General features: G+C 63.7%; 33 protein-coding genes (1 of these 33 running past the window's edge). 17 read left to right on the top strand and 16 right to left on the bottom strand.

Annotated elements, in window-relative coordinates; translation table 11 throughout:
• Positions 1–131: 131 nt before the first annotated feature.
• Genes ACODSP_RS17955 through ACODSP_RS17940 form a run of 4 tightly spaced genes read right to left on the bottom strand, consistent with a single transcriptional unit; the run spans position 132 to position 5,104 of the window.
• On the bottom strand, positions 132–1,802 hold the full coding sequence (locus tag ACODSP_RS17955; protein ID WP_488966926.1) for a hypothetical protein: 1,671 nt from the start codon (positions 1,800–1,802) through the stop codon (positions 132–134).
• 50 nt (positions 1,803–1,852) lie between these two features.
• A complete protein-coding gene (locus ACODSP_RS17950) occupies positions 1,853–3,724 on the bottom strand; it encodes a WD40 repeat domain-containing protein (RefSeq protein ID WP_488966925.1) in 1,872 nt (623 codons plus the stop codon).
• A 10-nt stretch (positions 3,725–3,734) separates the two neighbouring features.
• Positions 3,735–4,502 carry a hypothetical protein gene (locus tag ACODSP_RS17945; RefSeq protein ID WP_488966924.1) on the bottom strand — a complete coding sequence of 256 codons (768 nt, stop codon included), beginning with the start codon at positions 4,500–4,502 and terminating at the stop codon, positions 3,735–3,737.
• Complete coding sequence (locus tag ACODSP_RS17940; protein WP_488966923.1) at positions 4,499–5,104, bottom strand: RibD family protein; 606 nt, start codon at positions 5,102–5,104, stop codon at positions 4,499–4,501. Before ACODSP_RS17940 ends, ACODSP_RS17945 begins: the two co-directional genes overlap by 4 nt.
• Positions 5,105–5,224: 120 nt before the next feature.
• Between ACODSP_RS17940 and ribA the strand changes: the two genes are divergently transcribed.
• Entirely contained in the window at positions 5,225–5,854 is a 630-nt protein-coding gene (ribA, locus tag ACODSP_RS17935; protein ID WP_488966922.1) for a GTP cyclohydrolase II, read from the top strand.
• A gap of 229 nt (positions 5,855–6,083) precedes the next feature.
• Here ribA and ACODSP_RS17930 read toward each other — a convergent pair whose 3' ends face one another.
• The 4 genes from ACODSP_RS17930 to ACODSP_RS17915 all read right to left on the bottom strand — a co-directional run bounded on the left by ACODSP_RS17930 (position 6,084) and on the right by ACODSP_RS17915 (position 12,901).
• The gene (locus tag ACODSP_RS17930) at positions 6,084–7,250 is read right to left on the bottom strand and encodes an alginate lyase family protein (RefSeq protein ID WP_488966921.1); all 1,167 of its coding nucleotides are present in this window, start codon (positions 7,248–7,250) and stop codon (positions 6,084–6,086) included.
• Positions 7,251–7,259: 9 nt separating this feature from the next.
• The gene (locus ACODSP_RS17925; RefSeq protein ID WP_488966920.1) at positions 7,260–8,909 is read right to left on the bottom strand and encodes a hypothetical protein; all 1,650 of its coding nucleotides are present in this window, start codon (positions 8,907–8,909) and stop codon (positions 7,260–7,262) included.
• 161 nt (positions 8,910–9,070) lie between these two features.
• Positions 9,071–11,689, bottom strand: coding sequence for a TonB-dependent receptor (locus ACODSP_RS17920; protein ID WP_488966919.1), 2,619 nt, complete (start codon positions 11,687–11,689; stop codon positions 9,071–9,073).
• Positions 11,690–11,986: 297 nt separating this feature from the next.
• Entirely contained in the window at positions 11,987–12,901 is a 915-nt protein-coding gene (locus ACODSP_RS17915; RefSeq protein ID WP_488966918.1) for a DUF4861 family protein, read from the bottom strand.
• 106 nt (positions 12,902–13,007) lie between these two features.
• Between ACODSP_RS17915 and ACODSP_RS17910 the strand changes: the two genes are divergently transcribed.
• The 3 genes from ACODSP_RS17910 (at position 13,008) to kduI (ending at position 15,948) form a co-directional block, all read left to right on the top strand.
• On the top strand, positions 13,008–13,763 hold the full coding sequence (locus ACODSP_RS17910; protein ID WP_488966917.1) for a FadR/GntR family transcriptional regulator: 756 nt from the start codon (positions 13,008–13,010) through the stop codon (positions 13,761–13,763).
• Between the two features lie 149 nt (positions 13,764–13,912).
• Positions 13,913–15,079: a glycoside hydrolase family 88/105 protein gene (locus ACODSP_RS17905; RefSeq protein ID WP_488966916.1), complete on the top strand. Its 1,167-nt coding sequence runs from the start codon at positions 13,913–13,915 to the stop codon at positions 15,077–15,079.
• A gap of 32 nt (positions 15,080–15,111) precedes the next feature.
• On the top strand, positions 15,112–15,948 hold the full coding sequence (gene kduI, locus ACODSP_RS17900) for a 5-dehydro-4-deoxy-D-glucuronate isomerase (RefSeq protein WP_488966915.1): 837 nt from the start codon (positions 15,112–15,114) through the stop codon (positions 15,946–15,948).
• Between the two features lie 6 nt (positions 15,949–15,954).
• On the opposite strand, the gene uxuA is transcribed toward kduI, so the two are convergent.
• The 3 genes from uxuA to atzF all read right to left on the bottom strand — a co-directional run bounded on the left by uxuA (position 15,955) and on the right by atzF (position 22,787).
• Positions 15,955–17,127 (bottom strand): mannonate dehydratase, encoded by a 1,173-nt coding sequence (gene uxuA / locus ACODSP_RS17895; protein ID WP_488966914.1) that lies wholly within the window; start codon positions 17,125–17,127, stop codon positions 15,955–15,957.
• Positions 17,128–17,391: 264 nt separating this feature from the next.
• Positions 17,392–20,982, bottom strand: a complete 3,591-nt coding sequence (uca, locus tag ACODSP_RS17890) for an urea carboxylase (RefSeq protein ID WP_488966913.1) — start codon at positions 20,980–20,982, stop codon at positions 17,392–17,394.
• A 17-nt stretch (positions 20,983–20,999) separates the two neighbouring features.
• Positions 21,000–22,787, bottom strand: coding sequence for an allophanate hydrolase (gene atzF / locus ACODSP_RS17885; RefSeq protein WP_488966912.1), 1,788 nt, complete (start codon positions 22,785–22,787; stop codon positions 21,000–21,002).
• Between the two features lie 53 nt (positions 22,788–22,840).
• Between atzF and ACODSP_RS17880 the strand changes: the two genes are divergently transcribed.
• On the top strand, positions 22,841–23,656 hold the full coding sequence (locus tag ACODSP_RS17880) for a hypothetical protein (RefSeq protein WP_488966911.1): 816 nt from the start codon (positions 22,841–22,843) through the stop codon (positions 23,654–23,656).
• On the opposite strand, the gene ACODSP_RS17875 is transcribed toward ACODSP_RS17880, so the two are convergent.
• A complete protein-coding gene (locus ACODSP_RS17875) occupies positions 23,621–24,532 on the bottom strand; it encodes a response regulator (protein WP_488966910.1) in 912 nt (303 codons plus the stop codon). The two genes, ACODSP_RS17880 and ACODSP_RS17875, sit on opposite strands and share 36 nt — an antisense overlap.
• A complete protein-coding gene (locus tag ACODSP_RS17870) occupies positions 24,525–27,887 on the bottom strand; it encodes a hybrid sensor histidine kinase/response regulator (protein WP_488966909.1) in 3,363 nt (1,120 codons plus the stop codon). Before ACODSP_RS17870 ends, ACODSP_RS17875 begins: the two co-directional genes overlap by 8 nt.
• Before the next feature lie 259 nt (positions 27,888–28,146).
• Here ACODSP_RS17870 and ACODSP_RS17865 point away from each other — a divergent pair, with 259 nt between their 5' ends.
• The 6 genes from ACODSP_RS17865 to urtE all read left to right on the top strand — a co-directional run bounded on the left by ACODSP_RS17865 (position 28,147) and on the right by urtE (position 35,069).
• Positions 28,147–29,316 carry a porin gene (locus ACODSP_RS17865; RefSeq protein WP_488966908.1) on the top strand — a complete coding sequence of 390 codons (1,170 nt, stop codon included), beginning with the start codon at positions 28,147–28,149 and terminating at the stop codon, positions 29,314–29,316.
• Between the two features lie 116 nt (positions 29,317–29,432).
• Positions 29,433–30,674, top strand: a complete 1,242-nt coding sequence (gene urtA / locus ACODSP_RS17860; protein ID WP_488966929.1) for an urea ABC transporter substrate-binding protein — start codon at positions 29,433–29,435, stop codon at positions 30,672–30,674.
• Between the two features lie 192 nt (positions 30,675–30,866).
• Positions 30,867–32,462: an urea ABC transporter permease subunit UrtB gene (gene urtB / locus ACODSP_RS17855; protein ID WP_488966907.1), complete on the top strand. Its 1,596-nt coding sequence runs from the start codon at positions 30,867–30,869 to the stop codon at positions 32,460–32,462.
• Between the two features lie 10 nt (positions 32,463–32,472).
• Positions 32,473–33,615 (top strand): urea ABC transporter permease subunit UrtC, encoded by a 1,143-nt coding sequence (gene urtC / locus ACODSP_RS17850; RefSeq protein WP_488966906.1) that lies wholly within the window; start codon positions 32,473–32,475, stop codon positions 33,613–33,615.
• Entirely contained in the window at positions 33,612–34,370 is a 759-nt protein-coding gene (gene urtD, locus ACODSP_RS17845; RefSeq protein WP_488966905.1) for an urea ABC transporter ATP-binding protein UrtD, read from the top strand. The genes urtC and urtD overlap by 4 nt, the downstream gene beginning before the upstream one ends.
• 3 nt (positions 34,371–34,373) lie before the next feature.
• Positions 34,374–35,069 (top strand): urea ABC transporter ATP-binding subunit UrtE, encoded by a 696-nt coding sequence (gene urtE / locus ACODSP_RS17840; RefSeq protein ID WP_054167652.1) that lies wholly within the window; start codon positions 34,374–34,376, stop codon positions 35,067–35,069.
• Positions 35,070–35,180: 111 nt separating this feature from the next.
• On the opposite strand, the gene dksA is transcribed toward urtE, so the two are convergent.
• Together dksA and ACODSP_RS17830 are read right to left on the bottom strand one after the other, a co-directional pair.
• Complete coding sequence (gene dksA, locus ACODSP_RS17835; protein ID WP_054167650.1) at positions 35,181–35,612, bottom strand: RNA polymerase-binding protein DksA; 432 nt, start codon at positions 35,610–35,612, stop codon at positions 35,181–35,183.
• A 163-nt stretch (positions 35,613–35,775) separates the two neighbouring features.
• On the bottom strand, positions 35,776–36,195 hold the full coding sequence (locus ACODSP_RS17830) for a flagellar assembly protein FliX (protein ID WP_488966904.1): 420 nt from the start codon (positions 36,193–36,195) through the stop codon (positions 35,776–35,778).
• A gap of 292 nt (positions 36,196–36,487) precedes the next feature.
• Here ACODSP_RS17830 and ACODSP_RS17825 point away from each other — a divergent pair, with 292 nt between their 5' ends.
• From ACODSP_RS17825 to sciP, 6 genes are all read left to right on the top strand, one after another.
• Positions 36,488–37,630, top strand: coding sequence for a flagellar basal body P-ring protein FlgI (locus ACODSP_RS17825; protein ID WP_488966903.1), 1,143 nt, complete (start codon positions 36,488–36,490; stop codon positions 37,628–37,630).
• The gene (locus tag ACODSP_RS17820; RefSeq protein WP_488966902.1) at positions 37,630–37,971 is read left to right on the top strand and encodes a rod-binding protein; all 342 of its coding nucleotides are present in this window, start codon (positions 37,630–37,632) and stop codon (positions 37,969–37,971) included. Before ACODSP_RS17825 ends, ACODSP_RS17820 begins: the two co-directional genes overlap by 1 nt.
• The gene (locus ACODSP_RS17815; protein ID WP_488966901.1) at positions 37,968–38,411 is read left to right on the top strand and encodes a hypothetical protein; all 444 of its coding nucleotides are present in this window, start codon (positions 37,968–37,970) and stop codon (positions 38,409–38,411) included. The genes ACODSP_RS17820 and ACODSP_RS17815 overlap by 4 nt, the downstream gene beginning before the upstream one ends.
• Positions 38,412–38,640: 229 nt before the next feature.
• Positions 38,641–41,154, top strand: coding sequence for a flagellar hook-length control protein FliK (locus ACODSP_RS17810; RefSeq protein ID WP_488966900.1), 2,514 nt, complete (start codon positions 38,641–38,643; stop codon positions 41,152–41,154).
• Positions 41,155–41,187: 33 nt separating this feature from the next.
• Positions 41,188–41,877, top strand: coding sequence for a flagellar hook assembly protein FlgD (locus ACODSP_RS17805; protein WP_488966899.1), 690 nt, complete (start codon positions 41,188–41,190; stop codon positions 41,875–41,877).
• 110 nt (positions 41,878–41,987) lie between these two features.
• Positions 41,988–42,302, top strand: a complete 315-nt coding sequence (gene sciP / locus ACODSP_RS17800) for a CtrA inhibitor SciP (protein WP_488966898.1) — start codon at positions 41,988–41,990, stop codon at positions 42,300–42,302.
• A 7-nt stretch (positions 42,303–42,309) separates the two neighbouring features.
• Here sciP and ACODSP_RS17795 read toward each other — a convergent pair whose 3' ends face one another.
• Positions 42,310–43,126, bottom strand: the 3' portion of a protein-coding gene (locus tag ACODSP_RS17795) for a hypothetical protein (protein WP_488966897.1). 398 nt of this gene lie beyond the right edge of the window; only the last 817 of its 1,215 coding nucleotides appear in the window; the start codon falls outside the window, past its right edge; the stop codon is at positions 42,310–42,312.

Raw genomic sequence — 43,126 nt, 5'->3', positions numbered from 1 at the left:
CCCCCCCCCCCCCCCCCCCGCGGCGGCGGTCGCCGCCGCAGCTGTGTCCGGTCAACCGAAAACAGCTCTAAAAGAAACCCCGCCACGGGTCGCACCGTGGCGGGGACAAGTCTTCAGGGAAGGTCGGAAGATCAGTTGAAGACGTGGCTGATCGTGGCGCCCGGCGAGGTGCTGTGGCAGGTAAAGCAGTTCTGCGCCGTCGGGTTCTGGGTGGTGGACTGTTCAAAGGTCTCCATGGTCGTATTGGCCAGATAGAGGGACCCGAACAGCTGCGTATTGAACAGGAACGGAATGACCCCGTTGCTCCAGATGCTGCCGATCTGGGTATAGCTCGCCAGGACCGGCCCGTTGGTGCCGGTGGTCAGCAATTGCCCATCCACCGACAGGTCAAGGGACAGCAGGTTGGTATTGTTGGTAATGACGCTGTTCGCCACCGCCGCCGCCGAGGGCTGCTGATTGCCCCACGGGTTCAGGCGCACGACATTGGTGGGCACCAGGCCGGGGGCCACCGAATTGATGGTACCGTCATTATTGGCGGAAGAAGCCGTCTGCGCGATGGATGTCGGCGCGCTGGTCAGCTTGCCATTGTAAAGCAGGGTGGGAACCGCCCCGATAAACGGCACCTGCTTCACACAACTGGTGCCGCCGTTGGTGCAGGTCTGGCTGGTCGTGTTGTAGGTATTGTCATAATAGAAATAGCTGTTGTCGGGGGCGTTGAACTTGCTCTCGAACGTGGCCCAGACCATCTCCGGGTGCCCCGCTACCGAACCGACGACATGCATGCCGATCAGCGCCAGGGTGCGCGTCGCCATGGTCGTTCCGTCCCAGGTCAGGACAAGATTGCCGCTGCCATCCGTGGAACTGGTGAAGGCCGGCACATCGGCCGTCCCCTGGATCAGGAACGGCAATGCCGCCTTGGGCACATAGGCGGCGTCAACCCAGGATGTCTTCACCTCCACCGCCAGTTGATTGATATCGGTGAAGGTGGCGCTGGATGCGGTCTGGATCTGCTGCGCCTGTGGCAGGGTGACCGGCATGTTGCCGACATTGGGGTTGGTGGTGTCGTTGAAATAGGCAACATTGCCATTATTGACGCGCAGCCCGTTGAAAACGTCATTCACGGCGATGCCGTAATAGACGACGGGATAGGTGGCGGGACCGCTGCTGCCGCTCAGATAGACGGGATTGCCGTTCACGACCAGCACACCGCCATCGGCCTGACCGGTTTCATCCACGGTCTGGCCCGATGTCGTCGCTGCGGCGCCGGTGCCTGTGACCTTGGCGATGACGGTACGGTTGACGACAAGGCGTGACTTTGCCCGCTCCGCCGCCGCCGCACCAATCGGCTTGTTGACGCGCACGCTGAGCTTCAGCGGGATCTTGGGCAGGGCGCCGGCCTTGAGATTGGTGGTCGAGGGCGTGGCCGGGTTCTGCACATAATTGAAACCGTCCGCCGTCTTGATGACATTGTAGAAGCTGGGCGAATAAAGGTTCAGCGTGCCGGACGCGTTCGGGCTCATCAGCCAGAGGAACATCTGCGCGCCCCACTGGTAGAAGGAACAGTCGGGGTTGGCGCTGTTGACGGTGAAGGTGGCACTGTTGGGCGCAACAAAAGACGCGGGGTTCCCCGCCGTCGGCGTGCCGGCCAACCAGCTTTGGAAGGTGGATGGGGACACAGCGCACATCGGCGTGGGAGCAAGCGTCGGCGGCTTCTGCTGGGCCTGTGCCTGACCCGCCATCAGCAGGGCGGCACCCGCCACGCCAGCGATACCGAGACGATGGAGAACTTTGTTCTTGAACATGCAAACCTCCTTGATGAAGCAGCAGATCGGTGGATGAAGGCAGGCCGCCATCAGGCGGCCCGGTCGGACCAGCCGGGCAGTTTGTCCAGGCGCTGGGTCATGACGCGGTAGGTGGAGAGGATGGCGAGGTCAGGTACCGACAGCAGATGCACGGCCCCGTCATAGGAGGAGACGGCCACCCCGCCGGCACAGCGGGTGATGGAACTGAGGCCATTGGCCGCCACGGTGCGGCGTTGCACCCTGCCCGTCGCGACATCGATCTTCAGGACAGCGCCCCAGTAATCACCGACCAGGACCGTCTGTTCATCCCAGAAGCACAGCGATTTCGGTGACCGCCGTCCCATATCGACCGCCTGGATCAGGCGGCCATCGCTGGCGCTGTAGACATGCAGCGTGAAATCGCGCGACGCGCTGGCGATCAGAGTGCCGGAGGGCGAGAAATCGACATCATCGACAATGGCGGTATGGCCGGGGAATTCACGGACCCGCTCCCCCTCCAGCGTCCAGGTCAGCAGGCCGCCATCGGCACTGCCGCTGACGCCCAGCGGCAGGGTCGGGTGCAGACGCAGCGCCTTCACGGCACCATCATGCAGGGGATAGGTTTGCTGCTCCCCCGTTTCCGCCTGATAACGGACGATGGCACCGCTGTAGCAGGCGGCGAAGATCGCGCCTTCATGGCCGGCATGGTGGGCGAAGCGAAGGCAATTGATGGGACCCTGGCCCAACGCCACCGACGCCGTCGGCACCAAGCCGTCCCCCAGCGCATCGAACAGATGCAGGCGGTGGTCATGGGCACCGGTCGCGACACGGCCCGTGGCGGGATCACGCGTCACGGCATTCATCAGCACCCGGCCAGATGCGGGTTCGGTCAGGGCGGTCAGTTCGGCAATGCCGTCGCGCAGATGGACCAGACGCACCACACCATCATCGGCAACCAGGGCCGTCATCCCGTCCGGTGCGCCAGAGGCCTCGTTGAAGCAGGCATTGCCACGCTCCCCGCCGTCGCCCACCTCCCCCAGCAGGGCGCCGGTGGCGGCGTCCCAGGACAGCAGGGTGCCGTCAAACGTGCCGGCCAGCAGGCGCGCGCCATCAGGCGTCCAGCAGAAGGAGCGTTCCCATTTGGCCGCCTGCGGAGCCAGTTCCACCTTCAGGCTGAAATCGCCGCTGTCCCAGATGCGGATTTTCTGGTCATAGGCACAGGACAGGATGTCGCCCGTGACGGGCGATACCGCCACCTTCTTGATGCCCGAGCTATGGGCCGGGATTTCCGCGAGGCTGTCACCGGTCCGGCTGTCAAACACACGGATAACCCCGTCATCACAGCCCAGAATGGCCCGGTGATGGGCAGTATCGACGGCACAGGTATCCGTCTCCGTCTCAAACGGGCCCCAGCAATGGCGGGCCTCCCCCGTGGCAAGGTCCCATTGCCGCAGGGTCATGTCATCACCGGCGGAATAGATCAGCCCATCCCGGACCGTGACCGACAGCACATCCTTGTCATGCCCCTCGATCACGCGGCGGATGGCACCGGTTTCCAGGTTCCAGACGATGATGCGGCGGTCGCGGGAGGCCGACACGCCCGTTACCGCATCGACAAAGGCGAAACATTCCACATCATCGGAATGACCACGCAGCAGCAGGCCGGGCCGGCGGTCATCCAGGTCCCACAGCTGGATGTCATAGTCGGAGGAGGAGGAGGCCGCCCGCCGCCCGTCGGCATCAACCGTCACATGGTTCACCAGATGCCGGTGATAGCCCAGCAGCGACACCGCCCCCGTTGCCAGATCGAACAGGCCGACCGCCCCGTCATAAGCACCCGTCACCGCCAGATCGGTGCCGGGAATGGCGGCAACGGACGTCACCGGACCCCGATGCCGGGTGAACAGGGCCGTGCTGGCAGGAGAATGGCGGATGTCGGGCATCGTCGGGTCCTCAAGATGCAAGGGGTTGCCGGACAAGATCGGGAAGGTCGGGCCGCATCAGGTCGTCCGCCAGCGGGGTGCCGCGCAGCGCCTGGGCCAGTTCGTCGAAATTCAGGATGTTGGTGCGCAGGTCAGCGGGTGCGCGCTTGCGACAGATGGCCGGCAGGGTGCCGTGCGGCGCCACACCCAGCCGGGCTGGGATACGGGCCAGTTCCTGCGGCGCCGCCAGCGCCTCATAATCGGTTTCAAGCCATTCCTGACCGCTGGCCCGCATCGCCGTTTCGATGCGGGCGTAATAGGTGGCGTTCAGTTCGGCATGGCGCATCAGGGCGTCGGGCGGGATGCGGACCGACGGGGCGGGCGACAGCACCTGCCCGGCATAGCTTTCCCAGGCGCCGGTGAAGCGGGCAATCTCCTCCGACACGAAGGTCCGCACGCGGTTCTGCCGGCGCAGCAGGATCTTCACGACCGATGGGTCATCCAGCAGCAGCCGTTCCGCCAGGGCGCATTCGCCCCGGTTCATCTTGAACCCGACTGCGCACACACCGCCACCGGCACCCCAGATACGGGACAGGAAACCGGCGGGGTCAGCATCGCGCGCCGCCATGTCCCCCAGGATGGGGATCAGATCAGCCCGGTCACGGGCCAGATGCACGCCACCGGGATTGAACAAGCCATGATGGCACAGGATATCGGGATGCCCGTTCAGCAGACCGCACAGCAGATTGCTGCCGGTGCGCGGGGCCGCGAAGATGACGAAGCGGACGGGCGGCGTCATTGCATCACCGTCCCAGGGGGCATCCCCGCCTCTACAAGGAAGCCTTCACCGAAGGGCCGCACCGCGCGGAAGGCCGGCAGCGGGGACAGGCTGGCCCGTGCGGCACGTTCCGCCGAACGGGCATCATCAGCGCGGATGTAAAGGGTCAGATAGTCGAACAGCCCCTGCTGCAGAAAGGACCGCAACAGGGTCGGCCCCCCTTCCACCAGCATGCTGCGGATACCATGGCCGGCCAGGGCAGCCAGCGGATGGTCCAGCCCGTGCGTCGGTGCAGTCAGCACCGTATCGGCATTATCCAGGGCCGCCTGACCAACGGCAAAGACCGGGGTTCCGGGCAGGGCCGGCATACAGACCTGCGAACCGGAGAAGATGACCCGCACAGGCTGCCGGGCAGGTTCGCGACCCAGCCGTTCCGGCCTTGCGGTCAGGCGCGGGCGATCCAGGTTCCAGGTCCGCGCGCCCACGGCAATGGCGTCGTAATCCTCCCGCAACTGATGCACACGCCGCCAATCGACCGCGCACGAAACCTCCGCCCCCGCCAGAAGGGCAGATGGTTCGGTTGCAACATCAATTGCGAAGTTAAGGTGTACGAAGGGGCGCATCCCGTCTCCTTTTGGAAAAGGTACGGTCGATATACGTGTCTGGGTAGTTACAAAGCGTTTTACGCGCAACCATAATGGGTGTAAAGCAATATTACATTTGGTTCAGATGGGGATCAGTTCATGTCTGAAAAGGAAGCCGGATCATCAATGGTCACCCGCCTGTCAGACGCGACGATCCCCACCCCGGACGGCACCTTCCGGATGATCCTGTTCCGGGAAGAGACGACGGGCCGCGAACATGTGGCCATGGTGCTGGGGGCGGTGGGTACCGGCACGCCGCTGATCCGTATCCATTCGGAATGCATGACGGGCGATGTGTTCGGCTCTCTGCGCTGCGACTGTGGCGAGCAGCTGGCCGCCGCGCGTACCCGCATCGGGGAGGAAGGGGCCGGCATCATCCTGTATCTGCGCCAGGAAGGGCGCGGCATCGGTCTTGCCAACAAGCTGCGGGCCTATCAGTTGCAAGATCAGGGGTTTGATACGGTGGAAGCCAACCACGAGCTGGGCTTTGCCGCCGACCTGCGGCAGTTCGGGGTGGCGGCGGCCATGTTGGACGCGCTGGGCGTGGGGTCCGTGCGCCTGATGACCAACAATCCGCGCAAGCAGGACGCGCTGGAGAAGGCGGGCATCCGCATCACCGAACGCGTGCCTGTGCGCGTTCCCGTCCTGCCGGAAAACCGGCGCTATTTGCAGACGAAAGCCCTGAAGCTGGGCCACCGCATCGACTGGCTGCCGGAACTGGATGCGTGATGTTCAGGGGAAGTTGCGGTTTCGGGGATGATTGCTATCTCGTTGAAACCTTTAACTGCCTCCCCGGCGAAGGCCTGGGTCCAGGGGTCAAAGGCATTTACTTCTCCACCTGCCTCGCTATCCGCTGGACTAGCGTCGGGCGCGTGGCCCCTGGGCCCCGGCCTTCGCCGGGGAGGCAGATATTTTTCGAGCTGCCGGTAGCCTCAAACCCTTGGGAGCTTAACATAGCTCAGGCATCAACCCACAATAACGGCTGCCGCAGCGGGTAATTGCGGATCAGTTCGGCGTCGGTGGGATCGGGGTTGAGGCGCTGCCACAGGGCCAGATAATCCTGCCGCCCCAGGGCAAGAAAGCCGAACAGCAAAGCCGGCTGCCGCAGGGGCCAGCCGTCCCAGGCCTCCACATCCGGCGGCTTCGGCCAGCCCGATTTATCGGCGATGAAGGGGGCCATGTAGGACAGGGCATCGGCGATGGAACCACCGCCCGGCCCCTTGTACCGCCACAGGCCGCCATCCGGTCCCGACAGGATATGGGCACAGGCCGCCAGCGCATCCAGATTGAACAGGCAATAGGCAAAGGGCTTTGTCCGGGCCAGTTCCAGCGGTTGCGACCCGCCCGGCGCAATCTGCCCCACGATCAGGGTCTTGATCCGGTCCAGCGCCTGCGCCCGTGCGGCAGCCCGTCCCGTCAGACGGGCAAATTCTGCGACCTGCAGGGCCCAGCAGGTGCCGTGATTATTCTTCTGATCCCGCTCCTCGATCCCGTTGGGCGATGTGGTCATCCAGGTCAGATAGGCATCGAACCAAGAGATGATGGGATCATAGGCACCGCCATCGGGCCAGAGACGGCGCAGGACCGCGACGGCACGCGCCACCTCCACCAGATGCAGCGTATCGATGACGCCGATACCCCGGCCCGTATTGATGCCGATCACCGCCTGGGCATGGTTCAGATGCGGTGCCATGCGCGTCGCCGGGTCCACGAACCAGAGGCGCAGATGGCGCTCGGCGGCCACGGCATAACGGATGTCGCCCGTCAGGGCGAAGGCCGCCACCAGGGCCGGCACAATCCGGCTGAACCGGATCAGCGCATCACGGTGCGCCGTGAACTTGTCCGGGTTGGAGAAACCGTCGCGGCGGATATAGGGGCCGCCGGTATTGGCCGGGTCCGGCCACCAGTAGTCCCCCTCCGAATAGTAATCATGGGGGCCGCCGGGGCTGCGCGGGGCGGGAAAGGCGGTGAGGGTGAGCGGGGGTTCATCCCGGAACCCGTCTGCCGCGCGCAGCACACGGGCCCGTTCGAGGGTCCGCAGGTCGGGACCGCCAGCGTTTGCCGCCGCCCAGGCAGGCAGCGAGCAGAGCAGGCCCAGGCCTGTGCAGAAATCCCGCCGCCGCATCACCCTACCCTATCGCCGCTTGGCCAACTGGTAATCATAGAGCGAGGGGGCCGCCGCCACCGGCTGGCCCGTACCCTCCATATAGGGTGGGGGATTGTAGCGGACCTGGATAGTGCGGTTGGCATGCAGGCCCACCACCCGCTCCCCCGGTCCTTCCAGACCGCTGAGGATGGTGACAGTGGCGTCGGCGGGTACGCTGTCGGGCATCACCAGTTTGGCGTTCCAGACGGTGTTGTACAGGCCATGGCCCGGCTTCCAGTAGGACGCACCACCGCCGACCCAAAGCCGGTACTGCCACTCGCCCTTCTTCTGCAGAGGCTCGATCCACATGCTGATCTGGTCGAACAGGTTCTGATGGTTCGATCCGCTATGCTGATCAATCGCCGCATCGCACTTCACCTCAGCACGCAGGAAGACGGCGCGGGTGGAGCGGGTATTGACCGACAGCGGGTGGATCACGGGGTTTTCCACCACCAGATCCTTGACCAGCACATTATGCGCGGCCCCGACATGGACGGAGTAATGGGCGCGGCGGTCGCCGCTGGTCACGATGTCTTCAATGGTCAGGCTGGCGGCATTGTCGGTCAGGATGCCGCTGTCGGACTTGTCGATGGTCAGGTTGCGGATCCAGCCATCGAAGACACCGGTCATGTAGATGCCGTTATAGCCCTGTTCCAGATGATGGCCGAAGGACGGGCTTTCCGGGAATTGCAGGCGCAGATTCTGAATGCCGACATTGGTCAGATGCTGCCACGCGCTGAGGACCGCCGGCTGATCGGCGCGCACATCATGCAGCAGCGGATCGCCCAGGGTCACGCGCTTGCCCTTGATGGCCACGATCTTCGTCGATTGCGCCACCACGGCCCGGTCGGGCGAGGTCCAATGGTGGGACCCGATGGGCAGGTCGGTATCGCCATAGAGCGATTTCAGGATGGCGCTGTCCTTGCCCGCCGTCGCGAACCATTCCACCCGCAGCACATCCCCCACCTTCAGGCGCGAAATGTCGTCCACGGTCAGGGTGCGGTCAAACTGCTCGCCCGCCACGCCCCTGGCCAAGGTCGGGTCGCGCTTGTCAAAGGCGGGATCGTAGGAGGCGGGGCGGGTACGGTCCGGCCCCACAAAGATCATGCCGCCGGCCCAGCTATATTCGGAGAACAGGTAGTTGATATTGTGCTCCGGCTGCACCTCGTACTTCTTTTCCCGAACCAGATATTGCCGCAACTCGGCAAAATCCTGGCTGTCATCGACCAGCTTCAGGGGGCGGGGGAAGTACAGCTCGCTGCCATCCGGCCCATCGCCGGCCCCATCCAGAACGATATCGGACCGGGTGATGCGCAGCACCTCCGTGATCTGCGTGCGGCCCTTGGGAAAGCGCAAGGTGACCTTGCCCTGAACGGCATTGGCGGCGGCCAGGGCCTTCAAGGTGGATTTGGTATCGTCCAGCCCATCATCGGGGATCACCCCGTAATCGGTGACATTGACGATGGTGCCGGGATCGGTGGGGATGGCGCCCAGCCCGAATCCATAGCCGGCATAGGAGAAATCAGGCAGAGGATTGGCCGCCCGCACCGCCTTGTCCGACAAGATTTTCGGCAGATCGGCGGCAGAAGCCGTCAGGGCGGTGGTGGACAGCGCGAGGGCCAGCCAGAGGCGCGTCATGTCGGGGTTCCCTGTTTGTGATCATGGCGCGGTTGCCCGCAGTGTGAACGGGGTCACGATCGTAGCGCGGATTAGCGAAGCGTAATCCGCGGGCCGGAAGGCAGTCGGGGTTCCGCGGATTACGCTCCGCTAATCCGCGCTACGACAAGCACCCATCACCCTCAGAACTTGGCCCGCACACCGGCCGAGAAGCGGCGTTCGGAGATGGCGTAGCTGTTCAGCGCGGTTTCATCGAAATTGCTGTATTCCGACGTGGCCGACTTCTTGGGCAGCAGGTTCTGGGCATTGAACGATACCGACACCTGTTCGGTGATGTCGTAGCCGACCTGGGCGTCCAGCTGTGAGCGGGCGCCGATGAAGCTGGGCCGGCCTTCGGAGAATTCGAACACCGCCTCGTCCCGGTAATTATAGGCGACGCGGGCCGAGAACGGCCCTTTCTCATACAGGCCGATCAGGTTGTAGCTGTTCTTCGACACCGCGACGAGCGGGAAGCCGGCATTATCCTCGCTGTCGGAATAGGTATAGTTGGCGATCAGGCCCAGCCCATCAAACGGTTCGGGCAGGAAGTCGAAGAACTGCTGAATGCCGACCTCGAAGCCCTTGATCTTGGCGCTGGCCAGGTTTTCCGGGCGGGAGAAGGTCAATTCGCGGCCCTGCGGGTCCAGGTTGGTATCCGTGCCCGTGGTCACGAAGCTGGCGATGAAATCATCGACATCCTTGTAGAACAGGGCGCCGGAGATCAGCGAGCTTTTGCCATGGTAATATTCGAAGCTGATATCGCCCTGGGTGGAGACGGGCGGCTTCAGATCGGCATTGCCGCCGGTGACCGACAGGTTGGTGGCGTTGAAGAAGGTGGACGGTGCCAGATCGGCGATGGAAGCGCGCTGCATCGTCTGTGAGGCGCCCAGGCGAACCAGGAAATCGTCGGTGACGTTGAAGGCGATATTCGCCGAGGGCAGGATGTTCGTATACTCGTTCTTGTCGGTGACCAGCGTGCTGGTCGTGCCGATATTGAGGAACGTATCCACCGCCAGGCGGGTGCGCGCCACGCGCACGCCGGCATTGGCCCGGAACGGGATATCCCCGATCTCCCCCTTGCCTGCCACCATCAGGTACCCGGCCAGCGTCTTCTCGCTGAACGTATAGTCACGCTGATTATTGGGCAGCAGGGTGGAACGGTCGCTGCTGTTGGGGTTCGGCTGTGCGGCCTGCGCGCGGGTGAAGACATAATCGAAGGTGGGGGCCGTCGACAGGAAGCTGCGCGGGAAATTGCCCGGAATATCGGGCAGGAAGTTCTTGGCGTCGATCAGCCTCAGATAGGGTTCCAGCTCTGTGCGCGTCGGCGTCACCTGGCTGCGATAGGCATTGGAGCGGGCACCCAGGTCGGTGTAGCGGGCACCGCCGGAGAAGGTGATGCCGCCGTCGGTTTCGTAGCTGACATCCAGCTTGCCCGTCCATTCATCCAGCACACCCAGCAGCCGGTTCGACCGCACGCCATTGGTGGCGGGGTTGTAGGAGGCATAGTTGGTGGGGTTGAAGGTGCCGCCCAGCGCCAGGGACGGGACGGTCACATCGCGGAAATCGAAGGTGCCGGGGACGGCGGCGGTGGCCTGCAGGGTGATGATCTGAATGGTCTGATCGATGGTGCCCTTGCTGTAATAGCCATCGGCCTCCACCTTCAACCCATCATTCTCATACTTGCCGTTCAGGCCATAGAGGAAGCTTTCCGTCGGTTCATTGCGGATCTGGCCCGCCGTGGTGACGGTGCCGTTGGCGGTGCCGGCCACCACCATGTTGTTTTCCGTCACGCGGTTGGTGACCGGGTTATTGGCGGTGGGCAGACGGAAGCTGAAGAAATCCTGATGCCGGCCCGTCACCAGCTTTGAATAGAGCATGTCGGCGGTGAAGGTCAGTTCGGGCGTCGCCTCAAACTGGATGGCGCCGTTCACGCCGGTGCGCGACCGGTCGACCACGAAGTTTTCATACTGCATCAGCACGGGCGTCTGATTGACCCCGGCATTGGTGCCCGTATAGGTGCGGTTCAGGAAATTGTTGCGCTCGAACGCCTGGGTGGTCGAGGTGCGCTTCTGATACTCGGCCGCCAGCATCACGCCGATGCGGCCATCCGCGAACTTGGTGGTGCCGAAGCCGGTGAAGGCCGGCTCCACCTTGTCCGTGACCTGGGAATAGACACCCTGGGCCTGGAAGGAGAAGGTGGGCTTCTTGAAACTCAAGGGCTTGGGCGTCGTCAGGTTGACGGTGCCGCCCAGCCCGCCTTCGGCCTGTGCGGCCAGCGGGGATTTATAGACGGCCAGCTTGCCAAACAGGCTGGACGGGACGGCATCCAGGCCCGACGAACGGCCCAGCTGGTCATTTTCCGGCGGGGACAGGCGGGCGGACCAGCCAAGAAGCGTGCGGCCATCAACCTCCACCCGTACCTGCTGCAAACCGCGCACGGAGACGGACTGGCCTTCGCCGAAAACGCGGGTGATCTGCACACCGGTCACGCGCTGCAACGCCTCGGCCACGTTGACGTCGGGCAGCTTGCCCACGTCGCTGGCGGTAATCACGTCCATCACCTGCGGCGCGTCCCGCTTGATATCGGCGGCCTGTTCCAGGGAGGCGCGAAGGCCGGTGACGATAATCTCTTCCAGCACCGCCGGGTCAGCGGCGGTGTTGTTGGCGGCGGCGTTTTGCGCCAGCGCCGGTGACAGCGACAGGGCGGCAAAGGAAACGCCGCCAGCCAACGCGCATGCACCACGAACAGCCCAACTGGCCATGATCTTGTCCCTCCCATGTTGCGCGGCACCGTTCCGCTTCGGCGTGAAGCGGTGCCGTCTTTTCTTTGCTGATGGGTCCCCAGGGGGCCTTCTGGCCATTTCCCCTATTGCTTTACCTCGGTCCTGGGGAACCGATGGGGGCATGATGCGGCGGGTGATCCGGCCTGTCAACAAATTCGTATGACAACTTTGGCATGACCAGCGACCTGTTACCGATAGGCAACGCATGGGTTTGGCCAGACGGGCCTGACACGCCGAAAACTATTGGTCATATAAATATTGATATTAAGGCGCCGGTTACCGGTCCGACGCCGTGAAATCCACCTTTTCTGCCGCCGCATGCCGGTCCCAGGCGGCGCGGTCGGTGAAGCCGCCCTGCCCCTTGCTCCAGGCCGAACCGGAATAATAGACGAAGGGTTTGCCGGGGGTGACGCGCAACAGGACCAGATGATTATCGGCATCCTGGCGCACCTCCACGATCATCGTGGGATCAACGCGCAGCGCCACGGCCATGCGGCCATGGTCGGGATTGTCCGGTCCCCACCAGGAGATCAGGCCATTTGCCTTGTCCACCGTCAGGTCACCCCCCTGCCCCGTCACCTTCTTGCCGATACCGATCCCGACGATCAGCGGGTCGGGTCGGTCGGATGACAGGGTGGAGACCATGCGCGTGAAATGCGTGCCCAGGGCCAAGGTGAAACGCCGCGTCTCCCAGACCTTGCGGTCGACATCCACGGGCCAGGGGGCATAATCCACCTCAAACTCCGCAACGTCCGGACCGTTTTTCAGGATGCGGTGGCTGCGGTAGTTGCGCGAAATCCACAGCTTGTTGTCATGCCAGATGCCCAGACCGCCGGCCCCGCGCCCCTGCCCGACATTGTAGAAATCCATGCCTTCGCCCAGGTCATTATGATAGTCGCGGGTGCGAAGTTGCCGGTCCATGTAAGGCCAGACCACTTTCTTGCCCCAACTGTCGATGCCCGACCCCGATGGCGGTTCCGCCGCTTCCAGCGCATGGCCATAGATGCGGTGGGCGGTCTTGTCATTTTCCCACATCAGATCATCATAGCGATAATCGGCCAGGGTGACGGCAGCACGCGGGGAACGGTCGGTCGGTGGCGGCAGGGTGGCTTTATCCTGCGCAAAGGCGGTGCCGGTGGTCAGGGTGGAAAGCAGCAGGACCGCGAGCGCGGCGCGTCGGTTCCAATACATACGACAACCTCCCATTATCCGGCATCAGACCGGTCGACCATTGTTTCGGTCGGTGTTAGATTAGAAATAATCGGTGGAGAGTGATATGACAAGTAGGGTTGGCACCATGAGACAGGCGGATATGGGCGGCAGTGCCGATGATTCCGGACGCGCAACTTCCCTAACCGATGACCTGTTCGTGAAGCTGGAGGCGCAGATCCGGTCAGGACAATTGCCGCCCGGCAGCCGCCTGCCCACCCAGAAGGAGATCGCCGAGGCCGAGAATGTCAGCCGTACCGTCGTGCGCGAGGCCGTGGCGCGCCTGACGGCGCAGGGGCTGGCCGTATCGCGCCAGGGGTCGGGCATGTATGTGGCCGATACCGCCGAATACCGCGCCTTCCAGATCACCAAGGACGAGTTGCACGAACTGGCCGATATCGTGAAGCTGCTGGAGATGCGCCTGGGCGTGGAGACGGAGATGGCGGGACTGGCCGCTGCCCGCCGCACCACCGCCGATATCGGCGCCATCCAGGACGCGCTTCAGGCCATGCGCGATCTGCGCGGTGATCCCGTGGCCGCCGCCAAGGCCGATACCGCCTTTCACATGGCCATCGCGCGGGCCACACAAAACGATTACTACGCCCGCTTTGTGGAGTTCCTGGGCCTGCGTCTGGTGCCGCCGCGCAATCTCTATCTGCGTGACCAGCCGGAGGAAGCGCACCAGGCCTATGCCGAGAAGGTGCATGGCGAACATGAGGCCATTCTGGACGCCATCGTCCGCATGGACCCGGCCCGCGCCAGGGAGGCAGCCCGCCACCATATGCAGGAAAGCCTGACGCGGCATTCGATGTTGAGCGCGGCGGCGCGCGGCAAGGGCCGATAACCGCCCCTTCTGGCCTGACCAGTCACGCTTGACGATAGGCCGTAAATTTGTATGATAACTTCCAGGCGGCGATAGTCCGCGTGGGGAGGCATCATGCAGAACAGAATACCATCATGGGCCGCTCTCCATCCATTGCCCAAGGAAGCCCCATGAAGACGCCCCGTACCCTTGCCCTTCTGGCCCTGGCCCCGCTTCTGGCCGCCCTGCCCGTGACCGCGCCGGCGCAGGATGCGCCCAAGGCAATGTCCCCGGCACCGGCGGCAAAGGCAGCCATCGACAGCGCCGTGAAATTGGCACGGTGGCAGCTGGCGCGGATGACCGATACCAGCCATATCCCCCGCGCCACCGGCGGCACCCGCAACCCGCGCGGCTGGGAACAGGCCGTGTTTTGGGTGGGCATGACGGAACTGGCCGATGCCGGCGCCCCGCCCGATATCGCCAAGGCCATTATGGATATGGGTGCCAAGAATGGCTGGACCCTGGCAGACCGCCCCTATCATGCCGATGACCACACGATCGGGCAGGCCTATCTCTGGGCCGCCAGGCATGGCGCCAACCCGGCGGTGATCAATCCGTCGCGCAAGGTGTTCGATTTTGTGCTGGCCAACCCGGTGCGCGTGAACCTAGCCTTCTATGTGCCGCCCACCGGCTACAATGACACGGAGTGCCTGAAGCGCTGGTGCTGGTGCGATGCGCTGTTCATGTCGCCGCCAGCCTTTATCGAGATGTCGCGACAGACGGGTGACAATCGGTATCGCGATTTCGCGCTTGCGGAATTCTGGGCCACCACCGACTTCCTCTATGATCCCGCCGAAAGCCTGTACTACCGCGACAGCCGCTTCTTCGAACGCCGCGATGACAAACAGCGCAAGATGTTCTGGAGTCGGGGCAATGGCTGGGTGATGGGCGGGCTGGCACGGACCATCCCGCTGCTGGAACCGGGCAGCTCGGACCGGCTGCGGATGGAAGCCCTGTTCAAGGAAATGGCGGCGAAGATCAAGGCCACACAGAAGCCGGACGGATATTGGCCGCCCTCGCTGCTGGCCCCGGAAAATTCCCCGGCGGAAAGTAGCGGTACGGCCTTCTATACCCATGCCATCGCCTGGGGCATCAGCGCCGGTCTGTTGGACCGCGCCGCCTATGAACCCGTGGCGCGGCGCGGCTGGGACGCGCTGACCCGCTCCATCCAGCCCGACGGGCGTCTGGGCTGGGTGCAGCAGGTCAGCGACCGGCCCGAGCAGGTTGAACCCCAGGATACGCAATATTACGGCGTCGGTGCCTTCCTGCTGGCGGCATCCGCCATCGCGAAGCTCTGAGGCCGCCCACACGCTGTAAAGCGGAGGCGATTTTGTTCGAAAAGACCTTCCATGCGACGCACCCCGCCATGATGGCGGGGGCGTCGAACGGGGACCTGCGCGACCGCTATCTGGTCACCGGCCTGTTCCGGGCGGGGGAACTGGTGCTGAACTACTCCCACGGGGAACGGTTCATCATCGGCGGCGCCGTGCCCGCCGGGCGGTGCCTGACCCTACCCGCGCACAGCGAACCTGACAGTGCGGCGGGTCAGCCGCTGCTGTCACGCCGCGAACTGGGCGTGGTGAATATCGGGGCCGGGGCCGGCAGCATCACCGTCGATGGCGAGCGGTTTGAGATGGCGCCGCGCGACGCGCTGTATATTCCCATGGGCAGCCGCGATGTGCGGTTCGAGGGCGATGACGCGCGATATTACCTGCTGAGCGTGCCGGCCCACCGGGCCTACGCCCTGCGCAAGCTGAGCCTGTCCGACATCACGCCGATGCGGCGGGGCAGCCTGGAAACCGGCAATGACCGCAGCATCTTTCAGCTGATCCTGCCCCATACCTGCGCCAGCGCCTCGCTCTGCATGGGCATGACCATCCTGGAACCGGGCAGTGTCTGGAACACCATGCCGCCGCATGTGCATGAGCGGCGGTCGGAGATCTATCTCTATTTCGATCTGGGAGAAGATGACCGCGTCTTCCACTATATGGGTCACCCGGACCAGTTGCGGCACATGGTGATGGGCAATGAGGAGGTGGTGATCTCCCCGCCCTGGTCGGTGCATATGGGCTGCGGCACCCACGCCTACAGCTTCATCTGGGCCATGGCGGGTGAGAACCTGGATTATAACGACATGGATGTGAAGGATATCTGCCAGCTGTGCTGAGGGGGCTTATCGCCCCCGCGCGTGCCGTATCCCCCGCTCCAGCCCGCGCAGTTCGGCCAGACCGCGCATGCGGCCCAGCAGGGAATAGCCGGGGTTGGTGACCTTGTTCAGATCATCCAGCATCTGGTGGCCATGGTCGGGGCGCATCGGGATGCTGCGGTTCTGGGCATCGGACACCTCGCACAGGGCCGACACAATGTCGGCCATGCCGGCATCGCCTTCCAGATGGGCGGCCTCATGGAAGGATTTGCCATCCGCCTCCCGCTGAACCGAACGCAGATGCACGAAGCCGATGCGGTCGCCCAGGCGGCGGATGATGCCAGGCAGATCATTGTCGGCACGCGCACCGAAGGAACCGGCGCAGAAGCACAGGCCATTGGCGGCACTGGGCACCTGCCGGAACAGGTTCGCCACATCCGCCTCCGTGCTGACCACACGCGGCAGGCCGAAGATCGGGAAAGGCGGGTCATCGGGATGAACCACCAGCTGCACCCCCGCTGCCTCCGCCGCGGGGCACACTTCCTCCAGAAACCGTACATGGTTGCGGCGCAAAGTGTCGGCGTCGATGCGGCTATAGGTGCCGATGGCGTCCAGGAACTGGGCCGAGGTGAAACTTTCCTCGCTGCCCGGCAGACCGGCGATGATGGTGCGTTCCAGGGCGTGGCGATCCTGCGCACTCATCCCGTCATACAGCGCGCGGGCACGGGCGCGGACATCGGGGGCATAGTCAGTCTCCGCCCCCGGCCGTTCCAGAATATACTGATCATAAGCCGCAACAGCGTCCCAGTCGAACCGCAGCGCCCGCGCCCCGTCGGGCATGGCAAAGGACAGGTCCGTGCGGGTCCAGTCCAGCAGCGGCATGAAATTATAGGTCACGACCCGCACGCCGCAGGCGCCCAGGTTGCGCAGGCTTTGCCGATAGGCATCGATCAGGCGGTCCCAATCGGCACCGGCGGTCTTGATCCCCTCATGCACGGGAACGCTTTCCACCACGTCCCAGGTCAGGCCCGCCGCCTCGATCATCTGCTTGCGGGCCTGGATGGCATCCACGGTCCAGACCGCGCCATTCGGCAGCTCATGCAGGGCCGTGACGATACCGGTGGCGCCGGCCTGACGGATATCCACCAGCCGCACCGGATCGTTCGGCCCGAACCAGCGCATGGTCTGTGTCATCAACATGGTGCAATTCCCTGCTGCCGGCCCTGGGCACCCGGAAAGGGGGTGGGCCGGTCTTGTGTCCGGATTGATTGAACACCATTGGCGCATGGGAATTCAACAAAATTGGTAATTCCAATTTTGCTGGGCACGCATGGTCATTCAGCGGACTTCCCGGTAAAACCAGATGTTATTGGCCTTACCATTCATCCGCGATGGAAATGATAGCGGTAACTTGCCTGAAAGGGAAGTCGTCTCCGCCAAACGGGGGCAAGAAGCGCCCGCCCGTCAGGCCACCTCCATCGACAACAGGGCATCACCCGCCGTCACGGACCGCCCGGCCCGGCAATGGACGGCCCCGACACGGCCGGCGCTTCGCGCCTGGATGGCGAACTCCATCTTCATGGCTTCCAGCACGACCAGGGTCTGGCCCGGCTCCACCTGTTGCCCCACCTCCACCAGCACCTTCCAGACATTGCCGGAAATATCGGCCTGGATGGCGTTCTCATCCGCCACGGCGGGCACAGCATCGGCCTCCGCCGCAATGGCACCGTCATCGGTCTGCCAGCGTGCCACCTCTGCCGTGAAGGCCGCCTGCTGGCGGGCGCGGAAGGCGGCAATGTCGTCGGCCTCTGCTGCCCAGGCCGCCTCATGCGCCTCCAGATCGAAGACCGAATCTTCCACCGTCACCTGTGCCCGGCCCGCGCGGAAATCGGCGCGGAACCTGTCCAGTTCCGGCTCGGTGACCGGATAGAAGCGCACGCGGTCGAAGAAGCGCAGCAGCCAGGGGTCGGCCCCGAACTGCCGGTTGGCCAGGAACTTGTTCCAGATGGGCACGGTACGGCCCACCAACTGGTAACCGCCAGGGCTGTCCATGCCATAGATGCACATATAGACGCCGCCGATCCCCACCGTGCCCTCCGCCGTATAGGTGCGGGCGGGATTGTACTTGCTGGTCAGCAGACGGTGGCGCGGGTCCAGCGGGACAGCGCAAGGGGCACCCAGATAGACATCGCCCAGGCCCAGCACCATGTAACTGGCATCAAAGATCGTGTCGCGCACCTGTTCCCGGCTCTCCAGGCCGTTGATGCGCTGGATGAAATCGACATTGTTGGGCAGCCAGGGGGCATCGGCCTTCACCGTCTCCTGATAGCGGGTGACGGCACCCAGGGTGGCGCTATCCTCAAACGCCATGGGCAGATGCACGATGCGGCTGGGTACCTTCAGCCCCGCCACCGACCCCAACCCTTCCTCTAGATTCAGCAAGGTGGCGACCAGCGCATCCTGATGGATCACCCGGCTGTCGTAATGGATCTGTACCGACCGCACGCCGGGCGACAGTTCGGCCACCCCCGGCACCCGGGCCGCCGTCAGCGCCTCCATCAGCAGGTGGATGCGCAGCCGCAGCCGCAGGTCCAGCACATTCTCCCCATATTCCAGCATGATGTACTTATCGCCGGCCTGACGATAGGTGACCATGGGCCGGTCACCGCTGGCCGGCAGGCGGGTCAGGATGCAGCTGTCGGGCGTAGTCACCGCCGGCACCGACAGGACCACATCGTCCAACCCGGCAATCGCCACATCCTGTGCCTGTTCCAGGGCCAGGGCGTCGGCGAAGCTGACGGGGCGGAAGCGGATGGTGTCACCGGGCTTTACCTGCCCCACCTTCCACAGGTCGGCCTTGATGATGGTGGCGGGGCAGACAAAACCGCCCAGGCTGGGCCCGTCGCAGGTCAGGATGACGGGCGTGTCGCCGGTAAAATTGATGCTGCCGATGGCATAGACGCAATCATGGATGTTGGACGGGTGCAGCCCCGCCTCCCCGCCATCGCTGCGCGTCCATTCCGGCTTCGGCCCCACCAGCCGCACGCCCAGCCGGTTGGAATTGTGATGCACGCGATAATCGCTGCTGAAGAAGGTCTCCATGGCCCCGGACTTGAAGAAGTCCGGGGCACCATGCGGCCCATACAGGACGGCGATATCCCAATGTTTGCCATAGGCGGGGATCAGGCTGGCCGGCACAGGCGCCGGGTTCAACGCCGGTGCCGGTGTGGTGCAGACGGGCGACCCCGGACGGCTGACCGGCAGCACATCGCCCACGCGCAGAGTGCGGCCTGCATGGCCGCCAAACTGCCCCAGGACGAAGGTGGATTTGCTGCCCAGATAGTCGGGCACGTCCAGCCCGTTGCGGATGGCGATATAGGTCCGGCACCCGCTTTCCGCCCGGCCCAGCCGCAGCACCTGCCCCGCCTTGATATGGATCGGTGTCCAGAAGGGCAGCGACGCCGCCCCGTCCAGCGTGGCCACCATGCCGGCCCCGGTCAGGGCGATGGTGGCATCGCCATGAAAGCGCAGTGTCGGCCCTTGCAGGGTGCATTCCAGGCCCGCCGCCGCCGCGTCATTACCGACAATGCGGTTGGCGAGGCGGAAGGCATAATCATCCATCGGCCCCGATGGCGGCACGCCGATATCCCAATATCCGTGCCGGCCCGGATAATCCTGCACGGTCGTGTAGGTGCCCGGCTCCACCACCTCCACCACGGGCGAGACATGGTGATAGCTGTCCAGGAAGCGGGTGGACATGCGTCCCTGGATGAAGGTATCGCCCGACAGGATACCGCGCAGATAATCCAGGTTGGTGGCGATGCCGTGCAGGCGGGTGGCGTCCAGGGCCGCCAGCATCTTCAACCGCGCCGCCTCCCGGTCCGTTCCATGCACGATCAGCTTGGCGATCATCGGGTCATAATTGGCTGACACCTCCGTGCCGGTGCGTACCCAGCCATCGACGCGCACGCCATCGGGGAAGAACACCTCCGTCAGGGTGCCGGGCGAGGGCGCGAAATTGCGCACCGGGTTTTCGGCATAAAGCCGCACCTCGATCGACGCGCCCTGCGGTTCGGGCAATTGGCTGAAATCGGGCGGGTCGCCGGCGGCGATGCGGATCATCCATTCCACCAGATCCAGGCCGGTCACCGCCTCCGTCACCGGATGTTCGACCTGCAGTCGGGTATTCACCTCCAGGAAGTAGAAGGCGTCGCGGGCACCGTCATAGATGAACTCCACCGTACCCGCCGACACATACCCCACCGCCTGCCCCAGACGCACAGCGGCGTCCAGAAGGCGGCGGCGGGTCTCGGGCGGCAGGCCGGGGGCGGGCGTTTCCTCGATCACTTTTTGATTGCGGCGCTGTACCGAACAATCCCGCTCGCCCAGCGCCACCACATTGCCCCGACCATCGCCAAAGATCTGCACCTCGACATGACGGGCGTCCGACACGAACCGTTCGATGAAGACGCCGCCATCTTTGAAAAAGGACTGGCCCAGACGCTTCACACTGTCGAAGGCCGCCACCAGTTCGCCTTCGTCGGCGCAGCGCTGCAGGCCGATACCGCCGCCCCCTGCGGTACTTTTCAGCATGACGGGATAGCCGATCTCCGCCGCCGCCGCCTTCGCCTCCGCCACATCCTTCAACAGGTCGGTGCCGGGCGTCAGGGGCACGCCCGCCGCCTTGGCAATCTCGCGGGATGTGTGTTTCAGGCCGAACCGGCGGATCTGGTCCGGGGTGGGGCCGACAAAGGCGATGCCGGCGGCGGCGCATTGTTCAGCGAACTCGGTATTCTCCGACAGGAAGCCATAGCCGGGGATGATGGCCTCCGCTCCCGTCTCCCTGGCGATCTCAATGATCCGGTCACCGCGCAGATAGCTTTCCGCCGGCGTCTGCCCACCCAGCGGGATGGCGATGTCGGCCACGGCCACATGCAGGCTGTCGGCATCAGCGTCGGAGTAGATGGCGACGGAGCAGATGCCCATCCGCTTCAAGGTGGCGGCAATACGAACGGCGATCTCACCGCGATTGGCGATCAGGACGGTCTTAAACATTCCCTCATCTCCCCTGATCAAACCGCATTCTGTGCGCGCAGGCGCATGTAGGCGCGCCAGCCGCCCAGGCTGGTAATGTCGGCGGCGTCGCTTGTGGCCCAGGCCTCGCACAGGAAACCTTGCACATGCCGGCCATCGACCAGTTCCAGGGTGCCAATGCCCAGCGGCGGCGGGATCAGGGCCACGAAGGACCCGTAATGGGCCACCGGCATGTCCCACAGCTCCACCGCGATGGGCATCCCTTCACCTGTGCGCACCAGCCCCGGCTTGGGCGGCGTGGTGCCCGGCAGGGCGTAAAGGCGATAGGCGGCAGAGGTCAGCGTGCTTTCCAGCAGCACGGCACCGCGTTCTGTCAGTTGCCCGTTCAGCGGCATGCCCGACAGGTGTGCACCGACAACCGCCAGCGTGATATGCCCGTGCCGTCCATCCACCATCTTTTCCGGCTGCGGCAGCGACAGGCTGCTGGCCCCGCGCTTCCACGGACTTGCCGCCTGCCAAAGCCGCCCGAACTCGATCAGCCGCGCCTCGTTCCAGGCTGGTGCGATCAGGGTGATGCCTGCGGGCAGGCCATCGCTGCGCATGCCGCCCGGCAGGGCAATGGCCGACCAGTCCAGCAGGTTCACAAAATTGGTGTAAAGCCCCATGCGGCTGTTCCCCCCCACCGGGTCCGCCATCACCTCGGCAATGGTGGGCAGGGTCGGGGCCGTGGGCACCAGCAGGCCATCCAGGCCCGCCATCAAGCCTTCGACCCGGCGCGCCAATTCCATGCGCCGATATTCGGCCTTGAACCCATCGGCGGCGGTGAAATTGCGGGCCTTGTCGATGATGGAACGGACGATGGGATGCACCGTTTCGGGCCGGTCACGCATCACGCTTTCAATGGCGGCATAGCGTTCGGCCACCCACGGCCCGTCATAGAGGAGGGCTGCCACATCCCACAGCGGCTGAAAATCAATGGCGCGCAGCTCCACGCCCAGGGAGGTCAGGCGTGACAGCGACGCCTGATAGGCCGCCTCCGCCACCCCATCCCCGAACCAGTTCGGCGCCTTGGGAATACCCAGCACGGGCCGCGCCGGCCAGGCGGTGGGCGGCGCCCCGGCCTTGCGCGAATAGGCATCGGCCGCGTCATAGCCCTGCATCCGCTCCATCACACTGGCGGCATCATCGACCGACAGGGTCATGATGGTGATACAGTCCAGCGTGCGGCAGGCCGGCACCAGACCGCGCGTGGAGACCAGCCCCCGCGTGGGCTTGAACCCCACCAGATTATTATGCCCCGCCGGCACCCGGCCCGACCCCGCCGTATCGGTGCCCAGCGCGAACGGCACCAGACCGCGCGCCACCACCGATGCCGACCCGGAACTGGACCCGCCGGAAACATGGTCAGGGCTGAAGGCATTGGGCACAGCGCCATAGGGGGATCGGGTACCCACCAGCCCCGTGGCGAACTGATCCAGGTTGGTCTTGCCGATGACAACGGCCCCCGCCGCCTCCAGCCGCGCCACGGCGGCGGCACTGACATCCGGCTGATAAGCGAAATCCGGGCAGGCACAGGTGGTGGGCAGGCCGGCGGCGTCGATATTATCCTTCACGGCAAAGGGAATGCCGTAAAGCGGGGCCGACGGGTCCAAAGCCGCGATCCGCGCCTGCAACGCATCCGGCCCGATCAGGCTGATCCAGGCCGGATCATCGGTGGACAGCGCCGCCAGCAACGTGGGCAGCAAATCCTGTGGCCGGTCCCCGGCCCGATAGGCCTTGGTCCAGTCCTGCAAGGTCCAGAATTGGGTGACAATCATCGCGCTCATGGTCCGATCTGGTTCCCGTACCGGTTACCCCGGTCAGGCCAGTATGCGGACCCATGCTGCACCGCCATATACGCAGGATGACGTATTGGGGGATGGGGGCAGCTAGTGCCCTTGCCAATGAGTGGCGGGTCATAGAATTATTGTGCTGTCGACTGAGTAATGCTGATTGGAGACTAGCTATGACGCTCATTTGCCATTCGGAATGTGAATTACTCTCCAAGCAAGCCAATTTATTTTGCAGATCTTTTGTTGATAATGTAATTCCGGCCATCAATTTGGCATTTAGCTTAAAATACGATAAGATAGATTCGCTATTTGAAGAAATTACCATCTTTACGAAAGATCATTACGGCCACAAGGATTTTGACTTAGCAATCGATACTGCTCGTGATTATCAAGACGAAGTAGCTGATGATTTTATATTTATAGAAGATTCTATCATCAAGAGTGCAATAATTGGACTTCATACTTTTTGGGAACGCTCAATGCGCAGAATACTAATTCGCGGCATAAGATTTCAATCTCACGGTCTATCAGCCAAAAAGATTGAAAAACTGAGCACCATAGATTTAATCGAAGAGTTCTCAAAAGCTATCTGCGTAAATATTGATCGAGATATTTTAATCATGATGACTGAGTTTTCACTTGTCGCAAACGTTATAAAACACGGCGGCGGATCATCATTAAGCAAGCTTGCTGAAAATTTTCCAGACAGGCTAACGCTCGATGGCGATTTGATGGTCGATCCGGAGTTCCTGAAATTGGACATTAAGGATCTGGAGAAATTCACAAATTCTGTTTCAAAATTCTGGCTGTCTTTCCACGATACACCCTCACCCCTTGCCCGCCATGATCCGCATGGCCAGTGACGTCGCCGACGCGCGGTTTTCCACGCCCATCTTGGCGAAGATGCGTTCCAGGTGTTTGTTGACCGTGCGTGGGCTGATGCCCAGGATTTCGCTGATCTCGCGGTTGGTCTTGCCATGGATCAGCCAGCGCAGCACTTCCACCTCACGCAGGGTCAGGTCGATCTGCGCGCGCAATATATCCTCGCCCGACGGGCCAGCGGTGGTCAGTTGGAACAGATACTCCCCCGGCCCGGTGGGCAGGAGATAGCGTGCGGGCCCCACCCCGGCGGCCGGGGCCAGCGGTTCCGCCGTCTCCGTATCCGACCCGCCGGCCACGGCGCGTTGCAGCAAGGCCTGCACCGGTTCCGGCGGCACGGCCCCTTCCCCGAACGCCGCCGACAGCAGGCTGGCCGCCTGCGGCGTGGACCACAGGATATGCCCCTGCGGATTGACGGCGAACAGGTGCCGGCCCGATGCGTCCAGCGCCAGCCGTGCCCCATGGGCGGCCCGGGCCGTGGCGATATGCACCCGGATGCGGGCCAGCAGTTCGACCAGATTGACGGGCTTGGTCACATAATCGGTGCCCCCCACCTCCAGCCCGCGCAGCACATGGGCGGTTTCGGTCAGGCCCGTCATGAAGATGACGGGCAGATGGGCCGTGCGCGCATCGCGCTTGATCTGCTGACAGGTGGTGAAACCGTCCATGCCCGGCATGACGGCATCCATCACCACCAGCGATGGCATCACCCGTTCCAGCAGGGTCAGCGCCGCTTCCCCCCGCGTGGCGGCTAGGGCCGTGAACCCGCCGCGTTCCAGCGCCTCGACCAGCATGTTCAACTCGTCGCGATTATCATCGACGACCAGCACCATATCCCCCGCCGGCGCCCCGTCACGCATGCTCAGCCCCCATCATCCCGGCGGTGCCCAGCACCTCTGCCAGCCTGTCATACTCAAACCCCTGGGCCAGCAGCGACAACCGGTCGAACCAGCCCTCATGCCCCGGATATCCCGCCCGCAGCTCGCGCAGCAACAGCTCAATCCCCCGCGCATGTCCGATCTTGGCCAGGTTCAGCAGGCCCGCGATCTCTGCCGCCGACAGGGCGGGTGCTGCCTGCATCTGTTCGGCCACCGGTTCCTCCCGACGCCAGTCCAGGTCCAGCAGCACCTCCAGCCGTTCCAGCAACTGGGCGATATCCACCGGCTTCACCAGGAAATCATCATGCGGCTGATCGGCCCCGCGCCCGCGTTCGGCCAGGTCATGCGCCTCCGCCGACAGAAGCAGGATCAACAGATCCTCCATCCCGCCATCGCGCAGGGCCTGGGCCACCTGCCAGCCATTCAGGCCGGGCATGGAGATGTCCAGGATCAACAGGTCGGGATTGTGCCGGGGGGCAAGGTCCAGGCATTCCGCGCCATTGCTGGCAAAGATCAGGTCAAAGCCCAGCGGTTCCAGTAATTGCCGCATCATGGACAGATGCTGCGCATCATCATCGCACAGCAGGATGGTGCGCCGGTCACCGTGATAGCCCAGAATCCGATGGCTGGGCCGCGCCTGCACCGGTGCCCGCACCTCCGACAGCAGCATGCGCACCTTGAAGCTGCTGCCCTGTCCCGGCTGGCTGTCCATGGTCAGCTCACCCCCCAGCACATGGGTCAGAAGCCGCGTGATGGTCAGGCCCAGGCCCGTGCCGGGAATGGCGTCCATCCGGCTGGGCAGATTGCCGCGGTCGAACGGCTGGAAAATACGTTCCCGGTCTTCCGGTGCGACACCGATGCCGGTATCCATCACCTCGAACTCCGCCGTCTCCCCGCGCCGGCGCACGCTGAACCGCACCTGCCCGCGCTCGGTATATTTCACGGCATTGGACAGAAGGTTCATCAAGATCTGGCCCAGGCGCTTTTCATCCGTCAGGACAAAGCGCGGCAGGGTCGGGTCGGGTCGATACTCAAACGCCACATCCTTGGCCGCCGCTTGCGGCCCGAACATGTCGGCCAGCTGCGCCAGAAAGGCCGGCAGGTCCACGACATCGCGGCTGATCTGTACCGTGCCCGTCTCGATCTTGGAGATGTCCATCAGGCCGTCGACCAGCCGCGTGATATGTTCGGCACTGCGCCTTATCACCCGCACCGCATCTTCAGGCTGCCGCAAGCCGCCACGTTCCAGCAACTGTGCATAGCCATTGATGGAATTCAGCGGCGTGCGCACCTCATGGCTCAGGCCGGCGATGAAGCGGGTCTTGGCGATATTGGCAGATTCCGCCGCTTCCTTGGCCTTTTGCAGGGCGGCGTCGGTCTGTTCATGCGCCTCGATCTCGTCCAGCAGCAGGGTCATGCGCCGCTCGCTCTCTTCCTCTGCCAGACGCCGGCTTTCATGGGCCAGGACGATAGCCCAGGCGGCCAAACCCATGATGATCAGGGCGGCAGCAAAGACGATCTGCAAGGTGGTGCGCACCGTCTCCTTCGGCACGCCCGGTATCGCGCCGTACTGCGTGCCGATCAGGGCCAGCAGCATGGCCATGCCCGCCGTCAGCAGCGCCATGATGGCGGCAAAGCGTCCGATGCGGCTGCCCAGCCAGCGGCGTAGCGCCGCCGGCAATTGGCTGCCCACCATGTCTGAAAGCTGTTCGCCCAGCGTCGCCCGCACCTTGCACCGGTCATGACAGCGCGTTTCCAGCGAGCAGCACAGCGAACAGATGGGCGCGCCATAGGCCGGGCAGTGCGACATGTCCGGCGGCTCAAACATGTTCTCGCACACCGAACAGCGGATCAGGCCGCCCTCGGTCGCCAGAACATCCGGCTGTCGCGCGATATAATACCGGCCTTTGGTGGCCCAGGCGATGACCGGGGCCGCCACAAAGGCCGACACCAGCCCCAGCAACGGCGCGAATGCCCGCGCCAGTTCCCCCAGCAGCCCGAAGAACGCCGACAGCGACAGCAGCAGCGATATGCCCATGGCGCCGACGCCGACCGGGTTGATGTCATAGAGATGCGCGCGGCGGAATTCGATGCTGGGCGGACTCCACCCCATCCGCTTATTGACCAGAAGGTCTGCCGTCAGCGCGCCGACCCAGGCGACGGCCAGATTGGCATAGATGCCCAGGATGCTCTCGATCACCCCGAAAATGCCCATCTCCATCAACATCAGCGCCAGCATGACGTTGAAGACCAGCCAGACGACACGGCCCGGATGCGAATGGGTCAGGCGGGAGAAGAAGTTGGACCAGGCGATGGAACCGGCATAGGCGTTGGTGACATTGATCTTGGCCTGACAGATCACGATGAAAATCACCGTCAGGGCCAGGGCGAGGCCCGGCGACGACACAATGCGTTCAAACACCATACGATACATGGAGGTCGGCGTGGCGGCGTCCAGCGCACTCATCCCCGCCTGCATGGCGGCATAGCCCAGCAGCGATCCCGCCACCAGCTTGGCCCCGCCGATGAAGATCCAGCCCGGCCCGGCGATCAGCATGGCACTCCACCAGCCGACCTTGCCCACCCGTTTGCGGTCCGGCAGGAAGCGCAGATAATCCACCTGCTCCCCGATCTGCGGTAGCAGCGAGAGAAGGACGGACGTCGCCAGCCCGAAGGCCAGCAGCGAGAACCCACCCTCCGGCGCATGCAGCCCCGCCAGACGGGTCCAGCCCGACAGCTCCCCCGGTTCAGCCAGAATGACAAAGGCCAGGGGCGACAATTGCAGGATCAGCCAGACCGGCTGTGTCCAGACCTGCATCCAACTGATTTTGCGGATGCCATGGATGGCGATGGGCAACACGATCAACGCGCTGATCATGTGTGACAGCCATAAGGGGATGCCCAGGCACAGGGTCAGCGCCTCCGACATGATGGCCGCTTCGAGGGCCAGCAGGATGAAGGTAAAGCCCGCATAGATCAGGGAGGTGAAGGTGGACCCGATATAGCCGAACCCACCACCACGGGTCAGCAGGTCCATATCCACCCCGAACTTCGCCGCGTAGTACGCGATGGGAAGCCCCGTCGCCAACACCAGCATGGAGACCAGGACGATGGCCGCCATGGCGTTCGTGAAACCGTAGGCCAGCGTGATCGACGCCCCAATGGCCTCGCACGCCAGAAAGGAGATGGCGCCCATGGCCGTATTGCCCACGCGGAACGGCGACCAGCGCCGAGCCCGGTCGGCAGTAAAGCGCAGGGCGTAATCCTCCACCGTCTGGTCGGACACCCAGCGGTTATACTGGCGCCGCACACGCACGATGGGCAGCGATTTCAGCATTGGCAATCCATCCGATCCCCGCTCCCTTATTTCCTCCACACCCGTCTCACCCGTCATCCCCGCGCAAGCGGGGATGACGCATTTTAGGAACCCTCTCCACCCCATGCCCAGCACCCTAACCGGGTCCAGGATACGCAGACATACGTCGTCTGACGTATTCGTTTTCGCATCTGCGAGACATTAACCTTCCCATCACAAACAAGGGCCAGGGGCCGCAACAGCCCGGCCACGGATTTTTCCGCATAACAGGGGGTGCTTCATGATGGGACGCAAGTTTGCGTCGCGGCCGGCGGCTGCGCGCATGGCGGTATCGGCCTTGGCGCTTATGCTGGCCGGCCTGTCCGCTTCCCCGGCTTCGGCCGGTTTCACGCAAAGTTTCGGGGATGGCAAGTCGCTGTCCATTGGTCTTGGCATGCGCGGTTCCTACACCAGCGCCGAAGACGCCGCCCCCAGCGGCAATGACCGCTCCAACGAGTTTAATCTGGACAGCGTGCGCGTCTTCGTTTCCGGCTCCCTGTCGGACACGATCAAGGCGACCTTCAACACCGAACGCGATGGCGACGGCAATCTGAAACTGCTGGACGGTTACGCCCGCTTTGAATTCTCCGATGAATTCAATATCTGGGTCGGCCGTATGTTGCCGCCCAGCGACCGCGCCAATCTGGATGGCCCCTACTATATCAACGCCTGGTCCTATCCCGGTGTCGTGTCGCAATACCCGGCCAAATTCGCGGGCCGCGATGATGGTGCCACTGTTTGGGGCAAGCTGCTGGACAAGCGCCTGACCTATGCCGCCGGCGCCTTCAAGGGCCATAACCGCATCCGGGGGGCCAGCAACCAGGGCGACAATATGCTGTTCACGGGCCGGCTGGCCTATAACTTCCTCGATGTGGAGGATAACCCCGCCTATTACACCAGCAGCACCTATTACGGTTCCGCCGATGTCCTGACGCTGGCCATTGCCGGCGCCTATCAGGAAGATGGCGTGGGCACCGCCGTGCGGCCTGGCGATTATGGTGCCGTCAGCATCGATGCCCTGTTTGAGAAAAATCTGGGCGATGCCGGGGCCGTCACCCTGGAAGGGGCCTGGTATTCCTATGACACGGATGGAGTGACCGACGTGGCCCCCGGTTTCGGCGGGGCATCCGGCACCGCCAACGTCGGCGGCATCGTGGCGGGGGAGGCCTGGCTGATCGGCGGCGCCTATCTGCTGCCGGCCAAGGTCGGTATCGGCAAGTTCCAACCCTTCGTGCGCTATCAGACCTTCGATCCCGACGCCTCGCGCTTTGACATCAAACAATATGATTTCGGCGTGAACTACGTGATCAGCGGCCATTCCGCCCGGATCAGCGCTGAATATTCCACCATCGACACCGGCCCCGGCGCCGACAGCGACCGCTTCACCCTCGGCCTGCAATTGCAGTTCTGACGGTGTCGGTCACGCGCACCTTTCCCCCAAAACCATTTCTGCTGACGGGAGATAACCCCATGTCGCGTCGTCAATTCCTGCGTTCCGCCGTCCTGTCCGTCACCGGTGCCGCCCTGATGCTGGGCACCACCGGGGTGGCGCTGGCCGCTGACAAGCCGCCGATCAAGGTCGGCATCCTGCATTCCCTGTCGGGCACCATGGCGATCAGCGAGACGACCTTGAAGGACGTCATGTTGATGCTGATTGAGGAGCAGAATAAGAAGGGCGGCGTGCTGGGCCGCAAGCTGGAACCGGTGGTGGTCGACCCCGCCAGCAACTGGCCTTTGTTCGCCGAAAAGGCGCGTGAACTGCTGGCGGTACAGAAAGTCTCGGCCACGTTTGGCTGCTGGACGTCGGTGTCGCGCAAATCCGTGCTGCCGGTGTTCGAAGAACTGAACGGCATCCTGTTCTACCCCGTGCAGTATGAGGGGGAGGAGAGCAGCCGCAATGTCTTCTATACCGGTGCCGCCCCCAACCAGCAGGCCGTGCCGGCGGTGGATTACCTGATCGGTGAAGGGGTGCAACGCTGGGTTCTGGCCGGCACCGACTATGTCTATCCGCGCACCACCAACAAGATCCTGGAGGCCTATCTGAAGGCCAAGGGCGTGAAGGCGGAAGATATCATGATCAACTACACGCCGTTCGGTCATGCCGATTGGCAGTCGATTGTGAAGGATATCAAGAAATTCGGCAGCGCCGGCAAGAAGACCGCCGTGGTGTCCACCATCAATGGTGATGCCAACGTCCCCTTCTATAAGGAACTGGCCAACCAGGGCATCAAGGCCACGGATATCCCCGTCATCGCGTTTTCGGTGGGTGAGGAGGAACTGGCCGGCATCGATACCAAGCCGCTGCAGGGCCATCTGGCCGCCTGGAACTATTTCCAGAGCGTGAAGACGCCCGTGAATACCGACTTCATCAAGAAGTGGCAGACCTTCACCAAGAACCCCAAGCGCGTCACCAACGACCCGATGGAAGCGCATTTCATCGGCTTCAACATGTGGGTGCAGGCGGTGGAAAAGGCCGGCACCACCGATCCCGACAAGGTGATTGACGCCATGGTCGGCGTGGCCGTGCCCAACCTGTCGGGCGGCTATTCCGCCATGCTGCCCAACCACCACATCACCAAGCCCGTCCTGATCGGCGAGGTGCAGGCCGATGGGCAGTTTGAAACCGTGTGGAAGACGCCCGGTCTGGTCGCTGGCGATGAATGGTCCGACTACCTGCCCGACAGCAAGGACCTGATCGCCGATTGGCGCAAGCCATTGTCGTGCGGCAACTTCAACACCGCCACGGGCAAGTGCGGCGGGGCGAAGTAGCGCGGATCGTTTGATCCTTCTCTCTTCGTCATCCCGGCGAAAGCCGGGACCCAGCGTAAGGCGCGGTCAGCGCCGATATCACTCTTATCGCGGCAGACGCCGCTCCGCGCTGGGTCCCGGCTTTCGCCGGGATGACGAGAAAGAAAGTGTCAGCTCTGACACATGGTGCCCCTCCCCCCGAAAGGCCACCCCATGCGAATGCTGCTTCTGCTGCTGTCCCTGCTGGTCACGCCGTTGGTCTGGGCACAGGCGACGGGTCCCCTGATCGATGCGCTGGCCACCGATGATTACGCGGCCAAGGAACAGGCGCTGACGGCCCTGACCGAGACGGGCGACCCCGCCATCGTGCCGGCGCTGAAAGCGCTAGAGGGCGGGCAGCTTTACCGTCGGCTGGCCGATGACAAGGTCCTGATCGGGCGGGAGGATGGCGACCGCATCACCCTGACCGATCCGCTGTCAGGCGACGCGCTGGGCAGCGTGCCGGCGGGTGAGTTGGAACTGATCCGCGTGAACAACCGCCTGCGTCGGGCCATCGGCGCCACCCTGGGCGCGCTCACCCTGCGCAGCCCCGATGCCGCCGTCCGCCGCACGGCGGCTGAAGCCGTTTTTGTCAGCCGTGACGCCGCCGTCCTGCCCCTGCTGGAGGCAGCATTGGCCGACGAACAGGACGCCAAGGTCAAGCGCAGCCTGCAACAGGCCCGTGCCGCCATCCTGCTGGCCTATGACACCCTGGGCACCGAGGAGAAGCTGTCCGCCATCGCCACCATCGCCGATAAGGGCGGTCAGGCGGCGCTTGCCCTGCTGAACCCGCTGACCGGCAGCACGGAACCGGCGGTCGCCAAGGCCGCCACGGAGGCGGTGCGGTTGATTGAGAACAAGCTGGCCTGGGCGGCGGCGGCACAGAACATCATCTATGGCATGTCGCTGGGCTCCGTCCTGCTACTTGCCGCCATTGGTCTGGCCGTCACCTTCGGCGTGATGGGCGTCATCAACATGGCGCATGGGGAAATGGTGATGCTGGGCGCCTACACGACCTATGTCGTGCAGGAGATTATCCGCACCCATGCGCCGGGCCTGTTCGACTGGTCCTTGCTGATCGCCTTGCCGCTGGCCTTTGTGGTGGCCGGCGGGGTCGGCATCCTGATCGAACGTGGCATCATCCGCTTCCTCTATGGCCGCCCTCTGGAAACGCTGCTGGCCACCTGGGGCCTGTCGCTGGTGTTGCAGCAGGCGGTGCGGTCCATCTTCGGACCGACGAATATGGAGGTGGGGAACCCCGACTGGATGGCCGGTGCGTTCCAGGTTGGGGAAGTCACCATCACCTATGGCCGCATGTGGATTTTCCTGTTCGGCCTGATCGTCTTTGGCGCCCTGATGCTGCTGCTGCGCCGCACGCCCCTGGGCCTGCAGATGCGCGCCGTGACCCAGAACCGGTCCATGGCGCGGGCCATGGGTATCCGTACCGCGCGCGTTGACGCGCTGACCTTTGGCCTGGGTTCCGGCATTGCCGGGCTGGCGGGCGTGGCCCTGTCACAGATCGACAATGTCAGCCCCAATCTGGGCCAGGGCTACATCATCGACAGTTTCATGATCGTGATCTTCGGCGGCGTAGGCAACCTGTGGGGCACGCTGGTCGGCGCCCTGTCGCTGGGCATCGTCAACAAGCTGCTGGAACCGCTTGCAGGCGCAGTACTGGGCAAGATCCTGGTGCTGGTCGGCATCATCCTGTTCATCCAGGCGCGTCCGCGGGGCCTTTTCGCCCTGAAGGGCCGCGCCATCGAACATTGAGGGGACGCCCATGCAAGGCGGAATTCTGTTGCCACGCCTGGACCGCGCGGGCCTGGCCTTCGGGGCGGTGGCGCTGGGACTGGCGATCCTGATCCCGGTTCTGAACCTGGCCGTGCCGGCCGACAGCGCGTTCCATGTGCCCCCACATGCGGTGGCGCTGATGGGCAAGTATCTCTGCTACGCCCTGCTGGCCCTGTCGGTGGATCTGGTCTGGGGCTATTGCGGCATCCTATCGCTGGGCCATGGCGCCTTCTTCGCGCTGGGCGGCTACGCCATGGGCATGTATCTGATGCGGCAGATCGGGCCGCGCGGCATGTATGGTCACCCGACCCTGCCCGATTTCATGGTCTTCCTGAACTGGCAGGAATTGCCCTGGTACTGGCTGGGCTTTGACCAGTTCTGGTTTGCCGCCCTGATGGTGCTGCTGGTGCCGGGTCTGCTGGCGGGGCTGCTGGGCTGGCTGGCCTTCCGCAGCCGGGTGACGGGCGTCTATCTGTCGATCATCACCCAGGCCATGACCTTTGCCCTGCTGCTGGCCTTTTTCCGCAATGACATGGGTTTCGGCGGCAATAACGGCCTGACGGATTTCAAGGATATCCTGGGCGCCTCCATCCAGGCCGATGGCACGCGCAGCGCCCTGTTCGCGGCGTCGGCCATTGCCCTGGCTTTGGGGTTCATCCTCTGCCGCTGGATCGTGCGGTCAAAGCTGGGCCGCGTGCTGGTCGCCATCCGCGACGCCGAAAGCAGGACGCGGTTCCTGGGCTACAGGGTGGAACAATATAAGCTGCTGGTCTTTGTTACCTCGGCCTGCATGGCGGGTGTGGCGGGCGCGCTGTATGTGCCGCAGGTTGGGATCATCAATCCCGGTGAATTCAGCCCCGCCAACTCGATCGAGGCGGTGATCTGGGTGGCCGTCGGCGGGCGCGGAACCCTGATCGGGTCGGTGATCGGTGCGGTACTGGTCAATTTCGGCAAGACCCTGCTGACCAACGCCCTGCCGGAAATCTGGTTGTTTGCCCTGGGCGGCCTGTTCATCGCCGTCACCCTGTTCCTGCCGCGCGGCATTGTCGGCCTGTGGACCGGCTATTGGACGCGGCGGCGCGAAAAACAGGCCGCATCCATCACCACCAAGCCCGTGACGGAGGGGCAATGATGTCCACCAGACCCGACCCGCAGCATACCCAGCTTTACCTGGATGGCGTTTCCGTCAGCTTTGATGGGTTCCGGGCGCTGAACAACCTGTCACTGATCATCATGCCGGGCGAAATGCGCGCCATCATCGGCCCCAATGGTGCGGGCAAGACCACCATGATGGATGTGATCACCGGCAAGACGCGGCCCGACAAGGGCACCATCCTGTTCGATGGCGATACCGACCTGACCCAGATGGACGAGGCCGGGATCGCCACCTTGGGCATTGGCCGCAAGTTCCAGAAACCGACCGTGTTTGAAAGCCATACTGTCTGGGACAATCTCGACCTGGCCCTGGCCGGAAAGCGGGGGCCATTCGCCAACCTGTTCCACCGCGACGGGGCCGATGATGACCGTATCCTTTCCATCCTGGACACGATCCGCCTGTCCGCCCGCCGCCATGTCCTGGCAGGCTCCCTGAGCCATGGTCAGAAGCAATGGCTGGAGATCGGCATGCTGCTGGCGCAGGAACCCAAGCTGCTGCTGGTCGATGAACCGGTCGCCGGCATGACCGATGCCGAAACGGCGGAGACGGCGCGTCTGCTGCGGGAAATTGCGCAGACCCGCTCCGTCGTCGTCGTCGAACATGACATGACGTTCGTGCGCGATCTGGATGTGAAGGTCACGGTCCTGCATGAAGGCTCCGTTCTGTCCGACGGCTCGCTGGACCATGTCAGCGCCGATCCGCGCGTGATCGAAGTCTATCTGGGGCGGTGAGACATGCTGAACGTCAATGACATCAACCTGCATTATGGTGCGGCCCAGGCGTTGCGCGGGGTCAGTGTCCTCGCCCAGCCGGGCAAGGTCACCTGCCTGATGGGCCGCAATGGCGTGGGCAAATCCTCCACGCTGCGCGCCATCATCGGCCACCGTCCGATCAGTGGCGGTTCCATCACCTGGGAAGGAGCCGACATCTCCAAACTTTCCACCGAGGACCGGGCCCGGCGCGGCATCGCCTATGTGCCGCAGGGGCGAGAGATTTTCCCCCTGCTGACGGTGAAGGAGAATCTGGAGACCGGCTTCGCCCCCCTGCCCCGGCGTCAGCGTTTCATCCCGGATGAGATTTTCGAGCTGTTCCCCGTGCTGAAATCCATGCTGTCGCGGCGCGGCGGTGATCTGTCGGGCGGGCAGCAGCAGCAATTGGCCATCGGTCGGGCACTCGTCACCCGCCCGCGTCTGCTGCTGCTGGATGAACCGACAGAGGGCATTCAGCCCAGCATCATCAAGGATATCGGTCGCGCCATTTCCTGGCTACGCGACCGGGGCGATATGGCCATCGTGCTGGTGGAGCAGTATTTCGAATTCGCCCGCGATCTGGCCGACCTTTACGCCGTCCTGGACCGGGGTGAAGTGGTGATGGCCGGCGACAGGGCCGGGCTGGTGGAAACGGACGTGCGGAAATTCCTGACCGTGTGAGGCGGGGATTGCGTAGCGCGGATTAGGCGCAAGCCGTAATCCGCGACACGACGCCGGGAAATCCCGCGGATTATGCTTCGCTAATCCGCGCTACGATCACTCTGCCCCACGTCAATCGTCGCGGTGCGTGCGCTCCATCCGCTCATGCCGTTCCTGGGCTTCCAGGCTCATGGTGGCGATGGGGCGGGCCTCCAGACGGCGGACACCAATCGGCTCGCCCGTCTCCTCGCAATAGCCGTATTCACCGTCATGGATGCGCTGCAGGGCGCTGTCGATCTTGGAGATCAGCTTACGCTCACGGTCGCGGGTGCGCAGTTCAAGCGCACGATCCGTCTCCAGCGTGGCACGGTCGGCAATGTCGGGTTCCTGCAACCCGCCATCCTCATGCAGGCTGTTCAGCGTCTCGCTGCTTTCACGCAGCAGCTCCGCGCGCCATTGCAGCAGTTTGTGCCGGAAGAAGGCCCGCATCAGCGGGTTCATATATTCCTCGTCCTCCGACGGGCGGTAATCGGCGGGGAGCAGAGGCAACGTATTAGACGACATCTGACTGGTCCGATCCTGGGCCTGGAAACGGCGCGGAGTATAGGGAGACAAGGCCCGGCCCGCAACAGGCGAACAGCGTCGGCGCAAAACTTCTAATGCGCTGAAACCAAACAATTTACTGGGGAAGCAGCCCGATCAGTCATTCGGGTGTATGCCGGCTAGGTCAGCCCTGCGGGGTCAGCTTCGCGATCTCCACCTGCGCCCGCAGGTCGATCTCGTCCAGAACCTGCTGCAGCTCCGGATCGTCCAGGTCGCCGATGCGGTTCTGCAGCACCCGCGTCAATTCATGCAGCTTTTCCAGCGGGATGGTGCCCATCAGCAGACCAAGACGGATTTCATCCAGCCGGTCCAGAATATCCTCACCCCGTGCCTGCGCCTTGCGCTTCTTGCCGGACAGGGCGTCATCGACCTCCTGCAGGGCGAACAGCGGATTGATGCCGGACAGGCTCTGCGAGCCAGACGAGCGCGAAACGCCCTCATCCTCGTCTCCGCCCTGGATATGGCGCGCGAATTCGCCACCACCGCTACGCGTGGCTTTCTTCACCTGACCGGGACGGGCGGAGGAAGGACCCTCGATCTTCATGGCGCGGTTGGCTGCTTTCGCTTTTGAGCGGACCGGACGGCATTCCGACACCAGATATATAGGCCGGATGCACGTCTTTCACTATAGGTATCACCCGCAGCGCCCCGCGTCCTAGGGCATTTTTTGCCCGCAGGCAGGACCTGACCCTTTGTACGGGGCGGCAAGCCTTGACCAGCGGCCCGGAAAGGCGCGCAATCCCTGGACTGGCACGGTTCTGGCATCGACCACTCCGACGATAAGGGGCGGAAAAGCCCCGAACCGAAGGCAAAGCGACAGAATCGGAAGCACCGCCATGGCGACGCGCACCTCCTCCACCAAGACCCGGATCGGCCAGTGGCTGGCCGCCATCCTGACGGCCCTGACGCTGATGGCGCCCGACATGGCGCACGCGGACAGCCGAATCAAGGATATCGCCGATGTCGAGGGTGTACGCGACAATATGCTGATCGGCTACGGCCTTGTGGTCGGCCTGAATGGCACTGGCGATACGATCAATAACTCGCCGTTTACCGAACAGAGCCTGATCGGCATGCTGGAACGCCTGGGCGTCAATGTCCGTGGCGATACGATCCGTACCAAGAATGTGGCCGCCGTCATGGTGACCGCCACGCTGCCGCCCTTCACCTCGCAAGGCTCGCGCATCGATATCTCGGTCGCGGCCATGGCCGATGCCAAGAACCTGCAGGGTGGCACCCTGCTGGTCACCCCGCTGCTGGGCGCCGATGGCGAGGTCTATGCCGTAGCCCAGGGCGCCGTCGCCATTTCCGGCTTCTCTGCACAGGGGGCCGGTGCCTCCATCACGCGGGGCGTGCCGACCAGCGGGCGCATTGCGGGTGGGGCCATTGTGGAGCGGGAGATTGATTTCTCCCTGTCCGATCTGCCCTATCTGCGCCTGTCGCTGCGCAACCCGGATTTCACGACAGCGGTACGTGTGGCCAACGCCATCAACCAGTTTGCCGGCCCACAGACGGCCAAGGCCCTGGACCCGACCAGCGTCGTCATCAATGTGCCGATGCAGCGCAAGACCGACCTTGTCGCCTTTCTGGGCGAGGTGGAGCAATTGACCGTGCGGCCCGATCAGGTGGCACGTGTGGTCATTGACGAGGCGTCCGGCGTGATCGTGATGGGTGAGAATGTCCGCATCTCCACCGTCGCGATTGCCCAGGGCAACCTGACCATCAAGATCACCGAGACACCGCAGGTATCCCAGCCCGCGCCGTTCAGCCAGGGTGGACAGACGACGGTGGTGCCGCGCACCGACATTCAGGTCGATGATGGCGCCAACAAGAAACTGGCGGTCATGCCGGCTGGCGTCTCGCTTCAGGAACTGGTGCATAACCTGAACGCGCTTGGCGTGGGGCCGCGTGATATGATCTCGATCCTCCAGTCCATCAAGGCGGCTGGTGCCCTTCAGGCCGAGATTGAGGTGATGTGATGTCCGACAGCATGAAGCTTTCCACCCCCGGCTTTGACCCGCAATCTCTGTCCCAGGCCGGCGGCCTGAAGAACAAGGGCCCCAACATCAAGGATGTGGGCAAGGCGGCGCAGGAATTTGAAGCCGTCTTCCTGTCCCAGATGCTGGGCCAGATGTGGCAGGGCGTTGAAGCGGATGACACATTCGGCGGCGGCGAGGCAGAGAATACCTGGCGCGGCATGATGGTCGAAGAATATGGCAAGCAGATCGCCAAGGCCGGCGGCGTCGGCATCGCCGACGATGTAAAGGCCGCCATGATCCGCATGCAGGAACAAGAACAAGGCAAGAAAGGACCGAAATGACAGCCAACACCCGCGCGGACGCGCTGATCGATGCGATGCGGCGGTTGACGGACCTTTTCCAGCTGGAGAATGACGCCATCGCCAAACGCAACCTGCCGGCCCTGAACGCCATCGCCGACAAGAAGCCCCTGCTGGTCCGCACCTATGAGGATTGCGTGCGGTCGGTCAAGGCGGATACCGAGACGTTGCAGTTGATGGATGCCGAAGCCAAGGCCCGGCTGAAACAGGCATCGGACGAATTCATCGAAGCGACCCTGGAACATGCACGGCTGGTCCGTGCCGCCACCCAGGTGACGCAATCCACCATCAACACCTTGGTCACCGCCATCAATAAGGCGCGGGCCGACGAAGGAACCTATACCCGCCGGGGCGGGATGGTCATGCCGGCAGCCTATGCCCGCAAGGTCGCTCCCTCGATGGCGTATAACAAGTCCTTCTGATCCCCATTTAGGCCTTTAAACCTAATCCAACGGCGCGCAATCCGCACGCCGTAACGCCACCCCCTTGTCCACCGGGTTTCGGGCCTCTCTACCCGGCAAGCCTTGCCCAGGAACCGGCAGCTTCTGCCCCCCGGCAGGGCCCGACCGGCCCGAAACCCAGCAATTCCAGCACGTCCCTATTGGCACGATAGGTGCATGGTCCCAACCGAATAGCGCAGGAATACACGCCATGGACATCTCAGCCCTTCTTGGAGCCAGCACGGCCACCGCCCCATCCGCCCTGTCCTTTGGCGTGATGGGAGGCGGCATCGGCAATGGACCGCCGTCCGGCGAAGGGCTGGAGGGTCTGGGCGGGCTGGAAAGTTTCAACCAGCTCCTGGGCAACTTCCTCTCCCTCACCGGCGCTGATGCCGGAACGGGCGACGGAACGGCGATACCGGTGCTGACGACGGATGAGGTGCCGGGCGCCCTCGCCTTGGGCACGGGCGGACCAACCGTGCCATCGGTCGCGCCATCGGGCCTGGGCGCCCTGCTGGGTGGCGGTTTCAACCTGACCAACATGGCCGGTGCCAGCAGCGCCGCCAATGCCGGTAACGGTGCCAAGGGCGTCGAAGCACGCTGGGCACAATCCGGCATCAGCCTGCTGGCCAATGGCAGCCTTTCGGGACAGGAGATGAACCCCGAAGTGGTGGCCTTCCTCAATGACCTGTCCCAGGCCTTCACCGCCGCCAGCCCCCTGGCTGATGGGGAGCCGGTGATCGACGGCGCCACGCCGGCGGATGCCGAGACCGGGGAAGGCGAAGTCGATATTCTGATGGCCTTGCAGGGCGGCACCGGAACCGATGCCAGCCTGGTGGTACAGGTCACACAAGTGACCATCACCAGCGCCAACAGCAATGCACCGGTAATCCCGGTTCTGACCACAGACACGGCGCCCAGCGCGCTGGGGGTCAATCTGACCGTGGCCGGCACCGGGCTGAAGGCCTTGCCGGCACCGGCAGATATGAACCTTGCCACGACAGCAAAGCCCGCAGCGGCCCCCGTCATCCCGAAGCTTGATGCCGCCATGATGAAAGCGGCCACACCGTCCGCCGCCAACATGGCCGCACCCATGGATACGGCGCCGACCAGCAGCCCGGCGGTGGAACAGAAGGCCGTGCCCGTCGCAGCGCCGCAGCCGGAGGCGATCAGCATCAAGGCCGCGTTGCCATCGACACCAGCGCCCAGTACGGCACCGGCGGCCCCCGTGGTGACAGGCACCGTCGCAGCCACCGGCACAGAGATCACGCCGGCCACGGACACTGCTGACGAAAAGCCGGGCGCCATCGCATTGCCCGCCGACCTGGCCGCCACAGCCTCCGGCAATGAGAAGGCATCCGTGAAGGAGATGGCAGCGGCCAAGGCCGCCAGTGCCACGACCGTCAGTGCGGTCGGGCAGGCGTCCGTGACCGCAACGGAACCGAAGGCGGCGGCACCGGCGGTAACCGCACCGACAAGCGCCGCCCCGGCATCGACCGCATCAGTGCAGGAGAGCGCCGATGAGCCGGCGGTCATACCGGCAAGCGGCAACATGACGGCCCCAACCGCACCTGCTGCGGCTACTGCTCCCACGCCGGCGACCAGCCCGACGCCAGCAGCGGCATCTTCTGCACAGGCGCAGACGGTACGCCGGTCCGACCCGGCACCCGCCGAAACCACCATCCTGACGGCCTCGGCACTGCCGGCAGAACCGGCGGTGGAGGCCGAAGTTGACCCGACCAACACCACGACGGCCAACAGCCCCACCCCTCATACCGTGACGCTGCGGACCAGCAGCACCGCCGCACCGACCGCCGCAGCCCGTCCGGCCACCGCCAGCGCGCGACCTGCCACAGACGCCAATGCCGCCCCGGTGGAGGGGGAGGATGTGAAGGCGACGGAAGCGGTGAGCGATGAAGACGAGGCGGTGACCAACAACCGGATGCTGGCGCCCAAGCATGTGGGTAACGAAGCGCGGGCGGAGATGCAGGCGGATATGGCTGGATCGGCACAATCTGCCGGGCAGAACCAGCCGGCCACCCGCGTCGACACCACGGCGCTGCGGGCCGAGACGGAGGATAATCTCCTGTCCCGTGCCATTTCCGCCGGCGCCAAGGGCCATGAAAGCGGTAGCAGCACCGATAACGGTAGCGAGGGTGGCTCCGGCTTTGCCGAGGCGCCCGCCGCCGATGGTATCGACCCGGCCACAGCCGGCCTGCATGCCGGCGACAATGGCAAGGTCCAGGGCAATGATTTCGCGCAGTCTCTGCGCCAGACCAGCGCCCCGCACCGCCCCAACGCCTACGCCCCACCTGGACAGCAGATGGCTTTCCATGTGCAGCGGGCGGTCCAGGACGGCAATGACCGCGTCTCAATCCAGCTCAACCCCTATGAAATGGGCCGCATCGATGTGCAGCTGGAGATCGGATCGGAAGGAAAGCTGCGCGCCAAGGTGATGGTGGAGAATCCCGCGACGCTGGAGATGCTGCAGAAGGATGCCAAGAACCTGGAGAAGGCCTTGCAAGAGGCCGGTCTGCAGACCGATGGCGACAGCCTGTCCTTCTCGTTGCAGGACAGTGGTGACCAGGCTCAGCAGCGCCAGGATCAGCAGGACCAGTCCGGCTATGGCACAGGGTTTGCTTCTGATGATGTCGAGGATGAAGACCCGGCAATTATCGCCCAGGCCCAGATCATGGAGTTCGGGCGCGTGGATGTCAGGGTCTGACGCAGTGTATCCCTGACGGGAAGGATCAAGACCATGTCGATCTCCGGTATTGCCAATAGCGCGGCCAACAATGCGGCCAAAGGCACCTCCGATACCACCGGCACCAAGGAGAAATCCGCACTGGGGGATCTGTCGGACAATTACGAAACCTTCCTGACGCTGCTGACATCGCAGCTTCAAAACCAGGACCCGTTGCAGCCGACCGACACCGCCGAATTCACCAAGCAGCTGGTGCAGTACTCGCAGGTCGAACAATCGATCAAGACCAACGAGAAGCTGGACAATGTCATCAGCGCCATCAATAACGGCCAGCCCAATCAGGCGTTGGGCTATATGGGCAAGACGGTGGAGATCCAGTCCAACGGTATCTCCCTTCAGGATGGTACGGCTCACCTGACCGTGTCCACCGACAGCGTCGCCTCCAGTGCGGTGTTCGAGATCACCGACGCCAAGACCGGCAAGGTGCTGCGCACCCTGGAATTGTCCAAGTTCGCCGGCACCCAGGATGTCAACTGGGACGGCAAGGACAGCAGCGGCACGCAGTTGAAGGATGGTACCTACAAGGGTGTGGCTAAAATAAAGGGGGTCGATGGCAAGGACATGAGCCCGCAGGTCATGAGCTTTGGCCGCGTGACAGGTGTCGATTTAACAGCGGGTGAACCTTACCTGATGTTGGGCACCCTGCCGATCACCATGAACAATGTCCTGTCGATCAAACAATGAATGACCTTATGCGCTCTCATACTTTCGAGTGATCCCGCCCTTCTTTCACGCTTTGTTAAGAGCGTGCCGCTAACGATGGCGGGGAAGATCGTATCGGAGCGTTCCTTGCCATGAAGCCCTTGAACAATGCCGCCACCAGCCGCCTGCGGGCGGAGACGGACCTGGACGCCACCAGCATCCAGCAAGGCAGCGGTCCCCTGACGCTGGACGATCTGCCGCCGCCCGACACCCGCCGCTGGGTGATGCGCCGCAAGGCAGAGGTTGTCGCCGGGGTGCGCGCCGGGTTGTTGACGGTCGAGGATGCCTGCAAGCGCTATGACCTGTCGTCGGAGGAGTTCGCCTCCTGGCAGGAAATGATCGACCGCCATGGCGTGCAGGCGCTGCGCGTGACCCGCCTGCAGGATTACCGCCGGCGCGAGGGCTGACCCGAGATCAGCCGCGGATGACCACGGTCAGGGGATTGACATAGTCTTGCCCCTGCGTCGCCTCGTGGAAACTCTGGCCCGGCTTGTTGCCATACATCTGGAAGAACCAGCGCGGATCGGGCTGTGCCTGACGGTTGTCACCACGGGCATAATTTTCCAGGGTCACCCGGTCATTGCCGCTGACCGCGATGACACCAGCAAAGTGATAGGGCCAGCGCATGTCCCGGTCCTGGCCGCTGCCATAGTCACGCCAGCGGGTGCGGTTGCCGATCTGATTGAACCGGTCCATATCGTTTTCCGCCAATGCCTGTGATGCAAGGTCTTCGGCATTGGTTATGGAAGCAATCATATAGGCTTCACCGATCCTGGGGGCCGCAAACTTGTTGGCACCCCGGCGCCGAATGCCATCGCTTTGCGTCAACCCGACATAGGCCTGCAGGTCATCCTCGGTGATATCCTGATTACGCTGCTTGCCCCTTATCTCCTTAAGGACGTTGGCAGATTGCGCCTGCGGCGACAATCCCAGGAAAACCCTTGAAACCGTGCTGGCCATGTCGTTGCAGTTCTGTGGCAGATTGTCCGGGTCGATATTCTGCCCGCCGTGATTATTGGTAAAACTCGGCCGGACCTCGTGAAGTCGCCAGCGGCCGCCCCACCAGCCGACAATGGTGATCGCCCCGCCCGACTTGACCAACTGGATCGGTGACCGGACATTTTGCAGCGCCCGGTTGGACGCGTTGATCACCTTGTCCGTGGCGAAGAAACTCTTCGGCTGGCGTCCGCGCAGGTCGGCAACCTCAATCGCCATATTGTAATCATCGGAG

This window comes from Niveispirillum sp. FG156, from assembly GCF_057809555.1.
The sequence above is the reverse complement of the archived record's forward strand: the minus strand, read 5'-3'. Positions and strand labels throughout refer to the sequence as shown.

Bases quoted from the DNA above. Each gene is read 5' to 3' on its own strand.
- ACODSP_RS17810 (WP_488966900.1), top strand. From the start codon at position 38,641: ATGGACATCTCAGCCCTTCTTGGAGCCAGCACGGCCACCGCCCCATCC.
- sciP (WP_488966898.1), top strand. From the start codon at position 41,988: ATGAAGCCCTTGAACAATGCCGCCACCAGCCGCCTGCGGGCGGAGACG.
- urtE (WP_054167652.1), top strand. From the start codon at position 34,374: ATGCTGAACGTCAATGACATCAACCTGCATTATGGTGCGGCCCAGGCG.
- ACODSP_RS17880 (WP_488966911.1), top strand. From the start codon at position 22,841: ATGCTGCACCGCCATATACGCAGGATGACGTATTGGGGGATGGGGGCA.
- ACODSP_RS17830 (WP_488966904.1), bottom strand. From the start codon at position 36,195: ATGAAGATCGAGGGTCCTTCCTCCGCCCGTCCCGGTCAGGTGAAGAAA.
- urtB (WP_488966907.1), top strand. From the start codon at position 30,867: ATGCGAATGCTGCTTCTGCTGCTGTCCCTGCTGGTCACGCCGTTGGTC.
- ACODSP_RS17820 (WP_488966902.1), top strand. From the start codon at position 37,630: ATGTCCGACAGCATGAAGCTTTCCACCCCCGGCTTTGACCCGCAATCT.
- ACODSP_RS17950 (WP_488966925.1), bottom strand. From the start codon at position 3,724: ATGCCCGACATCCGCCATTCTCCTGCCAGCACGGCCCTGTTCACCCGG.
- ACODSP_RS17945 (WP_488966924.1), bottom strand. From the start codon at position 4,502: ATGACGCCGCCCGTCCGCTTCGTCATCTTCGCGGCCCCGCGCACCGGC.
- ACODSP_RS17930 (WP_488966921.1), bottom strand. From the start codon at position 7,250: ATGCGGCGGCGGGATTTCTGCACAGGCCTGGGCCTGCTCTGCTCGCTG.
- uca (WP_488966913.1), bottom strand. From the start codon at position 20,982: ATGTTTAAGACCGTCCTGATCGCCAATCGCGGTGAGATCGCCGTTCGT.
- ACODSP_RS17920 (WP_488966919.1), bottom strand. From the start codon at position 11,689: ATGGCCAGTTGGGCTGTTCGTGGTGCATGCGCGTTGGCTGGCGGCGTT.
- ribA (WP_488966922.1), top strand. From the start codon at position 5,225: ATGTCTGAAAAGGAAGCCGGATCATCAATGGTCACCCGCCTGTCAGAC.
- ACODSP_RS17915 (WP_488966918.1), bottom strand. From the start codon at position 12,901: ATGTATTGGAACCGACGCGCCGCGCTCGCGGTCCTGCTGCTTTCCACC.
- ACODSP_RS17955 (WP_488966926.1), bottom strand. From the start codon at position 1,802: ATGTTCAAGAACAAAGTTCTCCATCGTCTCGGTATCGCTGGCGTGGCG.
- ACODSP_RS17875 (WP_488966910.1), bottom strand. From the start codon at position 24,532: ATGCGTGACGGGGCGCCGGCGGGGGATATGGTGCTGGTCGTCGATGAT.
- ACODSP_RS17805 (WP_488966899.1), top strand. From the start codon at position 41,188: ATGTCGATCTCCGGTATTGCCAATAGCGCGGCCAACAATGCGGCCAAA.
- ACODSP_RS17870 (WP_488966909.1), bottom strand. From the start codon at position 27,887: ATGCTGAAATCGCTGCCCATCGTGCGTGTGCGGCGCCAGTATAACCGC.
- uxuA (WP_488966914.1), bottom strand. From the start codon at position 17,127: ATGTTGATGACACAGACCATGCGCTGGTTCGGGCCGAACGATCCGGTG.
- ACODSP_RS17825 (WP_488966903.1), top strand. From the start codon at position 36,488: ATGGCGACGCGCACCTCCTCCACCAAGACCCGGATCGGCCAGTGGCTG.
- ACODSP_RS17905 (WP_488966916.1), top strand. From the start codon at position 13,913: ATGAAGACGCCCCGTACCCTTGCCCTTCTGGCCCTGGCCCCGCTTCTG.
- urtC (WP_488966906.1), top strand. From the start codon at position 32,473: ATGCAAGGCGGAATTCTGTTGCCACGCCTGGACCGCGCGGGCCTGGCC.
- dksA (WP_054167650.1), bottom strand. From the start codon at position 35,612: ATGTCGTCTAATACGTTGCCTCTGCTCCCCGCCGATTACCGCCCGTCG.
- urtA (WP_488966929.1), top strand. From the start codon at position 29,433: ATGCTGGGCACCACCGGGGTGGCGCTGGCCGCTGACAAGCCGCCGATC.
- urtD (WP_488966905.1), top strand. From the start codon at position 33,612: ATGATGTCCACCAGACCCGACCCGCAGCATACCCAGCTTTACCTGGAT.
- atzF (WP_488966912.1), bottom strand. From the start codon at position 22,787: ATGAGCGCGATGATTGTCACCCAATTCTGGACCTTGCAGGACTGGACC.
- ACODSP_RS17925 (WP_488966920.1), bottom strand. From the start codon at position 8,909: ATGACGCGCCTCTGGCTGGCCCTCGCGCTGTCCACCACCGCCCTGACG.
- ACODSP_RS17865 (WP_488966908.1), top strand. From the start codon at position 28,147: ATGATGGGACGCAAGTTTGCGTCGCGGCCGGCGGCTGCGCGCATGGCG.
- ACODSP_RS17815 (WP_488966901.1), top strand. From the start codon at position 37,968: ATGACAGCCAACACCCGCGCGGACGCGCTGATCGATGCGATGCGGCGG.
- ACODSP_RS17910 (WP_488966917.1), top strand. From the start codon at position 13,008: ATGAGACAGGCGGATATGGGCGGCAGTGCCGATGATTCCGGACGCGCA.
- ACODSP_RS17940 (WP_488966923.1), bottom strand. From the start codon at position 5,104: ATGCGCCCCTTCGTACACCTTAACTTCGCAATTGATGTTGCAACCGAA.